Source organism: Planotetraspora kaengkrachanensis, assembly GCF_016862895.1.
GTDB classification, from domain to species: Bacteria; Actinomycetota; Actinomycetes; order Streptosporangiales; family Streptosporangiaceae; genus Planotetraspora; species Planotetraspora kaengkrachanensis.
On sequence record NZ_BONV01000013.1, the window covers coordinates 112,727 to 169,773 of the forward strand.

51 protein-coding genes (2 of these 51 running past the window's edge) are annotated in these 57,047 nt (G+C 70.4%); 25 read left to right on the forward strand and 26 right to left on the reverse strand.

Translation table 11 applies throughout. The features are described from left to right. The 3 genes in view from Pka01_RS16395 to Pka01_RS16405 are tightly spaced (at most 49 nt apart) and all read left to right on the forward strand, a layout consistent with a single transcriptional unit that may run on beyond the window. A protein-coding gene (locus Pka01_RS16395; protein WP_203883617.1) for a UvrD-helicase domain-containing protein crosses the window boundary here: on the forward strand, positions 1-329 show its 3' portion. 1,732 nt of this gene lie to the left of the window's left edge; 329 of the gene's 2,061 nt are visible here — the last part of the coding sequence; its start codon lies off the left edge, out of view; it ends in the stop codon at positions 327-329. 49 nt (positions 330-378) lie between these two features. Further along, the gene (locus Pka01_RS16400) at positions 379-2,220 is read left to right on the forward strand and encodes a sigma factor-like helix-turn-helix DNA-binding protein (protein WP_203883618.1); all 1,842 of its coding nucleotides are present in this window, start codon (positions 379-381) and stop codon (positions 2,218-2,220) included. A gap of 10 nt (positions 2,221-2,230) precedes the next feature. Further along, positions 2,231-3,445 carry a CysS/YqeB C-terminal domain-containing protein gene (locus Pka01_RS16405; protein WP_203883619.1) on the forward strand — a complete coding sequence of 405 codons (1,215 nt, stop codon included), beginning with the start codon at positions 2,231-2,233 and terminating at the stop codon, positions 3,443-3,445. On the opposite strand, the gene rraA is transcribed toward Pka01_RS16405, so the two are convergent. Genes rraA through mshB form a run of 4 tightly spaced genes read right to left on the reverse strand, consistent with a single transcriptional unit; the run spans position 3,427 to position 5,680 of the window. Further along, on the reverse strand, positions 3,427-3,909 hold the full coding sequence (rraA, locus tag Pka01_RS16410; protein WP_203883620.1) for a ribonuclease E activity regulator RraA: 483 nt from the start codon (positions 3,907-3,909) through the stop codon (positions 3,427-3,429). The two genes, Pka01_RS16405 and rraA, sit on opposite strands and share 19 nt — an antisense overlap. Further along, positions 3,890-4,342 carry a hypothetical protein gene (locus Pka01_RS16415; RefSeq protein WP_203883621.1) on the reverse strand — a complete coding sequence of 151 codons (453 nt, stop codon included), beginning with the start codon at positions 4,340-4,342 and terminating at the stop codon, positions 3,890-3,892. Before Pka01_RS16415 ends, rraA begins: the two co-directional genes overlap by 20 nt. Before the next feature lie 44 nt (positions 4,343-4,386). Next, positions 4,387-4,764 carry a DUF6113 family protein gene (locus Pka01_RS16420; protein ID WP_203883622.1) on the reverse strand — a complete coding sequence of 126 codons (378 nt, stop codon included), beginning with the start codon at positions 4,762-4,764 and terminating at the stop codon, positions 4,387-4,389. A 10-nt stretch (positions 4,765-4,774) separates the two neighbouring features. Continuing rightward, positions 4,775-5,680, reverse strand: coding sequence for an N-acetyl-1-D-myo-inositol-2-amino-2-deoxy-alpha-D-glucopyranoside deacetylase (mshB, locus tag Pka01_RS16425; RefSeq protein WP_203883623.1), 906 nt, complete (start codon positions 5,678-5,680; stop codon positions 4,775-4,777). 57 nt (positions 5,681-5,737) lie between these two features. Here mshB and Pka01_RS16430 point away from each other — a divergent pair, with 57 nt between their 5' ends. Beyond that, entirely contained in the window at positions 5,738-7,810 is a 2,073-nt protein-coding gene (locus Pka01_RS16430) for an LpqB family beta-propeller domain-containing protein (protein WP_203883624.1), read from the forward strand. A gap of 73 nt (positions 7,811-7,883) precedes the next feature. Here the strand turns inward: Pka01_RS16430 and Pka01_RS16435 are convergent, their stop codons facing one another. Continuing rightward, entirely contained in the window at positions 7,884-9,632 is a 1,749-nt protein-coding gene (locus tag Pka01_RS16435; protein ID WP_203883625.1) for an ABC transporter ATP-binding protein, read from the reverse strand. A gap of 2 nt (positions 9,633-9,634) precedes the next feature. After that, a complete protein-coding gene (locus Pka01_RS16440) occupies positions 9,635-11,335 on the reverse strand; it encodes an ABC transporter ATP-binding protein (protein WP_203883626.1) in 1,701 nt (566 codons plus the stop codon). Between the two features lie 99 nt (positions 11,336-11,434). Between Pka01_RS16440 and Pka01_RS16445 the strand changes: the two genes are divergently transcribed. Together Pka01_RS16445 and Pka01_RS16450 are read left to right on the forward strand one after the other, a co-directional pair. After that, entirely contained in the window at positions 11,435-11,668 is a 234-nt protein-coding gene (locus Pka01_RS16445) for an RNA polymerase subunit sigma-70 (RefSeq protein WP_203883627.1), read from the forward strand. Between the two features lie 3 nt (positions 11,669-11,671). Beyond that, positions 11,672-12,244: a Clp protease N-terminal domain-containing protein gene (locus Pka01_RS16450; RefSeq protein WP_203883628.1), complete on the forward strand. Its 573-nt coding sequence runs from the start codon at positions 11,672-11,674 to the stop codon at positions 12,242-12,244. Positions 12,245-12,335: 91 nt separating this feature from the next. Here Pka01_RS16450 and Pka01_RS16455 read toward each other — a convergent pair whose 3' ends face one another. Genes Pka01_RS16455 through Pka01_RS16465 form a run of 3 tightly spaced genes read right to left on the reverse strand, consistent with a single transcriptional unit; the run spans position 12,336 to position 15,767 of the window. Further along, on the reverse strand, positions 12,336-13,076 hold the full coding sequence (locus tag Pka01_RS16455) for a succinate dehydrogenase/fumarate reductase iron-sulfur subunit (protein WP_203883629.1): 741 nt from the start codon (positions 13,074-13,076) through the stop codon (positions 12,336-12,338). 31 nt (positions 13,077-13,107) lie between these two features. Beyond that, positions 13,108-15,039, reverse strand: coding sequence for a fumarate reductase/succinate dehydrogenase flavoprotein subunit (locus Pka01_RS16460; protein ID WP_203883630.1), 1,932 nt, complete (start codon positions 15,037-15,039; stop codon positions 13,108-13,110). Further along, on the reverse strand, positions 15,036-15,767 hold the full coding sequence (locus Pka01_RS16465) for a succinate dehydrogenase cytochrome b subunit (RefSeq protein WP_239115047.1): 732 nt from the start codon (positions 15,765-15,767) through the stop codon (positions 15,036-15,038). The genes Pka01_RS16460 and Pka01_RS16465 overlap by 4 nt, the downstream gene beginning before the upstream one ends. A gap of 164 nt (positions 15,768-15,931) precedes the next feature. Between Pka01_RS16465 and Pka01_RS16470 the strand changes: the two genes are divergently transcribed. The 7 genes from Pka01_RS16470 to Pka01_RS16500 all read left to right on the forward strand — a co-directional run bounded on the left by Pka01_RS16470 (position 15,932) and on the right by Pka01_RS16500 (position 23,658). Next, entirely contained in the window at positions 15,932-16,876 is a 945-nt protein-coding gene (locus Pka01_RS16470) for a LysR family transcriptional regulator (RefSeq protein WP_203883631.1), read from the forward strand. Between the two features lie 49 nt (positions 16,877-16,925). Continuing rightward, positions 16,926-18,101, forward strand: a complete 1,176-nt coding sequence (locus Pka01_RS16475) for a PP2C family protein-serine/threonine phosphatase (RefSeq protein ID WP_203883632.1) — start codon at positions 16,926-16,928, stop codon at positions 18,099-18,101. Beyond that, a complete protein-coding gene (locus Pka01_RS16480) occupies positions 18,098-19,672 on the forward strand; it encodes a sensor histidine kinase (protein ID WP_203883633.1) in 1,575 nt (524 codons plus the stop codon). Before Pka01_RS16475 ends, Pka01_RS16480 begins: the two co-directional genes overlap by 4 nt. After that, positions 19,665-20,102, forward strand: a complete 438-nt coding sequence (locus tag Pka01_RS16485; RefSeq protein ID WP_203883634.1) for a response regulator — start codon at positions 19,665-19,667, stop codon at positions 20,100-20,102. The genes Pka01_RS16480 and Pka01_RS16485 overlap by 8 nt, the downstream gene beginning before the upstream one ends. 102 nt (positions 20,103-20,204) lie before the next feature. Next, positions 20,205-21,005, forward strand: coding sequence for a succinate dehydrogenase subunit SdhC (gene sdhC / locus Pka01_RS16490; protein ID WP_203883635.1), 801 nt, complete (start codon positions 20,205-20,207; stop codon positions 21,003-21,005). 2 nt (positions 21,006-21,007) lie between these two features. Then, on the forward strand, positions 21,008-22,903 hold the full coding sequence (locus Pka01_RS16495) for a fumarate reductase/succinate dehydrogenase flavoprotein subunit (protein ID WP_203883746.1): 1,896 nt from the start codon (positions 21,008-21,010) through the stop codon (positions 22,901-22,903). Further along, positions 22,903-23,658, forward strand: a complete 756-nt coding sequence (locus Pka01_RS16500; protein WP_203883636.1) for a succinate dehydrogenase/fumarate reductase iron-sulfur subunit — start codon at positions 22,903-22,905, stop codon at positions 23,656-23,658. The genes Pka01_RS16495 and Pka01_RS16500 overlap by 1 nt, the downstream gene beginning before the upstream one ends. Positions 23,659-23,725: 67 nt before the next feature. Here Pka01_RS16500 and Pka01_RS16505 read toward each other — a convergent pair whose 3' ends face one another. From Pka01_RS16505 to Pka01_RS16545, 9 genes are all read right to left on the reverse strand, one after another. Continuing rightward, positions 23,726-24,706, reverse strand: coding sequence for a hypothetical protein (locus Pka01_RS16505; RefSeq protein ID WP_203883637.1), 981 nt, complete (start codon positions 24,704-24,706; stop codon positions 23,726-23,728). Between the two features lie 142 nt (positions 24,707-24,848). Then, entirely contained in the window at positions 24,849-25,244 is a 396-nt protein-coding gene (locus Pka01_RS16510; RefSeq protein WP_203883638.1) for a (deoxy)nucleoside triphosphate pyrophosphohydrolase, read from the reverse strand. A gap of 6 nt (positions 25,245-25,250) precedes the next feature. Beyond that, a complete protein-coding gene (locus Pka01_RS16515) occupies positions 25,251-26,393 on the reverse strand; it encodes a C40 family peptidase (protein ID WP_239115048.1) in 1,143 nt (380 codons plus the stop codon). After that, entirely contained in the window at positions 26,390-27,037 is a 648-nt protein-coding gene (locus tag Pka01_RS16520) for a hypothetical protein (RefSeq protein WP_203883639.1), read from the reverse strand. Before Pka01_RS16520 ends, Pka01_RS16515 begins: the two co-directional genes overlap by 4 nt. Positions 27,038-27,047: 10 nt before the next feature. After that, positions 27,048-29,375, reverse strand: coding sequence for a type IV secretion system protein (locus Pka01_RS16525; RefSeq protein WP_239115049.1), 2,328 nt, complete (start codon positions 29,373-29,375; stop codon positions 27,048-27,050). Next, complete coding sequence (locus Pka01_RS16530; protein ID WP_203883640.1) at positions 29,372-31,852, reverse strand: ATP-binding protein; 2,481 nt, start codon at positions 31,850-31,852, stop codon at positions 29,372-29,374. The genes Pka01_RS16525 and Pka01_RS16530 overlap by 4 nt, the downstream gene beginning before the upstream one ends. Positions 31,853-31,971: 119 nt before the next feature. Beyond that, positions 31,972-34,860, reverse strand: a complete 2,889-nt coding sequence (locus tag Pka01_RS16535; RefSeq protein ID WP_203883641.1) for a TcpE family conjugal transfer membrane protein — start codon at positions 34,858-34,860, stop codon at positions 31,972-31,974. A gap of 21 nt (positions 34,861-34,881) precedes the next feature. Further along, positions 34,882-35,151 (reverse strand): hypothetical protein, encoded by a 270-nt coding sequence (locus Pka01_RS16540; RefSeq protein ID WP_239115050.1) that lies wholly within the window; start codon positions 35,149-35,151, stop codon positions 34,882-34,884. A gap of 68 nt (positions 35,152-35,219) precedes the next feature. Then, positions 35,220-36,158, reverse strand: a complete 939-nt coding sequence (locus Pka01_RS16545) for a conjugal transfer protein (RefSeq protein WP_239115051.1) — start codon at positions 36,156-36,158, stop codon at positions 35,220-35,222. A 578-nt stretch (positions 36,159-36,736) separates the two neighbouring features. Here Pka01_RS16545 and Pka01_RS16550 point away from each other — a divergent pair. Together Pka01_RS16550 and Pka01_RS16555 are read left to right on the forward strand one after the other, a co-directional pair. Further along, complete coding sequence (locus tag Pka01_RS16550) at positions 36,737-37,390, forward strand: class I SAM-dependent methyltransferase (protein ID WP_203883644.1); 654 nt, start codon at positions 36,737-36,739, stop codon at positions 37,388-37,390. A 166-nt stretch (positions 37,391-37,556) separates the two neighbouring features. After that, complete coding sequence (locus Pka01_RS16555) at positions 37,557-38,786, forward strand: PAS domain-containing sensor histidine kinase (RefSeq protein WP_203883645.1); 1,230 nt, start codon at positions 37,557-37,559, stop codon at positions 38,784-38,786. A gap of 224 nt (positions 38,787-39,010) precedes the next feature. Here the strand turns inward: Pka01_RS16555 and Pka01_RS16560 are convergent, their stop codons facing one another. After that, positions 39,011-39,217, reverse strand: a complete 207-nt coding sequence (locus tag Pka01_RS16560; RefSeq protein ID WP_203883646.1) for a hypothetical protein — start codon at positions 39,215-39,217, stop codon at positions 39,011-39,013. 252 nt (positions 39,218-39,469) lie between these two features. Between Pka01_RS16560 and Pka01_RS16565 the strand changes: the two genes are divergently transcribed. Continuing rightward, the gene (locus Pka01_RS16565; RefSeq protein WP_203883647.1) at positions 39,470-39,664 is read left to right on the forward strand and encodes a hypothetical protein; all 195 of its coding nucleotides are present in this window, start codon (positions 39,470-39,472) and stop codon (positions 39,662-39,664) included. A gap of 244 nt (positions 39,665-39,908) precedes the next feature. Here Pka01_RS16565 and ychF read toward each other — a convergent pair whose 3' ends face one another. Further along, on the reverse strand, positions 39,909-40,997 hold the full coding sequence (gene ychF, locus Pka01_RS16570) for a redox-regulated ATPase YchF (protein WP_203883648.1): 1,089 nt from the start codon (positions 40,995-40,997) through the stop codon (positions 39,909-39,911). 131 nt (positions 40,998-41,128) lie between these two features. On the opposite strand from ychF, the gene Pka01_RS16575 reads away from it, so the two are divergent. Together Pka01_RS16575 and Pka01_RS16580 are read left to right on the forward strand one after the other, a co-directional pair. Continuing rightward, the gene (locus Pka01_RS16575; RefSeq protein WP_373318155.1) at positions 41,129-42,433 is read left to right on the forward strand and encodes a DNA recombination protein RmuC; all 1,305 of its coding nucleotides are present in this window, start codon (positions 41,129-41,131) and stop codon (positions 42,431-42,433) included. Between the two features lie 9 nt (positions 42,434-42,442). Further along, on the forward strand, positions 42,443-42,940 hold the full coding sequence (locus Pka01_RS16580) for a DUF6542 domain-containing protein (RefSeq protein WP_203883650.1): 498 nt from the start codon (positions 42,443-42,445) through the stop codon (positions 42,938-42,940). 66 nt (positions 42,941-43,006) lie between these two features. On the opposite strand, the gene Pka01_RS16585 is transcribed toward Pka01_RS16580, so the two are convergent. Beyond that, positions 43,007-43,972 (reverse strand): 4-hydroxy-3-methylbut-2-enyl diphosphate reductase, encoded by a 966-nt coding sequence (locus Pka01_RS16585; protein WP_203883651.1) that lies wholly within the window; start codon positions 43,970-43,972, stop codon positions 43,007-43,009. An 88-nt stretch (positions 43,973-44,060) separates the two neighbouring features. On the opposite strand from Pka01_RS16585, the gene Pka01_RS16590 reads away from it, so the two are divergent. Together Pka01_RS16590 and xseA are read left to right on the forward strand one after the other, a co-directional pair. Next, a complete protein-coding gene (locus Pka01_RS16590; RefSeq protein ID WP_203883652.1) occupies positions 44,061-44,933 on the forward strand; it encodes a DUF8129 domain-containing protein in 873 nt (290 codons plus the stop codon). 8 nt (positions 44,934-44,941) lie between these two features. Continuing rightward, positions 44,942-46,144, forward strand: a complete 1,203-nt coding sequence (xseA, locus tag Pka01_RS16595) for an exodeoxyribonuclease VII large subunit (protein ID WP_203883653.1) — start codon at positions 44,942-44,944, stop codon at positions 46,142-46,144. Positions 46,145-46,148: 4 nt separating this feature from the next. On the opposite strand, the gene asnB is transcribed toward xseA, so the two are convergent. Continuing rightward, positions 46,149-47,993, reverse strand: coding sequence for an asparagine synthase (glutamine-hydrolyzing) (asnB, locus tag Pka01_RS16600; RefSeq protein WP_203883654.1), 1,845 nt, complete (start codon positions 47,991-47,993; stop codon positions 46,149-46,151). A gap of 104 nt (positions 47,994-48,097) precedes the next feature. Here asnB and Pka01_RS16605 point away from each other — a divergent pair, with 104 nt between their 5' ends. Beyond that, a complete protein-coding gene (locus Pka01_RS16605; RefSeq protein WP_203883655.1) occupies positions 48,098-48,358 on the forward strand; it encodes an exodeoxyribonuclease VII small subunit in 261 nt (86 codons plus the stop codon). A 90-nt stretch (positions 48,359-48,448) separates the two neighbouring features. Here Pka01_RS16605 and Pka01_RS16610 read toward each other — a convergent pair whose 3' ends face one another. Continuing rightward, on the reverse strand, positions 48,449-48,988 hold the full coding sequence (locus tag Pka01_RS16610; protein ID WP_203883656.1) for a DUF4245 domain-containing protein: 540 nt from the start codon (positions 48,986-48,988) through the stop codon (positions 48,449-48,451). 11 nt (positions 48,989-48,999) lie between these two features. Then, on the reverse strand, positions 49,000-49,590 hold the full coding sequence (locus tag Pka01_RS16615; RefSeq protein WP_203883657.1) for a TetR/AcrR family transcriptional regulator: 591 nt from the start codon (positions 49,588-49,590) through the stop codon (positions 49,000-49,002). A gap of 139 nt (positions 49,591-49,729) precedes the next feature. Between Pka01_RS16615 and glpX the strand changes: the two genes are divergently transcribed. Then, complete coding sequence (gene glpX / locus Pka01_RS16620; RefSeq protein WP_203883658.1) at positions 49,730-50,758, forward strand: class II fructose-bisphosphatase; 1,029 nt, start codon at positions 49,730-49,732, stop codon at positions 50,756-50,758. Positions 50,759-50,827: 69 nt separating this feature from the next. Here glpX and Pka01_RS16625 read toward each other — a convergent pair whose 3' ends face one another. Next, positions 50,828-51,484, reverse strand: coding sequence for a DUF1707 SHOCT-like domain-containing protein (locus Pka01_RS16625; protein ID WP_239115052.1), 657 nt, complete (start codon positions 51,482-51,484; stop codon positions 50,828-50,830). Between the two features lie 111 nt (positions 51,485-51,595). On the opposite strand from Pka01_RS16625, the gene Pka01_RS16630 reads away from it, so the two are divergent. Beyond that, positions 51,596-52,777: an MFS transporter gene (locus tag Pka01_RS16630; RefSeq protein WP_203883660.1), complete on the forward strand. Its 1,182-nt coding sequence runs from the start codon at positions 51,596-51,598 to the stop codon at positions 52,775-52,777. Between the two features lie 91 nt (positions 52,778-52,868). Here Pka01_RS16630 and pdxR read toward each other — a convergent pair whose 3' ends face one another. Further along, positions 52,869-54,236 (reverse strand): MocR-like pyridoxine biosynthesis transcription factor PdxR, encoded by a 1,368-nt coding sequence (gene pdxR / locus Pka01_RS16635; RefSeq protein WP_203883661.1) that lies wholly within the window; start codon positions 54,234-54,236, stop codon positions 52,869-52,871. Between the two features lie 67 nt (positions 54,237-54,303). Here pdxR and Pka01_RS16640 point away from each other — a divergent pair, with 67 nt between their 5' ends. Then, on the forward strand, positions 54,304-55,269 hold the full coding sequence (locus Pka01_RS16640) for a DMT family transporter (protein WP_239115053.1): 966 nt from the start codon (positions 54,304-54,306) through the stop codon (positions 55,267-55,269). Between the two features lie 188 nt (positions 55,270-55,457). After that, positions 55,458-57,047: the 5' portion of a fumarate hydratase gene (locus Pka01_RS16645; protein ID WP_203883662.1), read on the forward strand. It continues 63 nt past the right edge of the window; 1,590 of the gene's 1,653 nt are visible here — the first part of the coding sequence; its start codon is at positions 55,458-55,460; its stop codon lies beyond the right edge, outside the window.

Below are 57,047 nucleotides of genomic sequence, written 5' to 3' on the forward strand. Positions count from 1 at the left end.
GCGTGCCGACGCAGGACATCGCCGTCGCCGCTCGCACAGCCGAGCTGGTCAAGGCCGCCCGGACGGCTCTGCGTGACGCGGGGATAACAGTGAAAGTCACGGTGCTGCATGGGATGAAAGGGCTGGAATTTCGCAGGGTGGCCGTGATAGGCGTGGCTGACGGAATCGTGCCGGCGCCCGACGCGCTGACCCCGGCCTCGGAGGACCCCACCGCCCGGGCCCACGATCTGCAACGAGAACGGGGGCTGCTTTACGTGGCGTGCACGCGGGCCGGCGAGTTGCTGTACGTGTCCTATTCCGGGCGGGCAAGCCCCTTCCTGCCCGGCTGATCCCCTACCCTGAACTGCGGATATATTCCCCTTGCCGGTTGGACCTGCATTGAACCTGAGCCTGAGCGACATCGTGCCCCCCCTGCGCTGGACGGCGCCGAGCCAGGTGGAGCCGATCGCGAGCGATCCCGGCCTTCCCGACGCCTGGTGGCAGTCGCTTCCGCTCGACCGGGCCTGCGCCCTGGTGGGAGCCGCGCAGGTCGCGTCCCGCCTGACCGACCTCACCAGCGCCTGCTGGGATCATCTGATCCTCGGCGACATCCTGCCGCTGCTCAGATTCACCGACCCCGCGGACTGCCTCCAGACGCCGGGTTCCCGCGAGAGCGTGCACAGGCTGTTCACCGGAGTGCTCGACAAGCTGGTGGCGACCGAGCCCTCGGACGATCCGTCTGCGGGCGCGCTGCCGGAGATCATCGACCGGCTCTTCGCCCGGCTGGACGACCGGCAGCGGGCCATCGCGAGGGACCGGCTGTACTTCGACGCCTCGCAGAACGCCGCCCAGACGGCGCAGCGGGCCACGCTCGACGAGCTGGCCCAGAGGTTCTCCGTGACCCGGGAGCGGATCAGGCAGATCGAGCGCGACCTCCGCGAGCACGTGCTGAGCTGGCTGGCCGGGCCGGAGGCCGCGCCTCTCAACGCCCATCTGTCGTGGTTGCACACCCGGCTCGGTTCCGCCGTACCCGCCGAGGAACTCGCCCTCGCCGCACCGTGGCACCGTACGGAGCTGGCCACCCTCGCGATCCCCGCGTGGCGCTTCGTCCGCACCCTGCTCACGGGCTACGAGCAGGCGGACGGATGGATGGTCGCCGGAGGCGCCGAGGAACTGCGGGAGAAGACCCGGCAACTGTTCGCGGACGGCCCGCGGAAGCTAGACGAGGCCGTCTCCCTGGTCTCCCAGCTCGGCGTGCGCGAGGACCTGGCCGAGCGGTGGCTCGTCTCCGTCCCCCACCTGCGGGTGCTGGACGGGCACGTGGTTCCGTGGCCGCGCGGCGTCAACGACAAGGCCGAGGCGGTGCTGGCCGTCGCCGGCGCCCCCCTGAGCCCCGAGGAGATCCAGGAGCGGATCGGGGCGGACCACAGCGTCGTCGGCGTGCGCAACCAGCTCGCCTCGGACGAGCGGTTCATCCGCCTCGACCGCAACAAGTACGGCCTGCGGCGCTGGGGCGGCGGCGAGGAGTACCTCGGCATCCGCGAGATGATCGCCAGGGAGATCGAGCGGGCGGGCGGCGAGGCGTCGGTCAACACGATCGTCGCCAACCTGACCTCGCGTTACGAGGTGAGCGAGAGCTCGGTCCGTGCGTACGCGGGCGGGCCGGGATTCGAGCGCACCCAGCGCGGCTGGATCCGGGTCGCCGGGCCGGAGCAGGGCGAGCCGTACCACCCGCGCAAGGACGTCTCGATGACCCGTCGGTCGTTCCGCAGCCGCGACGGCCGCTGGTGGCACCGCGTCGACATCAACGCCGAGCATCTGCGCGGGTCGGGGTCTCCGCTGCCGACCGGTTTCGCCGCCCACCTGGGGATGGCGCCCGGAGGGCAGCTGACCGCCTCCACGCCGGCGGGCGACGTGGTGATCAGCTGGCACAACCAGCCGACCATGGGATCCATCAGGCCGGTGCTGGTCGACTACAACGCCTCTGACGGCGACCACGTCTTCATCACGGTCTCCGACGGCGGCGAACTGCTGACCCGCTTCCTCCCGGCGGCGGCCGGGGTCCCGCCGCTCAACCGGGCCCTGCACCTCATCGGCTACACGGCCCCCGTGGCGTCCGAGGCGGAGGGCCTGCGGCTCATCGGCTCACGCATCGGCCTCCCCGAGGGCGCGACCCGCGAAGAGGTGCTCGAGCGGCTGAGAGAGCGGGGCGACCGGGACATCCTCGGTTTCCTCGCCTAGGCTCGGGAGCATGCTCCGGGTCTACGACACGCGCGCCGGGAAGATGGAGCCGGTCGTCGCCACGGGTTCGCGGGTCCTGCGGATGTACGTCTGCGGGCCCCCCTCCCACCGATACGCCCACCTCGGAGATCTCCGCTCGCTCCTGCTCGCCGACCTGGTCAGGCGGGTGGCGGAGCGGCGGGGACCACGCGTGGTCGCCTGCCGGAGCGTCGCGGACGTGAGCGGCCACGGGGAGGCCGGGCCCTCCGACGGCAAGCCGCCCCCGCCGCTGTACGAGGACGCCTTCCGCGCCGACGCGCTCGCCCTCAACATCCGCACTCCTGAGCACACCCCGCGGGAGTCGGAGAACGTCGGGGAGACGATCGAACTGATCACCCGGCTGATCGAGCGGGGCCGGGCCCTTCCCGCGCCCGACGGTTCGGTGTACTTCGACGCGGAACCCCGGTGGCCGCTGTGGACGGCGGCGGTGCCCGCATGGGACTCCCCCTGGGGTCCCGGCTCCCCGGGCCCCCACGTGGGCTGCTCGGCCCTGTCCGCGCGGTTCCTCGGCGGGCGGGTCGACCTCTACGCCGGCGGGGCCGACGGCCATCAGGAGTGCGTCCGCGCCGAGTCGGGCGCGGCCGCCGGCCGGGAGACGACCGCCCCCTGGCTTCGCAGCGGCCCCCTGTTCTTCGAGGGCAGGCGGACGGACGGCCCCGACCCTGTGCTCCTGTCCGACGTCACGGCCCAGGGCCTCGACCCGCTGGCCGTACGGCTCGCGCTCATGGAGCGGCATCACCGGGAGCGGGCCGAGCTCACCGGGGAGACGCTCCGGGCGGCGGCCAGGACTCTGCGGCGCTGGCGGCGGCGGGTGGCCGACTGGGCCGAGTCGCCGAGCCGTCCCATCGACGCCGGCCGGGCCGAGGCGGTCCAGCGGGCGCTCGACGACGACCTCGACGTGCCGGAGGCGCTGCGGCTCCTGCAGGACCTCGAGGACGACGGCGACGTGGCGCCCGGCTCCAGGTTCGAGACGTTCCTCCACTTGGACCACGTGCTCGGCCTCGACCTGTCGGCCGACATCGGGAAGGTCCCAACGCTCCCGCCCGGCGCGGGGGAACTGCTGCGGGCGCGTGAACTCGCGCAGGCGGAAGGCGACTGGGCCGTCTCCGACCGGCTCCGCGACGAACTGGCCGAGCTCGGGGTGAAGGTTGCCGACACCCCGACCGGTCAGTCGTGGAGCCTCTGAGCGCTCACGACCACCCCGTCCTCATCGCTGTAGAGCCACGCGCCCGGAGTGAAGGTCACCTCGCCGAAGGTCACCGGGACGCCGACCTCGCCCCGTCCCTCCTTCGCGCTCCTGCGCGGGTTGGATCCGAGGGCCTTCACGCCGAGGGAGAGCCCGGCCAGCGCCGCCGTGTCCCTGACCGCGCCGTTGACGATCACACCCGACCACCCGTGCCGTACGGCCGACGCCGCGAGAAGGTCGCCCAGCAGGGCCGTGCGCAACGATCCGCCCCCGTCCACGACGAGGACCCGCTCGTTCCCGGGCGTGCCCAGCACCTCGCGCACGAGCGCGTTGTCCTCCAGGCAGCGGACCGTCTCGATCCGCCCGAAGAACCGGGTGCGGGAGCCGTACGAACGGAACTGGGTGACGCAGCTGCTCAGCGCGTCACCGTGGGCGTCGAACAGGTCAGCGGTCGTGAAGGTCATGGCCGGATCGCCCCCTCCGTGATCGGCTCCACCGGGCGGCCAGGTGGGGGTAACCGCCGTCGTCCAGGTCGGCCAGCCGCTCGAAGGGATTCCACGAGGCGGGATTCCCGCAGATGGCGTAGGAGACGCCCGCGGCGACGACGTACAGCACGATCATGGGCAGGCCCACGCACGCCACGTACTGGCTGGCGTGCCGGGCCTCGTGGTCGAGGAGCCTGCCGGTGAGGTAGCCCTCGCCGTTCCTGGTGAGGACCACGTTGCCGACCGTGAAGGCCCCGGCGAGGGGGAAGGGGATGCGGTACCCGTGAGCGAAGATCAGGCCCTGATCCCCCCTGCGCGGCCGCGCACCGCCGATCACCGCGATGAGCAGGCCGGCCGGGGTGGAGAGGTTGACGTAGTTGATCACCTGCCGAGTCCGGTGCCATCGCCGCATGACCTCAGAATCGGCGACGGCCGTCCTGAGGTAAAGGACCGGTCTCAGGTGCCGCCGGGCGACTTCAGCAACCACGACCCGCTGGAGCGGGTGCACAGGGCGGCGGCCGCGACGGCGACGGCGCCGCCGTAGAGGTACCAGTAGCCCGCCGAGTCTCCGGCGATCGCCAGGTCTCCGGCGGGCTGCCGGGTGGCGAGCAGGAACGACGACACGAGCCAGCCGACGGCCGGCGCCACCGCCCCGAGCCTGCCGCCCATCAGCCTGCCCATGGCGTACGGCACGGCGAACAGGATCAGCAGCCAGCCGAACGCGGCGATCGGCACGTCTCCCACGTACCAGGAGTGCTCGAACGCGCCGACGACGCCCAGCACGAGGCCCAGGAGGAACAACATCCCGTAGGCCGCGCCCGTCACCGGTCTCATGCCGCAGAGGTTAGCGGATGCCCGCGAACAGGTCGTCTTCGCGGTTGTACGGCTCACCCACGCCGCCGGCCTCATGGGGCGCGCCGACGCCGCTGGGACCGGGGACGCCGGCCCGCAGGATGAAGTGCTCGACGCCGAGCGCCTGCTGGCCGATCTTGTTCGAGAGCGCGAACCACGGGGCGTCGACGGCGATCTGGGTGACGTGCGCGCGCATGGCGTCGAGCTTGGCCTCCACGTGCGGCCGCGCGTCGATCTCCGTCGTGACGTCCCCGTCGGCGCAGCCGAAGGGCATGTCGTCGGAGTCGACGTTCCAGAACTCCACGTCGGCCTCGCGCATCGCCTCGGCCGTCCGCCTCATCACCGACGTGGGCATCGCCGTGTGGTAGAACTTCGCGATCCGCCACGGGTCGCCGCCCGGGTGGCGGGGGTCGGCCGCGAGCTGGAAGGCACGCCAGGCCACCCGGTGTGCCTGGATGTGGTCGGGATGCCCGTAGAAGCCGTTCTCGTCGTAGGTGACCAGGACCTGCGGGCGCACCTGGCGGATCACGGTGACGAGCTCGGCCGCGGCCTCGTCGACGTCCGCCCGCCAGAAACAGCGGGGGTCGTCGTTGGTCGCGGCGCCCATCATCCCCGAGTCGCGCCACCGGCCCGCGCCGCCGAGGAAACGGTGATCGGTGACGCCCAGCGCCTTGCACGCCGCGGCGAGCTCGCCGATGCGGTACTGCCCGAGGGTGTCGTCACGATCGGCCGCGTGGTGGGCGAGCTCCGGCGGGATGATCTCCCCCTCCTCGCCGAGCGTGCAGGTGACCAGCGTGACGTGGGCGCCCTCGGTCACGTATCGGGCCATCGTCGCCCCAGTGCCGATCGATTCGTCGTCGGGATGGGCGTGAACGAGCAGCAGGCGCCGATCAGTCATGGCTTCGAGCCTAGGTCATCGCCCCACCCGCCGGGACGGCTGACAGTATGGGGGGCTATGACTGAGAGCTTCCCACGGCTGTACGCCAGGACCCGCCGGTTCACCCTCGGAATCCCCCGCAGCTTCACGATCTCCCCCGACGGAAGCCGGGTCGTCTTCCTCCGGACGAAGTCGGGCACGGATCCGGTCACCTGCCTGTGGGAGCTCGACAGCGCCACCGGGGTGGAGCGCCTCGTGGTCGACCCGCTCTCGCTGGGAGCCGCCGACGAGGACCTGCCCGCCGAGGAGCGGGCCCGCCGCGAGCGCTCGCGGGAGTCGGCCGGCGGCGTGGTCGCCTACGCTGCGGACCGCGACGCGCGGCAGGCCGTCTTCGCGCTGTCCGGCGAGCTCCACCTGGCCGACCTCGCCACGGGCGCGGTGCGCGGGCTCACGACCGCGGGCGCGGTGATCGACCCGCGGCTGAGCCCCGACGGCACCCGGGTGGCCTACGTCTCGGCGGGTGCCCTGCACGTCCAGGACGTCGCGACCGGCGCCGACCAGGTGCTGGCCGCGCCCGAGGGCGACCAGGTCGCCTACGGCCTCGCGGAGTTCATCGCCGCCGAGGAGATGGACCGCATGCGCGGCTACTGGTGGTCGCCGTCCGGCGACCGCCTGCTGGTCGCACGCGTCGACGAGTCCCCGGTCGGGTTGTGGCACATCGCCGACCCGGCGAACCCGGACCGGCCGGCCGTGGCCCAGCGTTATCCGGCCGCCGGCACCGCCAACGCGGAGGTCTCCCTCTTCGTGCTGGGCCTGGACGGCTCACGGGTCGCGGTGCCGTACGAGCAGGAGTATCTGGTGACGGCCTCCTGGAACGGGCACGGACTGTCCGTCGTCACGCTCTCCCGCGACCAGCGGACCCGGCGCCTGCTCGACGTCGACCCCTCGACGGGCGCGACGGAGCTCGTCAGGGAGGACACCGACCCCGCCTGGCTGGACATCGTCCCCGGCGTGCCCGGCCGTCTGACCGACGGGCGGCTCGTCTGGGTGACGGTGGCGGAGGGCGGGCACCGCCTGGTCGTCGGCGAGGAGCCGGTGACGCCCCCGACGCTGCAGGTCCGCGCCGTCCTCGACGTCGACGGCGACACCGTCCTGTTCACGGCCTCGACGGAGCCCACAGAGATCCAGCTGTGGACCTACTCCGGCGGCTCGCTCCGCCCGGTGACCACCGACCCGGGCGTGCACTCCGGACGCCTGTCCGGCGGCGTCACCGTCGTCCAGCGGCAGAGCCTCGACACCGAGGGCATGACGGTGACCGTCGTGCGCCGTGACGGCACCACCGTGCCCGTCGCCTCGGTCACCGAGCGCCCCGGCCTCGAGCCCCGGGTCACCCTCGTGCGCGCCGGTTCGCGCGAGCTGTCCACCGCCGTGCTGCTGCCGTCCTGGCACGTGCCCGGCTCCCGCCGCCTGCCCGTCCTCATGGACCCGTACGGCGGGCCGCACGCGCAGCGGGTGCTCGCCGCCGGCCGGATGTTCCTCGAGCCCCAGTGGTGGGCCGAGCAGGGCTTCGCGGTGGTGGTCTCCGACGGCAGGGGCACGCCCGGCCGCGGCCCCGCGTTCGAGCGCGAGGTGCTGCACGACCTGTCCCTGGCTCTGGAAGACCAGGTGGACGCCCTCCAGGGGGTGGCCGCGCTGTATCCGGACGACCTCGACCTGTCGCGGGTGGCGATCCGGGGCTGGTCGTTCGGCGGTTACCTGTCGGCCCTGGCCGTGCTGCGCCGGCCCGACGTCTTCCACGCCGCCGTCGCCGGAGCCCCCGTCACCGACTGGCGGCTCTACGACACCTGCTACACCGAGCGTTACCTCGGCCACCCCGACGAGGGCCACTACGAGGCGTCGTCGCTGATCGGCGACGCGGAGAAGCTGGAGCGGCCGCTCCTGCTGGTCCACGGCCTCGCGGACGACAACGTGGTCGCGGCGCACACGCTCAGGTTGTCGTCGGCCCTGCTTGCGGCGGGCCGCCCGCACACCGTCCTGCCTCTGTCCGGAGTCACCCACATGACTCCGCAGGAGGTCGTCGCGGAGAACCTGCTGCTGCTCCAGCTGCAGTTCCTCACCGGCTCGCTCGGCGGGGAGTTCCGCCGGAGCTAGGTCCTGTCTCCCTAGGGAACGTGAGGGCGGCCGGTCCCGCGACTGTCGCGGAGCCGGCCGCCCTCGGCCGTTCTCACCTGCCCTTGCCGTGCCAGCTGTCCCAGAGCGCGGCGTACGCCCCGCCGGCCGCGACGAGCTCGTCGTGCGAGCCCAGTTCGCTCACGCGCCCGTCCTCCACGACGGCCACGCGGTCGGCGTCGTGGGCGGTGTAGAGCCGGTGGGCGATCGCGATCACCGTGCGGCCCTCGAGGACCGCGGCCAGCGAGCGCTCCAGATGCCTGGCCTCTCGCGGGTCGATCAGCGAGGTGGCCTCGTCGAGCACCAGCGTGTGCGGGTCGGCCAGGACGAGCCTGGCCAGCGCCAGCTGCTGCGCCTGGGCCGGGGAGACCGTCTCGCCGCCTGAGCCGACGATCGTGTCCAGGCCCTTGTCGAGGGCCTGCGTCCACTCCCAGGCGTCCACGGCCTCGAGCGCCCTGCGGACCTCGTCGTCCGTCGCGTCCGGCCGGCCGATCAGCACGTTGTCGCGCAGCGACCCGCGGAACACGTGGTGCTCCTGCGTGACGAGCGCCACGTGGCCCCGCAGCTCGTCGAGCGGCAACTCGACGAGTTCGACGCCGCCGACGGTGACGGAGCCGGTACGCGGGCCGTGGATGCCCGCGAGCAGGCGTCCGAGCGTGGACTTGCCGGCGCCGGACGGGCCCACCATGGCGAGCCGTTCCCCCGCGCGGACGTCGAGGTCGATGCCGTGCAGCACGTCGTGACCCTCGCGGTAGGCGTACGTCACACCGGTCGCCTCCAGCTCCTCGCCGCGAGGGCGCTCGTCGCCGGCGACCCGGTCGTCAGGGACGTTGACCACGCCGAGCAGCCGCGCCATCGACGCGCCGCCGACCTGGAGCTCGTCCATCCAGGACAGCACCCGGTCGAGCGGGTCGATCAGCTGCTGCACATACAGCGTGGCCGCGGTGACCTGGGCGAGCGAGACCCAGCCCTCGGAGAGGAACAGCCCTCCCAGCAGCAGGGTCGCCACGACCGGTATCACGTAGCCGATCTCGACCGTCGGGAACCAGATCATCCGCAGCCCGAGGGTGTAGCGCTCCGCGGCGAACGACTTGGCGATGTCGCCGTCCGTCCGCCGGTGGCGGCGGCTCTCGATGCCCAGGGCCTCGACGGTCCGAGCGCCCTCGACGGTCTCGGCCAGGCCCTCGGTCATGTCCGCGTACGCCGCGTTCTCCCGGAGGTAGCCGTCCGTCGCCCGCTTCAGGTACCACCTGGTCGAGATCCAGATCAGGGGCACCGCCACCAGGCAGGGCACGGCCATGATCGGGCCGACGAGCAACAGCGCGCCCAGGGCGAACACGCACGTGACGACCGCGATCAGGGTCTCGGGCACGGCGTGCCGCACGGACCGGGACAGGGCGTCGACGTCGCGCGAGGTGCGCGTGATGAGGTCGCCGGAGCCCGCACGCTCCACCGTCGACAACGGCAGGGCGAGCACCTGGTCGACGAAGTCCTCACGGAGCTCGGCCAGGACCTTCTCGCCCAGCCGCGACGAGGCGTAGACCGCGAACCTGACCAGCACCGCCTGCACGACCACGAAGCCCGCGATCGCCAGCGCGACCGTGTCGACGTCGACGTCGCGCGAACCGTCGGCCACGCCCTGGACCAGTTCTCCCAGCAGCCGCGGAGAGGCGAGGCCCGCGATCGCCGCCAGGGCGTGCAGGGACAGCGCCAGCCCCAGCTCCTTCGGATATTTCAGGGTCAGCCGCCGCGCGTAGGCACGCACCTGCGCGCGGTCGGCGACCGGCAGAATCCGTCCTGCCATGGTCAGCCCTCCCCTCTTGTGACGACGGCCGAGTAGCCGGGTTCCGCGTCCAGCAGTTCCCGATGGCTCCCCTCGGCCCTGACCTTGCCGTCCTCGACGAACACGACCAGATCCGCGCGGTCGAGGACGAGCGGGCTGGTGGTGCAGACCAGCGTGGTGCGGCCCGCGCGGGCCTTGCCCAGCCGGTCCGCGATGCGGGCCTCCGTGTGGGCGTCGACCGCGCTGGTCGGCTCGACCAGGACCAGAACCTCCGGGTCGGCGGTCAGCGCCCGGGCGAGCCGCAGCCGCTGCTGCTGCCCGCCGGAGAACTCCCTGCCCGCCTCGGCGACCCGGGCGTCGAGGCCGTCTGGCAGCGCCTCGACGATGTCGTCGGCGCAGGCGGCGTGCAGAGCCAGCCGTACGTCGTCGTCGGTCGCCGCGCCCCGCACGTCGAGCTCGTCGCGCAGACGGCCGGTGAACAGCCGGGCGGCGTTGTCGGCGACCAGGATGTGCCGCCTGACCTCGTTGATCGGCAGCTCGGCCAGGGAGACGACGCCGAGGGTCACCTCGCCGGGCGTGTAGCGTCCCAGCCGGTCCGCGATGGCCGCCGCCTCCTCGGGCACCGCCGTGACGAGCGCGGTCAGCCTGCCCGGCCGTACGGCGACGCCGGACTCGGCGTCCAGCAGGACGTCCGACGCGGCCTCAGCGGGCAGGGTGCCCGTGCCGCCCCCGATCTCGGGGTCCAGCGACAGGATCCGGCACACACGGCGGGCGGCCACATGTCCCTTGGTCAGCTTGTCGGCGGCCTCCGTGATCGTCCGCAGGGGGGCGATCAGGAAGGCGGCGTAGGCGTAGAACGAGACGAGCTGGCCCGGGCTGATCCGCCCGTCCAGCGCGAAGTGGGCGCCCAGCCAGGTGACGGCCGCGATGAGCACTCCGGGCAGCAGGATCTGGGCGCCCTCCAGCGCCGACTCGACCGAGGCCACGCGGACGCCGGCCCGCCGCACCTCCTGCGACTCCCCGCGGTAGCGGGAGGAGAACAGCTCCTCGCCGCCGATGCCCCGCAGCACCCTCAGGCCGCCGACGATGTCGGAGGCGCGGGTCGCGAGGTTGCCCTGCAGGTCGCGCTGGGCGTGCTGCCTCCTGTGGAGGGGCCTGAGCAGCGGGCCCACGGCCGCCGCCATCAGCGGGACGCCGACGAGCACGATCAGCCCCAGTGGAGGCGACGTGGCCAGCAGGATCACCGTCACCGTGCCGATCGCGACGAGCGCTCCTGTGCCGCGCAGCAGGACGTCCATGGCGTTGCCGATGTGGGCGATGTCGGAGTTGCCGACGCTGACGACCTCGCCGGTCGACAGGCGTTTCGGCAACGTCGCGCCCAGCCGGGTCGCCTGGCGCGCGGTCACCTGCACGGTGCGGTAGGCCGCGCCGAGCCAGGTCAGCACCGCGAACCGGTGCCGCAGGACGCCCGTGACCGCCTGGATCACGCCCAGGCCGAGGATCACCGCCGACCACTGCACGAGTTCGGCCATCCTGTTTCCCGCCAGCGCGTCGATCGCCCGGCCCAGAGCGGCGGGGACGAGCGCCTGCGCGAGCCACCACAGGATCGCCATGCCGATCCCGATGGCCAGCGGCCACTTCTGGGCGAGCGCGACCCACCACAGATACCGGAAGGGACTGCGGGTGTCTGGAGTGCCGGGATCGGCGGCAGGCAAGGAAGTCATGGTCATTCTAGGCTCGCAAGATCGCAGGTCATCGGGCAAATGATTTTTCCGTCGTCAACTCCGGTTGACAGGCCGCCGCTGTCAACTTAGGTTTACGGCATGAGCGACACGGCACAGCTGGCCAACGACGCCGGCAGCCGCGACCCGGCCATAGGGCTGCGGGCCGTACGGGCCCTGCGGCTGCTGGTGGAGCGGCTGGAAGCACTGCAGGTGGAGAACGCCCGCACCGCGGGATGGTCCTGGCAGGACATCGCGCTCCTGCTGGGAGTGACGCGGCAGGCGGTGCACAAGAAGTACGCGGGTGGACGGGGACTGATGAGGCGGGAGAAGTAGACGATGTTCGAACGATTCACCGACGAGGCCCGGCAAGTGGTCAAACTCGCCCAGGGGAACGCCCGGAGTCTGCGGCACAACCACATCGGGACCGAGCACCTTCTCCTCGGCATCCTGGAGCAGCCGGACACCGCGTCCGCGCGGCTCGTCAACAGGCACGGACTGGATCACGCGCAGGCCTCGGAGGCGGTGGTGCGCGTTCTCGGCACCCTGCCGATCGGCGACATCGACGCGGACGCCCTGGATGCCATCGGCATCGATCTGGCGGCGGTCCGCGAGAAGGTCGAGGCCGCCTTCGGGCCGGGGGCCCTCGACCGCCAGCCGACCAGGGACCGGCGAGGCGGCCTGGTCAGCGGGCGCAGCATCCCCTTCACACCGCGCGCCAAGAAGGTCCTCGAACTGTCCCTGCGTGAGGCCCTTGCCCTCAAGAGCCGCGACATCCGCGACGGCCACATCCTCCTCGGCCTGCTCCGCGAGGGGCAGGGCCTCGGCGTCAGGATCCTCTCCGACGCCGGTATCGACCTTCCGACCCTTCAGGTGGAGATGCGCGCCGAGGTGGGCACCTCACGCCAGTAGGCACCCGATCCCCCCGCAAGCGGGAAGACGCCGATGCGGCGGACGCGCGGTGGGCGACGTCCGCCGCATCGGCACGGCGTGCTTGCGCGACCTACTTGGCCGCGGTCTTGATGTAGTCGGCGTTCATGCGGGCGATGGCGTCCAGCGGGATGCCCTTGGGGCACACCGCGGTGCACTCACCGGTGTTCGTGCAGCCGCCGAACCCCTCGGCGTCCATCTGCTCGACCATGGCCTTGGCCCGGGACGCCCGCTCGGGCTGCCCCTGCGGGAGCAGACCGAGGTGGGTGATCTTGGCGGCGGTGAAGAGCGAGGCCGAGCCGTTCGGGCAGGCGGCCACGCAGGCGCCGCACCCGATGCAGGTGGCCGCGTCGAACGCCGCGTCCGCGTCGTCCTTGGGCACCGGCACGGCGTGCGCGTCCGGCGCGGAACCCGCGGGAACCGAGATGAACCCGCCCGCCTGGATGATCCGGTCGAACGCCGACCTGTCCACCACGAGGTCCTTGACCACGGGGAACGGCGCCGCGCGCCAGGGCTCGATCGTGACGGTGGCGCCGTCCTCGAAATGCCGCATGTGCAGCTGGCAGGTCGTCGTCGCCCGCTGCTCGCCGTGGGCGACGCCGTTGATGACCATGCCGCACATGCCGCAGATGCCCTCACGGCAGTCGTGGTCGAAGGCGACGGGGTCGTCCCCCTCGAGGATCAGCCGCTCGTTCAGGACGTCGAGCATCTCCAGGAAGGACATGTCCGGCGACACGTCCTGGACCTCGTAGGTCACCATCCGTCCGCGATCCGACGAGCCGTTCTGGCGCCAGATCTTGAGGGTCAGGTTCATGCCCGCCTCCCCGTGCACGCTGCGCGCTCGCTCACTTGTAGCTCCGCTGGGTCATCTTGACGTATTCGTACTCGAGTTCCTCCTTGTGGAGGACGGGGCCCTCGGGGCTCCACTCCCACGCGGCGACGTAGGCGAAGTGCTCGTCGTCGCGCAGCGCCTCGCCGTCCTCGTCCTGCGACTCGGCCCTGAAGTGGCCGCCGCACGACTCGGTGCGGTGCAGGGCGTCGAGGCACATGAGCTCGGCCAGGTCGAAGAAGTCGGCCACCCGGCCCGCACGCTCGAGCGCCTGGTTCAGGCCCTCGCCTTCGCCCGGCACCTTCACGTTGTTCCAGAACTCCTCGCGGAGCTCGGGGATCCGCTCCAGCGCCTTGCGCAGCGACTCGTCCGTCCGCTCCATGCCGCAGTAGTCCCACATGAGGCGGCCGAGCTCGCGGTGGAAGGAGTCGGCGGTGCGGGTGCCGTCGACAGACAGCAACCGCTCGATCTTCTGCTGTACCGCGGCCTCGGCCGCGGCGACGTCGGCCTGGTCCACGTCTCCGAAGGTCTTGGAGCCCGCCAGATAGTCGCCGACCGTCGTCGGCAACACGAAGTAGCCGTCCGCGAGGCCCTGCATCAGCGCGGACGCGCCGAGGCGGTTGGCGCCGTGGTCGGAGAAGTTGGCCTCCCCGATCACGAACAGGCCGGGGACCGTCGACTGCAGGTCGTAGTCGACCCACAGACCGCCCATCGTGTAGTGCACGGCGGGATAGATGCGCATCGGCGTCTCGTACGGGTTCTCGCCGGTGATGCGCTCGTACATCTCGAAGAGGTTGCCGTACTTCTTCTCGACGGCGTCGCGGCCGAGCCTGGCGATCGCGTCGGCGAAGTCCAGGTAGACGCCGAGCCCGCCGGGGCCGACGCCGCGGCCCTCGTCGCAGACGTTCTTGGCCGCGCGGCTCGCGATGTCCCGCGGGACGAGGTTTCCGAAAGCCGGATAGATCCGCTCGAGGTAGTAGTCGCGCTCGTCCTCGGGGATGTCGGCCGGCGTCCGGTCGTCACCCGTGCGTTGCGGCACCCAGACGCGGCCGTCGTTGCGCAGCGACTCCGACATCAGCGTCAGCTTCGACTGGTACTCGCCGCTGACGGGGATGCAGGTCGGGTGGATCTGCGTGTAGCAGGGGTTGGCGAACATCGCCCCCTTCTGGTGCGCCCGCCAGATCGCCGTGGTGTTGCAGCCCTTGGCGTTGGTGGACAGGAAGAAGACGTTGCCGTAGCCGCCGGTCGCGAGCACCACCGCGTCCGCGAGGTGTTTCTCGATCTCGCCGGTGACCAGGTCGCGCACCACGATCCCGCGCGCCCGCCCGCCACTGACGATCACTTCGAGCATCTCGTGGCGGGTGTGCATCTCCACGGTCCCCGCCGCGATCTGCCGCTCCAGCGCCTGGTAGGCCCCGAGCAGCAACTGCTGGCCCGTCTGGCCCCTGGCGTAGAAGGTGCGGGAGACCTGCGCGCCGCCGAAGGACCGGGTGTCGAGCAGCCCGCCGTACTCACGCGCGAACGGCACGCCCTGCGCCACCGCCTGGTCGATGATGTTCACGCTGACCTGGGCGAGCCGGTACACGTTGGACTCGCGGGCGCGGAAGTCGCCGCCCTTGACGGTGTCGTAGAACAGCCGGTAGACGCTGTCGCCGTCGCCGCGGTAGTTCTTCGCCGCGTTGATCCCGCCCTGCGCGGCGATCGAGTGCGCGCGCCGGGGCGAGTCCTGGTAACAGAACGACTTGACCTTGTAGCCCAGCTCACCGAGCGTCGCAGCCGCGGAGCCGCCCGCGAGGCCCGTGCCGACGACGATGACGGTCAGCTTGCGCTTGTTGGCCGGGTTGACCAGCTTGGCCTGGAACCTGCGCGTGTCCCAGCGCTCCTCGATGGGTCCCGACGGGGCCTTCGTATCCTTGATCGGCTCACCGACCGTCCACGAGAGCGTCATTTCACCACTCCGATCATCACGGCTACGGGCACGGCGGCGAATCCGAGGACGAGCACCGCGGAGACCACGGTGGAAGTCGCCTTGAGCGCCTTGTAGCGGTGCGCCAGGCCGAGCGTCTGGAGTGCGCTCCACAGGCCGTGCCGCAGGTGGAGGCCGACCATCACCATGGCGACCAGGTAGAAGACCGTGACCCACCAGCGGTCGGGCGCGAAGCCCGCCACGAGCCGGTCGTACGGCGTGGCCTGCCCGCCCTTGGGGTTCACGACCCCGAAGGTGAGGTCGAGCAGGTGCCAGATCACGAAGAGCAGGATGATGACCCCGCCGTAACGCATGGTCCGCGTGGCGTATCCACCGGCCTGCGGCTTGACCCTGGCCGCGTACTTGACGGGCCTCGCCTTGGCGGCCCGCCTGGCCAGCGACACCGCGGACCACATGTGCAGCACGACCGCGACCACCAGGCCGATCTCCGCGATGGTCAGCAGGGTGCGGTTGGGCAGCGCGGGCGAGCCCACCGTCCGCAGCCATTCCGCGTAGTGGTTGAACGAGTCGGCGCCCAGGAACGACTTGAGGTTCCCCACCATGTGGCCGACCAGGAAGAGCACGAGGACGGCGCCCGTGACGGCCATGACCGCCTTCTTGCCGTTCGATGAGCCGAAGAAGCCGCGAGGCCGCCTGCGCACGGGGGCGGCGGGCGCGCGGTCGACGCTGTGGTCAACTGTGGCTGTCACATCCGCCAAGCTAGGCAGAACGCGGTTCGGGCGTCCAAGTCATCGCAGGTCTGGTTCCGATAGCCCTGGGCTATCCCCCGTGCCCTTCGCGGTCGGGCGGCCTCTCCGGCTGCCGCCGGGTGCGACCAATCTCACAGAATGGACAGGTCGTAGGCTTTCGACACGTGCAGTTCCAACAGCTGGCCTACTTCCTCGCGGTGGCCGATACCCGCCACTTCACCCATGCCGCCGAGCGGATGCGGGTCGCCCAGCCGTCCCTCAGCAAGCAGATCAAGGCGCTCGAGGCCGAACTCGGGGCGCCCCTGTTCAGCCGTGCCCGGGGCAACGTGACGCTGACCCCCGCCGGCGAGGCCCTCCTCCCGCTGGCCCGGCGCATGCTGGCCGACGCGGAGACCGCCCGGCGCGAGGTGGCCGAGCTCGCCGGCCTCCGGCGGGGCCGCGTACGGCTCGGCGCGACGCCCTCCCTGTGCGCGGGGCTGCTGGCGGACGTGCTGGCCCGCTTCCACGGCGACTATCCCGGCGTCGAACTCCAGGTGGAGGAGGGCGGGTCGCGCGACCTGGTCCGCGACCTGGCGAGAGGACAGCTCGATCTCGCGCTCATCATCCTGCCCCTGCAGAGCAGCGACCCCTCGCTCGTCACCGAGGAGATCCTCCGCGAGGACCTCGTCGTCGCCTCGGCAGCCAAGCCCGGCCGCAGGCCGCACATCCGGATCGACGAACTGCGCGGGCGTCCCCTCGTGATGTTCCGGCGCGGCTACGACCTGCGCGAGGCCACGCTCACCGCGTGCAGGCAGGCGGGGTTCGAACCCCGCTTCGCCGTGGAGGGCGGGGAGATGGACGCGGTCCTGCGGTTCGTCGAGGCGGGCCTGGGAGTGGCCGTGGTCCCGTCGATGGTGCTCGACGGACGGCCGGGGCTGGTGGGAACGCCGCTTCTCCCGGGGCTGCGCAGAACCGTGGCGCTCGCCCACAGGAAGGACGTCGAACCGACGCGTGCGGCCCAGGCCTTCCGTTCCGAGCTCCTGTCGTTCCTGGTGGAGGCGGCCGCCCAGGGGACCCTGTCTCCCGGCATCGAGGCACTCGCCCCCCAACGGCCCATCGAGACGACGTAGATAGACGATAAGATTTGGCGACCGTGTCCCCGACGTTCGAGAGGCGTCAGTGATCACGCCCTCGCCCGATCTGCCCGACCCGCTCACCCTCCTGCTGATCGAGGATGATTCGGCCGACGCGTTCCTCGTCGAGGAACTGCTCGCGGACGCCGAGAGACCTCCGAAGATCACTTGGGCCCGCACGCTGGCCGAGGGGCGTGAGCGGCTGACCGACGACGTCCAGTGCGTCCTGGTCGACCTGTCGCTGCCGGACGCGACCGGCCTGGAAGCCCTCGAGCAGGTGCTGTCGACGGCCCCGGACACCGCCGTGCTGGTGCTCACCGGCCTCAACGACGCCCACGTCGGGATCGAGGCGGTGGCCGCCGGGGCGCAGGACTTCCTGGTCAAACAGGATGTGGACGACCGGTTGCTCACGAGGGCCATCCGCTACGCCATCGAGCGCAAGCGCGCCGACGTCGCCATGCGCGAACTGGTCGCGGAACGGATCGTCGGGCAGGAGAACGCCCGCCTCGAGCGCGGCCTGCTCCCCGTCCCGCTGCTCCCCTCGGCCTCGCCGCTGCACCACCAGACGAGATACCTGCCCGGGCGGGTGCGCGGCCTGCTGGCCGGCGACTTCTGGGACACCGTGCAGACCGCCGACGGCGCGCTGCACATCCTGATCGGCGACGTCTGCGGCCACGGGCCGGACGAGGCCGCGCTCGGCACGGCGCTGCGCATCGGCTGGCGCACCCTCGTGCTCGCCGGCCACACGGGAGACGAGCTGCTGGGAACGCTCGACACGCTGCTCAGGAACGAGCGGAAGTCGCCGGAGATCTTCACGACCCTGTGCACCGCCACGATCGACCCGGAGCTGCGCACCGCCCGCATGCACGTGGTCGGCCATCCGTCGCCGCTCGTGATCCGTGACGGCGTCGTGGACGTCGTCACCGACATTCCGTCGGGGCCGCCGCTCGGCATCTTCGACGACGTCGACTGGAAACCCGTCGACATCCCGCTGGGCGACCGGTGGTCGCTCCTGCTCTACACCGACGGGCTCATCGAGGCGACGGTCGGGCCGGGCCGCGACATGCTCGGCACGGAGGGCCTGGCCGACATCATCCGCGACCACGGCGGCGTCGACCTCGACAGGATCATCGCCCAGGTGGGCGACGCGCTCAACGACGACGTGGCCGCCGTGCTGGTCTCCAAAGGAGACGTCGTGGAAGGGAACACCGGGACGCCATGATGAAACCGGAGCCTCTCGCGCCGCTGGCACCTCCGCCCGGCAGGCGAGGGCTCCCCCTGGCCAGGTGGTTCGTCCTGGCCGGCATGGGCTCCGCGTTCGTCTTCGTGCTGGGCGTCACCGCGATCCTGCTGACGCTCACCACGACGCGCGAGGCCAGGCAGACGCTGGTCGACGTGATCGACCCCGCCACGCTGCGCACCCTGGAGATCTCGACCGCCCTCCAGGCCCAGGAGGGCGCCATCAGGGCCTACGGCCTGACGACCGACCAGCAGTACCTCGAGGCGTACCGCCAGGGTGTCGCCGCCGAGCAGACCGCCACCGCCGCCTTCACCACGCTGATCCCCCGCCTCCCCGAGGCTCCCGCCGTACGAGCCGGCCTGGACCGGCTGACCGCCGCGTCGGCCGAATGGCGGCGCGACTACGCGGACAAGATCGTCGCAGCCGTCCCCTCGACCGGGACCCGGGCGTTGAACCGCGACTCGGCGAAGGTCAACGTCGAGCTCTTCGCCCGCGTCCGCACGGCGCTGGACGCGCAGGAGAGCCAGCTGAACCGGCTGCACGACATCGGCAGGAACCGTCTGTACAACGGCTGGAACACGATCTATGTGGCGGTCGGCGCGCTCGTGGCCGCGGTGGTGGCCGCGGTGATCGGCTGCGCGCTCATCGTGCGCAGGGTCGTGCTCGGCCCGGTGGCGCGGCTCGGCGAACAGGTGCGGACGGTCGCGGCCGGGGACTTCGACCACGAGCTCGGCGTCGACCGGCCGTACGAGCTGCGGGAGCTGTCCGGGCACGTCGACGGAATGCGCAGGCGCATCGTCGACGAATGGCGGGCGGCGATGGAGGCGCGGCGGCAGCTTTCCGACCAGACCCGCGAGCTCACCCGGTCCAACGGCGAGCTGGAGCAGTTCGCCTACGTGGCCAGCCATGACCTGCAGGAGCCGCTGCGGAAGGTGGCGAGCTTCACCCAGTTGCTCGAGCAGCGCTACGGCGACCAGCTCGACGACCGCGGCCGCCAGTACATCGCCTTCGCGGTCGACGGCGCCAAGCGGATGCAGCTGCTCATCAACGACCTGCTCGACTTCTCGAGAGTCGGCCGGGTCGGCGGGGACCTCCACCCGGTGCGCTGCGCCGACGCGCTGGAGGCGGCCCTGCACAACCTGGACGCCCTCCTTTCCGACGCAGACGCCGTCGTCACCCATGACGACCTGCCGGAGATCCTCGGCAACGTTCCGCTGCTGACCCAGCTGTTCCAGAACCTGGTCGCCAACGCCGTCAAGTTCCGCTCCGCCGATCCGCCCCGCATCCACATCGGCGTACGGCGTGACGGCGTCATGTGGGAGTTCAGCTGCGCGGACAACGGCATCGGGGTCGACCCCCGGTACGCCGACCGGATCTTCCTGATCTTCCAGCGCCTGCATCCGCGTGACGTATATCCAGGCAGCGGCATCGGGCTCGCCCTCTGCCGCAAGATCGTCGAATATCATGGCGGCCGGATCTGGCTCGACTCCGGGGAGGGTCCGGGGGCCACGTTCCGATGGACGCTGCCGGCCGTGGGAGAGCCCGATGCCTGACTACCGCCCCATCGAGGTGCTCCTCGTCGAGGACGATCCCGGTGACGTGCTCCTGACCAAGGAGGCGTTCGCCTACAACAAGGTCGGCAACCGGCTGCACGTGGTGCACGACGGCGAGCAGGCCCTGATGTTCCTGCGGGGCGAGGGCGCGTACGCGGCGAATCCTCGGCCCGACCTGATCCTGCTCGACCTCAACCTGCCCAGGGTCGACGGCTTCGAAGTGCTGCAGGAGATCAAGGACGATCCCGCGTTACGGATCATCCCGGTTGTGATCCTCACCACGTCGGAGGCGGAGCAGGATATCCTCAAGGGTTACAACCTGCATGCAAACGCGTACGTGACAAAACCCGTGGACTTCGACCAGTTCATCCGCGTCGTGCGACAGATCGACGATTTCTTCGTGACTGTGGTCAAGTTGCCGGGGAAGTGACGGGAATCACAGACGGTTGCGAGTGACCCTTCTCACACTTGGGGGAGTGGCCGTCGTAATGTTTCCCCCACCATAAGCGTGCCAGAGGGTGGAAAGTCTCCGATGAGCCAGACAACGGCCGAGAGCCCGATACGCAAACAGCGAGCGCAACTGAACGTTCGCACGCTACGCACCGACAGGTGGTGGCTGACCCCGGCGCTGACGTTCGCCGGGCTGATGTCATTCCTGATCTACGGTTTCTGGGCGATCTTCGACAAGAGCTACTTCGCCGAGCCGTACATCGCACCGTTCTCGTCGCCCTGCCTGGCGACCTCCTGCCCGGAGGGAGCCCGCTTCCTCGGGCTCGCGCCGTTCGGCGACTGGTACGGCCTGCCGCCCGGCCTGCTCATCCTCGGCCTGCCGGGTGGCTTCCGGCTCACGTGCTACTACTACCGCAAGTCGTACTACCGGTCGTTCTGGCTGTCGCCGCCGGCCTGCGCGGTGTCCGAGCCGCACACGAAGTACTCGGGCGAGACCAGGCTCCCGCTGATCATCCAGAACGTGCACCGCTACTTCTTCTACCTCGCCGTGGTCATCGGCGCGATCCTGGCCTACGACGCGATCCTCGCGTTCCGCGACGAGCACGGCAACTGGGGCCACGTTGGACTCGGCACGCTCATCCTGCTGGCCAACGCCATCCTGATCTTCTGCTACACCCTGGGCTGCCACTCCTGCCGGCACATCACCGCCGGCCGCCTGAACCACTTCTCGAGGCATCCGATCCGGTACAAGGCGTGGACCTTCGTCTCGAAGCTCAACGCCAGGCACCAGCAGTTCGCCTGGGCCTCGATGTACTCGGTCATGATCGCTGACCTCTATGTGCGGCTGGTCGCCAAGGGCGTCATCAACTTCCCGTTCGCTTAAGGATTCTCAACGTGGAGCGTCACGAATACGACGTCGTCGTCATCGGAGCCGGTGGGGCAGGGCTGCGGGCGGCGATCGAGGCACGGCAGCAGGGCAAGCGGACAGCCATCATCTGCAAGTCGCTGTTCGGCAAGGCCCATACGGTCATGGCCGAGGGCGGCGCCGCCGCGGCGATGGGCAACGTCAACCCCGACGACAACTGGATGGTGCACTTCCGCGACACCATGCGCGGAGGCAAGTTCCTCAACAACTGGCGAATGGCCGAACTGCACGCCAAGGAGGCCCCGGACCGCGTCTGGGAGCTCGAGGCGTGGGGCGCGCTGTTCGACCGCACCAAGGACGGCAAGATCAGCCAGCGGAACTTCGGCGGCCACGAGTACCCGCGTCTCGCCCATGTCGGCGACCGCACGGGCCTGGAGCTGATCCGCACCCTGCAGCAGCGGGTCGTCGCCCTCCAGCAGGAGGACGAGCGTGAGCACGGCGACCCCGAGGCGTTCATCAAGGTGTTCGCCGAGTGCACGATCACCCGCCTGCTCAAGGACGGCGACGCGATCGCGGGCGCGTTCGGCTACTGGCGCGAGACGGGCGACTTCCTCGTCTTCGACGCCCCCGCCGTGGTGCTGGCGACGGGAGGCATCGGCAAGTCCTACGTCGTCACCTCGAACTCCTGGGAGTACACGGGCGACGGCCACGCGCTGGCCCTGCTCGCGGGCGCCAAGCTGATCAACATGGAGTTCATCCAGTTCCACCCGACCGGGATGGTCTGGCCTCCTTCGGTGCGCGGCATCCTCGTCACCGAGTCGGTCCGCGGCGACGGCGGCGTGCTGCGCAACTCCGAGGGCCGCCGGTTCATGTTCGACTACGTGCCGGACGTCTTCAAGGACAAGTACGCGACGACCGAGGAGGAGGGCGACCGCTGGTACACCGACCAGGCCAACAACCGCCGTCCCCCGGAGCTGCTGCCCCGTGACGAGGTGGCCAGGGCCATCAACGCCGAGGTGAAGGCCGGACGCGGATCGCCGCAGGGCGGCGTGTTCCTCGACGTCTCCAGCCGTCTCCCCGCGGCCGAGATCATCAGGCGCCTGCCGTCCATGCACCACCAGTTCAAGGAACTGGCGGACGTGGACATCACCCAGGAGCCCATGCAGGTCGGCCCGACCTGCCACTACATCATGGGCGGCGTGGAGGTGGACGCCGACTCGGGCGCCGCGTCCGTGCCCGGCCTGTTCGCCGCCGGCGAGGTCTCGGGCGGCATGCACGGCTCCAACCGCCTGGGCGGCAACTCCCTGTCCGACCTCCTGGTCTTCGGCCGCCGGGCCGGCCTCGGCGCGGCCGCGTACGTCGACGGGCTGTCCGCCCGTCCGGCGACGGCCGATGTGGACGACGCCATGTCGGAGGCGGTCGCCCCGCTGGAGCGGACCGGCGGGGAGAACCCCTACGAGGTGCACCACGAGCTCCAGCGGACGATGAACGACCTCGTCGGGATCATCCGGAAGGCCGGAGAGATCACCGAGGCGCTGCAGGTCGTCGAGAAGCTCAAGGAGCGGTCGAAGAACACCGGCTCGTCCGGCAGCCGCGTCTACAACCCCGGCTGGCATCTGGCGATCGACCTGCGCAACATGCTGCTCGTGAGCGAGTGCGTCGCCCGCGCCGCGCTGCTGCGGGAGGAGAGCCGAGGCGGGCACACCCGCGACGACCATCCCGGCATGTCCCCAGAATGGCGGCAGAAGCTGCTCGTCTGCTCCGCCGCGTCGGACGCTTCCGGCGTTACCGTCGAAGAGAAGGTCCAGCCGTCCATGCGTGGCGACCTGATCAGCCTCTTCGAGCGGTCCGAGCTTGAGAAGTACCTCACCGGAGACGAGCTGGCGGAGTACGACGCCGCGGTCAAGGAGTCGTGATGGGTTACAAGGCGAAGTTCCGCGTCTGGCGCGGCGAGGGCGGCGAGGGACAACTCGAGGACTTCACCGTCGAGGTGAACGAGGGCGAGGTCGTCCTCGACGTCATCCACCGGTTGCAGGCCACCCAGGCCCCGGACCTCGCGGTCCGATGGAACTGCAAGGCCGGCAAGTGCGGGTCGTGCTCGATGGAGATCAACGGCAAGCCCCGGCTGGGCTGCATGACCCGGATGTCCACGTTCGAGGAGTCGGAGACCATCACGGTCACGCCGATGCGGACGTTCCCCGTCATCAAGGACCTGGTCTGCGACGTCTCGTTCAACTACCAGAAGGCGCGGGAGATCCCGTCGTTCACCCCGCCCAAGGACGTGAAGCCGGGCGAGTACCGCATGCAGCAGATCGATGTCGAGCGGTCCCAGGAGTTCCGCAAGTGCATCGAATGCTTCATGTGCAACAACGTCTGCCACGTGATCCGCGACCACGACGAGAACAAGCCGGCCTTCGCGGGGCCGCGTTTCCTCATGCGCATCGCCGAGCTCGACATGCACCCGTATGACGAGGTCGACCGCAAGGACGCGGCCCAGGAGGAGCACGGCCTCGGCTACTGCAACATCACCAAGTGCTGCACCGAGGTGTGCCCCGAGCACATCAAGATCACTGACAACGCGCTGATCCCGATGAAGGAGCGCGTGGTCGACCGGAAGTACGACCCGCTGGTGTGGCTGGGCTCGAAGATCTTCAAGCGCTCCGGCGTCTGAGCGACGCGGAAGCGCGAAAACGAAAGCGCCGGCCGGAATTCTCCGGCCGGCGCTTTCTCTCCTCGCCTCAGTCCTTGTCGACCTTGCCGTTCTTGTTGGCCTTGCCGTTCTTATCGGCCTTGCCGCTTTCTCCGCCCTTGTCGCCCTTGCCGGCCGAGTCGGCCGTACCGGGCTGCGCGGGCCGATCCGCCTGCGCGGCCTGCTCGGCCGCCTCGGGCTGCGGATACGGGTAGGGGTGGGCGTAGACCTGCGGATATCCGTAAACCGGATACCCGTACTGCTGCTGCCCCGCCGGATAGCCCTGCACCGGCACGTACCCGACCAGTTGCTGCGGGACCTGCCCGTCGGGCGTCGCCCCCTCCGGAGCGGCGGGCGGCGTCGCGGGGGTCCGCCACGCTCGGGGCCCCGCCTTCCGCACGGCCGCCGCGTGCGCCATCCGCCGCAGCCTGCCTTCGAATACGAGCCAGGCCAGCAGTGCCAGCAACACCAGCACCGCGGCGAGGATCGACAACTTGCGGCTGACCGTCACCTGGTCGTACTCGGGAGTCGCGTTGCGAATCTCGATCGGCACCGACTCGGGCGTCGGATCCTCGAACGTGGGAGACGGCGGCGGCAGGGGTGTCGGCTGAGCCGGAGCCAGCGTGACACCCGGGTCCGGCGTCGGCGTGGTCAGCGGCGGAGCCGCGGCCACGTTGGTGGGCAGGACGGGCAGCCCCTGAGCGGGAACCGTCGCGGTCTGGGTGACGGGCGGCGGCGTCCGCGTCCTGGTGACGGTGACCGTGACGACCGGAGTCGGCTTGGGGGTCGGCGTCTTGGTGATGGTTATGGTGACCTCGGGGGTCGGCTTCGGCGTCACGGTCCTCGTGGCCGTCGCCGTCGCCGTGGCCGTGGCCGTGGCGGTCGCCGTCGTGGTCTCCTTCTCGGTGACCGTCGCCGTCACGGTGACCGTCGGATCCGCGGGACTGACCGGCTCCTCGTCGGCCGTAACCCCGAACACCGGCCCCGCCGCGAACACCGCCACGGCGGCGACGCCCAACGAGGCCGCCACCGAGGACACGGCCCTCAGCTGTGCACGTTGTACCACTGCTAGGCCTCCACCCTTTCGGCCTGGGTCGTGGAACAGTCTAGCTACGCTCAAATCATGGCAAAGTCCGGCGCCGAACGCCATTTCCGGTCCCGGCCCGGCGGACCTATCCCCAGACGAGCTTCTCCACGGCGGCCACGACAGGAAGGTCAGCCGGCAGCCACGCGACGTCGTACAACTCGTGGTGGGACAGCCAGCGCAGCGCGAGATGCTCGTGGGCGAACGGCACGCCACGCCGGATGCCCGCCAGCCAGACGCGCATCACGTAACCGTTCGGCAGCGGCCACTCCCCCGCGACCCGCTCGCCGGGGACGATCTCGACGCCCAACTCCTCCACGCACTCGCGGACCAGCGCGTCGAGGTCGCACTCACCGGGGTCCACCTTGCCGCCAGGGAACTCCCAGCCTCCCCTGAGCGCCTCCGGCTCCGCGCGCTGCGCGGCGAGGAGCCGGCCGTCCTGCACGATCGCGGCTCCCACGACCGGCTTCCCGAAGACGTCCATGGTCGATCAGGTTACGGCGCGCCTCAGCTGTTCGAGCACATCGGCGTTCTGCAGCGGACGGGTGAAGCCCACGATGTTGGGCCGGTCGGTGTATCCGGTGACCTTGATGGGCCCGCACAGGGTGCACCGCGCCTCGATCATCTTCCCCTTCGAGACGACCATCCCGACGTGACCCGGACGGTTCGCCCTCGTGCCCGGCCCGGAGTTGAAGAACACCAGGTCGCCCGGCTCTTCGTCGCCGGCGCGCACCTTCACGCCGAACGGCCACTGGCCGAACGTCGTGCGCGGGATCGACAACCCGGCGTTCCGGTAGGCCATGTAGATGATCCCCGAGCAGTCGAAGGCGTCGGGCCCCGTCCCGCCCCAGCGGTACGGCTTGCCCCGCTGGGCCAGCGCGTACTCCAGGATCTTCTGCACGACCTCGCTGGACGCGCTGTCCACGTAACCGCCGTCGCACGCGGGATCCGCGTCGGCCGGGACGCCGATCTCCCCTGAGGCGGCGTACCGTCTGGCGATCTCCAGAACCTGGTCGACGTACCAGGTCGCCCGGTTGTAGACGAAGATCGCCCGCGGCAGGTCGTCGGGGGCGCCGTTGCGCTTGAGCATCTTGGCCGCGCCCAGGACGGCGTCGGCGGGGTTGTAGACGTCGCCGTACCCGTCGCCGTCGCCGTCCGACGCGTACCCGTTGATCCCGGGAGTGATCTTGATCTTGGCCTTGCCGCCCCAGGTGCTGATCAGGAACTGCATCGGGCCGGCCGCGCCCGCGTAGTTGGTCCCGCTGCCGACCCCGGGCAGCTGGGACCGGCCGTGGTCGGTCTCACGCTTGCCGATGGCGGCCAGGACGTTCCACTGGACGCCGATCTCCTGGCCGACCTTCTTGTAGATCCGGAGATAGTCGGCCGGGATGTCGGAGGCGGCGGCCTGCGACGCGTCGGCCAGCGAAGCCGCCGACGCGCAGTCCTCGCCGAAGCTTCCCCCGATGAAGATCGACGGGGACGGCGTCATCAGGATGATCGAGCCGAACAACGTCATCGGGACGATCAGCACGAGCGCCACGGCGATCCCCCGCCACGAACGCCCCCCGGCCCTGATCATGCGCAGGCTCCGCAGCCCCCGCATGCCCATGCCTGTGCGCGGAGGTGTCGTCACGGTGAGGTGTCCCCGTCCTGGCCTGCGCCGGCGGGCTGCATGTCGTAGACCCGCCAGTCGGCGCCGGCCTTGACCACGGTCACGGCGTACTCGTCGCTCTGGTCCTTCTCACCGCTCTGCGCGACCACATGGCGTACGGAGCCGACGACGAACACCACCATGTTGGGCGTCATGTCCCGGATGGTCTCCACCTGCGCCGTTCCCCGGGAGACGACCCGGTCGGCCTTGTTCTGCCCGACCACCGCCGGATCGGTCATGGCCCTGGTGAGCTGCGCGCCGAACTCGGCCGTCGAGAACGCGTTCAGCCGCGACGCGAAGGCCGCCGGGTCCTCGGAGTACTCGAACGTCCCGTAGGAGGCGGTGAACCGCCGGGCGAGGTCGGCCGCCGCGCCCAGCTCGCTCTTCGTCAGCGGCAGGTAGCGGTAGACGTCGAACGTCCCGGGAGTGACGGCCACCTGGCTCGGCACGGGGGCCGGAGGCGGGGTGGACTCGACGGTGGCCGGGGCGGTCTCCGCCACCGTCTCCGTGCGGTCGCCGCCCCCGGACGACGGGCTCATCGTCAGATACACGCCGACCGCCGCGAGCACGACGACGGCGCCCGCGAAGGCGAGCCCTTTTCTGCGGTCGGTTCCCTGGGTGGTCATCAGGCCTGCGTCAGGTGTCTCGAGAGTCTCTGTCGGTGGGGCGCGCCCAGAAGGGAGCCGAGTCGCCGGATCCCCGTCTGGTGTCGCCCCTGCTCTGCAGCCACAACGGTGGCGCGTCGGAGGACCTCGACCTGCTGGAGGACCCGTTGTCACGCGGAGGCGCCGGACGCGAGCGGCCTCCCGAACCTCCGGACGAGTCGGATCGGCGTGACGACGAGGAGGAGCCGCCGCCACCGCCACCGCCACCGCCACCGCCACCGCCACCGCCACCGCCACCGCCGGACGATCGGCCCCCGCCTAAACCGCGCGAACCGCTGGACGCGGCGGGCCGGGAGGCCCAGCCGCCGGAACGCCCGCTGAACCAGCCGCCGCCACCGCCGGAGCGCGATCTCGACCCGGATCCGGAGCTCGGGACCGATCCGCCGCCACCACCGCCGGTTCCGCCGCCACCACCGCTGCGCGAGGGCGTGCTCACAGGAGGACGGCCCGGTCGCGCCGGCCGCGACGGCCGGGGACCGTCGGCGGGCCGCACGCCCGTGAGGTTGAGCGGCGGCGCCGAGCCGGTGCGGGGAACCGTTCCCCCGGCCTTGCGGCGCCCGGCGGCCTGCGCGTCGGTCTCCAGCGGCTCCGGCTGGGCGCCCGCCCTGGCACGGGCCTGTCCCTGCGCCGTGGCCGCCCCTTCCTCACCGCGGACACGTCCCTGCGCGACGGACGTCGCCGCCGCGGCGGCGGCGCCGGCCCCGGTCGCCATCGCGGCCGCGCCCATGACGGGCTCGGCCTTGCGCAGGCCCCACCGGGCGACACGCGTGGCCGCGACCGGCGGCAGGGCGTTGGCCGCCCGCGACAGAGTGGGCGCGGTCGCCGCGTCCCCGAGCATCCTGGTCGTGAGCGTGTGACCGTCCATCGAGGCGAACAGATGCTGGAACGGCCGTCTGTAGAAGAAGACGGCGATCGTCAGCAACGCCATGAACAGAATCTGCATCCCCCACGGCAGGGTGGTCGAGATGATCAGCGCGTAGCCGTACACCAGGACGCCCAGGACGAGGGCGAGCACGGCCTGGCGCAGCAACGTGCCGACCAGCATCTCGACCCAGCGCATCGCGATGATCCGCCCGGATCCCGGATGCACGCCGATGAGCAGGAACACCGGCCCGAGCATCAGCAACAGCAGGAAGCCCACCTTGAGCACCAGCAGCGACACCGCCACCAGGAAGATGAGCAGGCCCGCGATCATCGCGGCGAGGAAGGCGCCGATGGCGATGCCGAGACGGCTGGTCCAGTCCTTGCCCTGGAGGAGGAAGAACGTGGGGTTGTTCTCCAGCGGCTTGGCGATCTCCTCCTCGAACCGCTTCTGATGGGAGTCTCCGCTCGGCATCTGCGCGGCGGCCTGCTCGGTGGCGTCGATCGCCTGGATGTCGAGCAGCTTGGCGCCGAAGGCCTTGACCACGGGGGCGTTCGCGTCGGCGGTGCCGAACTCGCCCATCAGCCAGGGCTTGCAGACGAGCGTGGACCACAGCGCGTCGGCGTTCTGGTCGACGCCCGGCGTCCCCTGCTGGCCGTACCCGCCGGCCTGGACCTGAGCAGTGTCGTCGCCCTTGGTCGGCAGGCAGGAAGCTCCGCCTGCTCCCGGCAGCCCGGAGAAGGCCGAGTTGACGATCTCACCGGTCTTGTCGGTCACCGTCTTGCCGAGCGAGGTGAAGTCGCCGGGGCGGCTGAAGAACCACACGGCCGCGGTGACCGCGATGACCATCCAGACGACGCCCTCGGTCGTGGTGGTCGCCCGCTTGCGGATCAGGCCGTACCACATGAGCCAGATGGCGCCGAGGATGACGATCGGCCGCAGGTAGGGCCAGTACATCGCGTCGGCCAGGTTGGTGACGATCTCGTCGGCGACGTTCTTGATCGGCTGGAGCGGTCCTTCCGTGGCGGCGGCCTGGTAAGTGCTGATCGTCAGCCGGTCGACCGCCTTGGCCCAGGAGAAGACCGTGTTGGCCCAGGCGTTCCCGAGGACGGCCGTGACGTCCGAGCAGCCGAGGCCGTAGGTGTGCCAGTACTGACCGGCCATGCCGTACCGGTCGTAATTGGTGAGCGGCTCCTTGGGCGCCTGGGGCGCCGCCCCGCCGGCAGTGTCCGGCGGCGGGGGCTGAACCAGGCCGTCGACGCCGCCGCCCACGATCTCCGGCGCGAGTTCTGACGAGAGGTCACACGGCCCGGCCGCGCTCGCCGTGTCGGCGGGGAACGCGAACGGCATCATCACGAACGCCGCGAAGGCGACGAGGAGCAGGGCGAGTTTGCGCCGTACTCCGAATCGGACGCGACCGTTCCTGCGCAATCTCACGACCGCACCTCCTGAGCGACCCCCGACCGGTCTGCGCCCCCGCTAAGACGATCATGCACGCTCTCGCCTGGTTTGTCGTGCGTCGGATTGGTATCGAGCCACTGAAGGAGTTCCTCCGAGACGAGGTCCACCCCGATACGGCCCGCCCGGCCGTCCAGGTCCCGGAAGACGCATTCGCCGTTGCCCAGCGACCGCAGGACGGCCTTGTGCTCCTCGGACGGGTCCACCCCGAGCAGTTCCATCACGTGCCCGACCTCGACCCGCTCGGAGGAGCGGAACGCGAAGACCGAGGAGAGGCAGTTGGTCACCTGCTCGTTGAGCAGGTCACCCGCGTTCTGGGACACCAGGACCAGGGCCGTGTTGCGGGAACGGCCCATCCGGGAGACCTCCGGCACCAGCTTGGCCCCCTCGGGCGTGGACGTGATCGCCCACGCCTCGTCCAGGAAGATCGCCTTGGGTGTGCGCCGGTCGAGCCCGTTCATCAGCCGCCGGGCGAACTGGGACACCAGATACAGCAGGGCAACGGACAGCCGCTGCTCGTAGGAGTAGTCGTCCCGCGTGGTCGCCACATCGGGCAGCGTCAGCCCGCCAAGCGTGAACACCGTGGTCCAGCCCTCGGTGTCGATCTGGTCGCCGCCGAACGTGTCGAAGCAGAGCCGCGCGAGATGCATCTCGGACATCGACCGCAGCACGGCCCCGAGGTTCTTCGACGCCGGGTCCGCCGACTGCTCCAGGTGGTCGACCACCTTGCCGAGCGAAGGGTCCGGCTCGTTGGAGATCGCGGCCACCGCCTGGATCATCGCCGACTCGCGCTCCTCCGACATGCGGGGCAGCAGGAGCCGCAACGTCTCCGACGCCATCGTCTTCTTCGCCGCGATGTCGTCGCCGAACGAGAACGGGTCGAGCAGGCCGGGCGCGGCCGACCCCAGCGGGATGATGCGCGCCTTGCGTCCGCGCCGCTGCAGGAGCTGGACCAGCGACTCCGCGTCGCCCTTCGGGTCGATGACGGCGACGGTCACACCGCGCAGGGCCATCTGGTAGATCAGCAGGAGCGCGAGAGTCGTCTTGCCGCCGCCGGGCTCGCCCGTGATCGCGATGGCCGTCGGCCGGTTCCTGGTGGCCGCGACCAGCGGATCGAAGTGGACGATGCTGCGGGCCCGCCCCAGGGTCTCCCCGATGTACGGCCCGACCCAGCCGGCGTTCGACTCCTCCACCCGGTCGCCCAGCTCCACGGTGGCCGTCGACATGCCGCCCGCGATCGTCCGGAGGGGCTGGCGCTGGGCGTAGGCGTTGACGCGGACCTTCTCCCCCGGCAGCGCCTCGCAGAACAGCGAGAACTGGTCGCCGGTGGAGTTGACCACGTCGATGCCGATGTCGCGGTAGTGCTCGACGACCGCCTCGACCCGCTGGACGCAGATCTCCTCCGTGGGCGCGCTGACGCTCAGCCGGTGCCAGCCGTACACGAAGGGGAGCCGCTCCTTGGTGATGCCGTGTTCCAGCATCCGCGCGGCGTCGATCTGCTCCGCCAGCGCGAGGGGGGCCTCCGCACCCGCCTCACGGATGTGGATGTCCATGTCGCGCGCGTGCGCCAGCTTCCTCGCCACGTCCTTGCTCGCCCGCACCGGCGAGATCAGCCGCATCCTGCTGGAGATCTCCACCGGGAACGGCAGCTGGTCGGCGAAGTGCAGCCACGGCTCCCCGTCGGGGAAGGGCATCAGGTCGGGGAACCGGGCGAAGGACATGTGGGCGGTGAACGCCTCACCTGACGTCTGCTCGAGCCGCAGCAGCGACCTGCCGTTGTGGATCTGCCCCTCGACCAGGGCCTCGATCTCGCCCTTGCCCCATTTGCGGCGCGGCGAGGCCGAAGGCGGCGGCTCGCCGAGCGCCCCTGAGGCGGCGTGCTGGAACAGCCAGGCGATCTCCGTGGACGTGGCGTGCCGCGCGTAGAGGGCACTGGAGGTCAGGGCCCGGCCGAGCCGTTCCGCCTGACCCGTCCACCGCTCGATCTCGCGGTCGGGCACGTGGTCGTCCTCGATCCCGAGCGCCCGCTCACTGCGCTGGTAGAAGCCGAACAACTGGGACAGCACCCCGCCGCCCAGTTGGGCGCCGCGCGGGCCGAGCCGTACGCCGAGGTAGACCTCCTTGCTCCAGAAGTCCTTCGCCCAGACGTGGCGGTACATCTCCTCCAGGTAGTCCCGCCAGCCCGGCCCCTCGTCGGAGGTGGCGTTGAGCGCCATCGCCCACTCGGCCGCCGGATAGGCCCGATGCGCGATCCGCAGATGCACCTCGGCGTCGGGCATCCTGATCGCGGCCAGGGCGATCGTGATGTTGGTGGCGAGCGCCTCCCGCTCCTCCGGGGTGAGGAACTCGTAGCTCACCGTGGGCAGGCGGAAGTAGGCCCACGCCGCCGAGTCGGTGAGAAGGACCCGGTCGTCGAAGTACCGCACCGCGAGACGGCTGCGCGCCTGCTTGCTCATCGGTGGCTCACCGTCCTTCTCGCTCGCAGGTACCACGGCCCTTTCACGGGCCGCCGACTCGTCGGGTTCGCTCCCGCGCTCATCGGTCGCTCACCGGCTTCCCCGCCCGCACCGGGCGCTCATCTGGCCACCTCCTGCTTCGCCTGGATCGTCGCCAGACCGCTCACGATCACTCCGGCAAGTGCAACGTACGCCCTGCGGCCTCCGGTCCGGAGGTGGTTGACGTCAACTGGTCCAGGGCGCCCAGGAGCCAGCTCGTCCTCCCACGGCACGCGGACGATGGCCCGGCAGCGGCCGCTGGCCACCGCCTCGGCCTGCTCGACGTCCGGCATGCTCCGCCTGCTCACCCCGTTGATCACCATGACCGCTCTGCGCCGGAGGTCGGCGACGCCGTGGCCGTCGAGCCACTCGTACGTCATGGCGATGGCGTCCGACGCGTCCGCGCTCGCCGGCGCGACCAGCACCAGCTGATCGGTGTACGGCAGGAGCCGCGCGGCGAGCGCGGCGGCCGGGTCGACGACGACCAGGCGGTAGTGCTGGTCCAGCGCGGACAGCGTCCTGCGCCAGTCGTTCAGCAGGGTCCGGTCGGCCAGGCGCTGCTCCGCTCCCGCGTCGGTGTCCGCGCCGACCACCTCGAGCCCCGACTCGCAGCGCGTGGTGTAGGCGCGCATCCCGAGATAGCCGGACAGCGAGTGCGAGCCTTCGAGCAGCGAGCTGAGCGTCTCAGGCGACTCGGCCTGGATCCGGGTCGTCAGCGTGTTGTCGCCGCTGTTGGCGTCGAGGGCGAGCACCCGGTCTTCCCGGTAGCGGGCGAGCGTGTGGCCGAGCATGAGCGCCGTGGTCGTCTGGCCGGCGCCGCCGGTGCATCCCAGCACCATGATCCGCCTGCTCGTGGTGAGCGGCGTGCGGGTGCGCGCCTCGTCGACCTCCATGCCGTCGGTACGGCTGCCGCCGACGACCACCTGGGCGATCCTCCGCCACCCGCCTGAGGAGCCGCGCCCGACGACGGACTCCACGCGGCGGACTCTGGGCTCGTTCACCGGTGAGGACGGCAGAGCGGCGGGAGGGAGCACCGGAGTGGCGGGGCCGCTCGCCTGGGGAAGGGTGGGGACCCTCCGGATCGACACTCCCCTGCCCACGCCTTGCGACGGGCCGGCGGCGGGTGCCTGCGGAGATTCCGCGGGACGCTCGGCGGCCGGCCGGTCGGCGGGCGTCTCGGCGACCGGCTGCGGGGCCGGCCGTGCGGCGGCGGCCTCGGCGGCCGGCGGCCGTGCGGCGGGGGCTTCAGCGGGCGGCTGGGCGGGGGACGCCTCAGCGGCCGGCGTCCGACCGGCGAGAGGAACGACGGGCGCGGCAGGCGATGCGGCGGGCGCCGGGGCGGCTGGGGGCGGACCGGGACGGGCCGGCCGCGGCGGCTGGCCCTTCCTGTGCTGCTCCCAGGCCTCCCGCTGACGGTCGGACGCGCTCGGCTGCGGCCGGCTCGCCGTGTCCTCCCTGGGTTCGTCCGCCTTGTCCTGCTCGGGCTTCACGGCGTGGCCGGTGTGCTCGTCCTCCGGAACAGGCTCCTCGGCGACGTTCCCCGAGACGTCCGACACCGGCTCCCGCGCGGGTGATGTCTCTGCGGTTCCCTGCACACCACCCTGGGCGGGGGTCTGGGCGGGGGTCTGGGCCTGCGGCTCCTGGGCGGATTCCGCAGCAGGTTCCGGGATCACCGGCTCGCGCGTCACCTCAGGAGAAGCGTCCAGTACGGAGTCAGGCCTCGGGGCCGCATGGCGCGGCGGGCCGGCGACCTCGTCCGGACCGAGCTCCCGCGCCGGCTCCGAACTCGCGTGTCGCGTCTGCCGGGAAGCGGGTTCACGCACCGATTCCGGTGCGGACTCGGCGCTGGCGGCGAGCCTGCGCAGCCGCCGCAGCGCCTCGGTTCCGATGGGCGGCACGGGAGCGGCGGGCTCCTCGGCACCGGGGTCGGGCGACGTCGCAGGTGACATCGCTGGCGCGGATGACGCCGCGGATGACGCGGGAGGCAGCGCGGGCGGCGTCGCAGGTGACGCCGGAGGCAGCGCGGGCGGCGTGGCCCGTTCCGGCAGTGCCACGCGGATCGGCGGCGGCTGCTTGCCGCCCGTGGAGGCGGGCGGCTTGGGCATGTAGAAGACCGGCTCGTCGGCTGCGACGGCCTTCACGGGCTCACCCGTCGTGGCCGGCTTCGCGGCGGGCCTGGTCCACGCGTCGGACGGCGAGTCCGTGACCGGCGACGCGGCGGCCGCGGCGGCCGCCACCGCCGGATGCACGGTGGCGGGCCGTCCGGGAGACGCGGATTGCCCGCCGGGGGCAGGCGGCAACGCACGGGCCGGAATGACCCGGTCGGGGGTCCACGGCTCGACGGCCTTGCCTCTGCCCCTGTTCCCTCCGGCCCTGGCTCTCGCGGCGGTCTCCGGCGTCCTCGTCCTGGGCCCGGCGCCGCGTCCCTTGTCCGTGCCGCGTGTCTTGTCCGTGCCCCGTCCCTTATCCGTGCCGCGCGACTTCGTATCGGCGCCTCTGCTCTTCACCGCCGCGCCCAGCGCCTCGGTCGTCTCGCCCTGGCCCGCGGTCTCCGTCGCCACGGCCTTGCGCGCCGCCTTGACGCGGACCGGCGCGCTCGACGGAGCGATCCGCCAGACACGAGCGGTCAGGGTGACCGTCTCCGGCTCCGCGGCCGGTGCCATCCGGCACCAGGTACGCGGCTCCGCCAGGTAGCGAAGTTGCGACTGCAGCACCTCGGTGAGGCGCTTGCCCTCGATGACGGGACGGGTGGACAACCAGGTGACAACTCCCGGCGGCACCAGATAGACCACATGCCAGGGCGCCGCGAACGGCACTCCGACGAGGAGGAGGAACAGCCACCAGGGGACCAGGACTCCCACGAACACACCGATCCAGACGATCGGAAGAGGCATGGGCAGCCGCAGGTCGTACAGCTTGTAAAGCCGCTTCTCAATTCGCCAGATATTGGTGTATGTGGGGAGATCCACCCGATCCTCCTCTCCGCCGGATCACTTGATCCCGAGCGCGCCCGCGATCGCCTTCGCCGTCACCTCGATGATGTTGGGCACATAGAAGATCACACCGATCGCGATCGCCAGAATGATGAACTGCACGAACCTGGTGATCTCACGGGTGAAGAGGAAGAAAAGCGCCACGATGGAGACGACCACGAGGAAGAGCGGCGCGAAGAAGGTACGGAGGAAGTCCGCCAGGCCTTCGGTGTTGATTCCCCCCGTCGGGGGCTGCGCGGGCGCGGCCAGTTCCAACGAACTGTCCACGATGGTCTTCAGAATCAATTCTCGCCCTCCCGGGGGTATGGATCAGCGATGTCACGGCCGGGCATGCGCTACCCCACGGACCGGCCCGCACCCTGGACCTGCTGGACGAACCACTTGCCGCCCTGCTTCTCCATGGTCAGTCGGTAGGCCTGCTCGAGGCCGCCGGGCTGGACGGCCGGGTCGTTCTGCTCGGAGGTCGAGACGGCGTCCGTGCCGTTCGACGAGACCGCCCAAACGACCACCGCGGTGACCTCCCTGGTGTCCGCCTCACCCTCCGGCACGACGAGGTCCTTCAGTTGAGCCAGGGTGAACTCCCCGTTGAAGCCCTCGATCGTCCTGCCACTCGCGACGTATCGCTGCAGATCAACCTGGTTGCCCGCCGCGAACGCCTTGAAGAAGCCCTCGACCTGCGGACGGAGTTCCGCTTCCGCGGCCGAGTCCCGCGAGAGGCCGGAAACCTGGGGAAACCCCGGCAGGGCGGGAGCCGGCAACAGTCCGGGCTGGCCCGACACGACGAAACGACCGTCCTCTGCGTAGATCGGAACCGACAACAGCCCGCGGTATCCGCCGGTCTGATAGGCGACCGAGACGACGGCGTCGTGCTCGTCGCGCACCTGAATGCCGGAGAACTGGAACGCGCCGGCCGTCATGCGCCCATAACCGTTCCAGCCGAACTGCTCGTCCGCGCCTTCGGGCAGAAAAGCCTTCAGCCGTTCGGCTCTTTGTTGCGCGTTGGTGGCGTCGTAATTCAAATAGACGGCGGCGAACTGATTGGCGAATGCGGCCGCCTGGGTCACGGGGAAATTGAAATCATTCGAAGACGAGGTCGTCTGCGATTGCGTCGCGACGCCGTTCTGAGTGAACCGCTCGAAAGGCGCGCGTACGCCGTTGACGACGATCACGATGATGAGCGCCCAGAGAACGACGCGCCCCGACCACACGAGCCAGCGGCCCCCGCCGCCGCCCCAGCCTCCGCGGCGGGAGGACCTCCCACGCGATGCCGTCACCCGATCAGGGCCCTCCAGAGGGTATGACTCGGGGTCGCCAGCGATCCGCGGATCCTGCTGGACGGTTGACCTGCGAGCCATCACGCCTCCGCTCGCGCCGATCCCCCCGGCTGGCGCGGTGTCGTCTTACTCTCGATCCGGTTAGCCGCATTGAAGTATTCACCCTAGCGGTCTCGCCAATTCTTCCAGGAAAGCCACGCCCATGGTGCAAGCATCGCCGTGACCGAGCAAACCAGGTCTACATTCCGATGAGACGACCCCACGCCTGACCGCTCCGCGGGAAAGCACGTTACGCCTGGCCAGCGCGGACATCGATTACCTAACCGCCACGTATTGCTGTCTCCGCAGCTCAGAGACGTATCGACGCGGACGTTGCATCCGGATCCCGGCCGCCGTCCGGCCGGTCTGGGCGTGAACCCGCACCCACCGGGCAGGCGGCCGTCCCCCACCCGCTGATCGTTCGTTGCCGAAAGTTCACGGTCTTGCGCCCCCGCGTGCCCGAGCGGCGGGTCGACGGCGACGACCACCCCGGTCGCATCGGGTATCGCAGACGACCGCAGACCTGGTGGACTCGCTCCATGACGCCCCCGTCCCGAATCATTCAGGCGCTCGACCGGTTCCACGCCGCCCACCCGTGGGACCACAACGCCCACTACCACCCGTGGATCCTGCGGCAGCTCCCCAGGAGCTTCGGCAGCGCCCTGGACGTCGGATGCGGCACCGGCGACCTGGCCAGGCTCCTCGCCTCGCGGGCAAGGGCGGTGGACGGTGTGGACGCGGACCCCGCGATCGTCACCCGGGCGCGGGAGCTCACACCGCCGGCCGTACCGGTGACCTTCACCGTCGCGGACGCGCCGCATGACCTGCCGCCCGGCCCCCACGACGTCGTCACCTGCGTCGCCGCCATCCACCACATGCCGTTCGGCGACGCTCTCGCCGGGTTCCGTCAGCACCTGGCGCCCGGCGGGACCCTGGTCGTCGTCGGCCTCGCCCGCGCAGAGACTCCCGGCGACCATCTGCTCGGCGCCGCCGCCGTTCCTGCCAACGTCGGCATGGCCTGGATCAAGAACAGAGGCCGCACCGCACCGCGGCCGGACGCGATGACCGCCCCGACCCGACCGGCGACCATGAGCTTCCCCGACATCGTTCGCGAGGCCCGCCGCGTGCTGCCCGGCGTACGGCTGCGCCGACGGCTGTTCTGGCGCTACACACTGGTCTGGCACCGGCCCTGAACGATCGCCTCACGGGCGGCTCCGTCGCCCCGCGGAGCGCTGCCCCGTTCAAACGTACGTTTGATATGAAACTCTCAACGCCTGGTCACCGGCTTGGGCCGGTGGTCTGGGCGCCGTCCCCTTCATTTACCTTGGACATATATGGCTTGAGGCGAGGCGAAGGGCCATGGATCAAGAGGTCGACTTCGGGGCGGTGTTCAAGGCGCTCGCGGCCCCGTTGCTGGTACTCACGCCGGACTTCGTCATGGTGTCGGCCAATGACTCCTTCCTGAAGCTGACCGGCGCGACCGAGGCCGACCTGCTCGGCCGCCCCTTCTTCGACGTCTTCCCCAGCAGTCCCAAGGCTCCCGACGACCCCAACGAGGAGGGGGCGGAGGCTCTGCGTGCCTCGCTGACCCGGGTGCTGTCCACGGGGCAAAGGGACACCATGCCGCTTCAGTGCTACGGCATCGAGGTCGCCGGCCGACCGGGCGTGTTCGAGGAGCGGTACTGGAGCACGATCAACGTGCCTGTCCTGGGCCCGGACGGTGAGGTGGAATTCCTCGTTCTCCGTACTGAGGACGTCACTGATTTCCTCCAGCAACTGAGGGGGTTCGGGGAAGGCGACGGCGCCACGGGGACGGAGGCGGAGCTGGAGGCGATGAGAACCGACGTGTACGTCCGCGCCCGCGAGCTCCATGACCTGAACGAGCGGCTCAGGCAGACACACCGGCAACAGCGCCAGACCATGTCGGGCCTGCAGGCGGCCATCGAACGGCAGCGGCGGTTCGTCTTCGACGCCTCCCACGATCTTCGCAACCCGATCACCGGGCTGTTGACCGAAATCGAGGTCGCGATCTCAGAACCGGACACCAACCTGGACAAGATCCTTCGCAAGTTGCTGCTGGATGCGGAGAGACTCAGCGACATCGTCTCCGATCTGCTGGAACTCGCCCGCCTGGACACCGCGACGCCCGGCACCACCGAGCCGCTCAACCTGGCCGACTTCGTGATGGACGAACTGGAACGCCGGACCCTGACCACCACCGTCGCCACCCAGCTCGATGAGCAGGTGGTGGTGTGCGCCTCCCGGATCCGGCTGGTCCGGCTGCTGAACAATCTGCTTTCCAACGCAGAACGGCACACCAGGACCGCGATCGACATCATCGTCTCCGCCGACCCGCCCGACGCGGTCCTGGAAGTCATCGACGACGGACCCGGCATCGCCCCGGCCGACCGCGAACGAGTCTTCGAGCGACTCTGCCGCCTGGACGACGCCCATCGCCAGGACCCCGGCGGTTCGGGGCTCGGCCTGCCCATCGCCCGCGAGATCGCCCAGCGCTACGGCGGCCGCCTGTACGCCGCCGACAACCCGACCGGCGCCCGCTTCGTCCTCCGCCTCCCACTCGCCGCCTAGGAGCCGTCTGTCGGCCTGCAGCGTCTCGTGCCCCGTACGTGCCACAGCGGGAGTGGGCATGGCCATGCCTCACAGATTTCTAGGTGGGACGCGTCAGTCCGATGGTGGCCGAACTCGCCTTAAGGGTCATGGGAGGCTGATGGTGGCCCGCCGGGCGACGGTTTCGCCTTCCCACGCCGCGACGGAGCCGCCATATTGCGTGGGACCGCGGCAGCAGGGGACGATCAGCGGCCTTTGACGCCAGGCGGAGCAGCTTGGAGCTTTTGGCGCCGCTTATCCCAGCAGATGAACGTGACGAACCACGCGGCATAGACAAGCGCAGCGGAACTCCACCAGACACCGCCGAAGAACGCCCACCCGAAAACGATCGGCATTCCTGCGATCGTGCCGAGGAGCAGGACCACGAAAGTGATCGTCTGGCGTCTGGTCACCGCGTGCTCCTTGACCGAGGGAACGAGTGGAGCTTACGGAGGTCTCCCGTCGACTTCTGACGGTCTACAGCCTCGGACGGATCTGGAACGGAACTGGACGCTGATCGCATGCGCCCTGGTTGTGCCATCTGGGCCAGCGACCGTACGGCCGGAGCCCTCCTGCCTTCTTAACCGGGCGCTACCTTCCAGTGGTGGAGACTCCTGCCACACTCACGGGCTCCGGGCCACGTGACAGTACTGTCTGGAGCCGTCGTGCTGGTGTCGGACCTACTAAAACTCGTAGGCAAGCTCCTGCTCGTTTTCATCGGTTTCGTTCTGGTCTTCATGGCCCTTGCCAGCGGGATGGGTTCGCTCGAGCTCGGCATTTGGGCGCTACTGCTAGTCGCGGCGCTTGTGCTGACCGTCCTGCATGACAGCCGGTCCAGGGCAACCCGTAACAGCAGATGAGTCGGCCTGTAGGCCGGGGTTCTGATCGCAGCGTTTCTCTGACCTGCGAGTAATCTCCGAGACGAGGCCCGGCCTGGGATTTCATGTTCCAGCAGTTGCCAACAGTTTCGGAGATCACTCACGCTCTGGCGGAACAGAGACGGAAGAAGGCCCCTCCCGCGCTCAGGCGGCCTTCTTCAGGGAGTGATCCGGACGTGCCCCCAGACGACAACTCAAACGCCTGACCTGGGGGAACGGGGTCGTTTCAGACGTTGAAGCGGAACTCCACCACGTCGCCGTCGCGCATGATGTAGTCCTTGCCCTCGATCCTGGCCTTGCCCGCCGCCCTGGCCGCGGTCATCGAACCGGCTTCGATCAGGTCGTCGAACGAGATGACCTCGGCCTTGATGAAGCCGCGCTGGAAGTCGGTGTGGATGACGCCCGCCGCCTCGGGCGCCGACGCGCCCTTGCGGATCGTCCAGGCCCTGGCCTCCTTGGGCCCCGCGGTCAGGTAGGTCTGCAGGCCGAGCGTCTCGAAGCCGACCCTGGCCAGCTGGGACAGGCCGGACTCCGCCTGGCCGACGGACTGCAGCAGCTCCAGCGCCTCGTCGTCGGGCAGCTCGACGAGCTCGGACTCGATCTTGGCGTCGAGGAAGACCGCCTCCGCGGGCGCGACGATCGCCGAGAGCTTCGCCCGCAGGTCGTCGTCCGTCAGTTCGTCCGCGTCGAGGTTGAACACGTACAGGAACGGCTTGGCCGTCAGCAGGTGCAGTTCGCGCAGGTCGGCGAGGTCGATCCCGGCAGCCTTCCCACCGGCGTACAGCGTCGTCCCGGTGTCGAGCAGCTTCGCCGCGGCCTCGGCGGCCTCCAGCAGGATCTTGCGGTCCTTGTTGTTGCGCGCCTCCTTCTGGAGCCGCGGGACCGCCTTCTCGATCGTCTGAAGGTCGGCGAGGATCAGTTCGGTGTTGATCGTCTCGATGTCGCGCGCGGGCGAGACGTCGCCGTCGACGTGCGTGACATCGGGGTCGCTGAAGACCCGGATGACCTGGCAGATCGCATCGGTCTCACGGATGTTGGCGAGGAACTGGTTGCCCCTGCCCTGCCCCTCGGAGGCGCCCTTGACCAGGCCGGCGATGTCGACGAACTCGACCTTGGCGGGCAGGATCCGCGCGGAGTCGTAGATCTCCGCCAGCCCGGCCAGCCGTGAGTCGGGCACGCCCACGATGCCCACGTTGGGCTCGATGGTAGCGAACGGATAGTTGGCCGCCAGGGCGTTGCCGCTCTTGGTCAGGGCGTTGAAAAGCGTGGACTTGCCGACGTTGGGCAGGCCGACGATGCCGATGCTCAGGCTCACGTTGGCCGAGTTTACGGGGCTGCGCCAGTGAGCAGCACATCAGCGCTCCAGCGTGCCCGCGGGCGCGCCCGGATGCGCGCGCCTCCACGTCATGGAAGGGACAACCTGGGATCATCCACACCGTGGATGTCATGGCTCTCGCACTCTGGCTGGCCGTGGGGCTCCTCACCGGGCTCGTGGTCGGCTTCACGCTCGGGCGGAGCCGTACGGCGCGTGAGGCCGCCGATTCCGCCGTCAAGCTGGCCCAGGCCCAGGCCCGGGCGCAGGCGGCAGAGGAGCGGATGGCCTACGTCGACTCCCAGCTTCCCGAGAAGTTCCAGGCCCTGTCCGCGCGGGCGCTCGACGTCGCCAACCTCCGCTTCCTCGAACTCGCGGAGAACCGGCTCAACACCACGCGGGCCGAGGCCGCCGGCGACCTCGACCAGCGACGCCAGGCCGTCGAGGGACTGGTCGCGCCGCTCAGGGAGACGCTGGCGAGGGTCGAGGAACAGCTCAGGGAGACCGAGTCGGGATCCCGGGCCGCCCGCGCCGAGCTGAGCAAGCAGATGGAGTTCGTCAGGTCGAGCTCCGAGCAGCTCAAGACGCAGACCACGGCCCTCGTTCGGGCCCTTCAGCGGCCCGAGGCGCGCGGCCGGTGGGGAGAGCTCCAGCTGCGCCGCGTCGCCGAGATCGCCGGCATGGCCAGGTTCTGCGACTTCGACGAGCAGGTGAGCGCCGCGACAAGGGACGGGCTCGTCCGTCCCGACATGGTCGTACGGCTCAGCGGCGGCAAGAACATCATCGTCGACTCCAAGGTGTCCCTGGCGGCCTATCTGGAGGCCGCGGAGGCCACCGACCCCGATCTGGCCTCGGCACGGCTCGACGCGCACGCCCGCCACCTCCGCGACCACGTGGACCGGCTGGCCGCCAAGACCTACTGGCAGGCGTTCAGCCCGTCACCCGAGTTCATGGTGCTGTTCATCCCCGGCGAGGCCTTCCTCGCGCCCGCGCTCGAGCGCGATCCCGCGCTGCTCGAGTACGCGATGAAACGGCGCGTGCACATAGCGACCCCGACCACACTGATCACGATGCTCCGCACCGCCCAGTACGCCTGGCAGCAGGCGGCCCTGAGCGAGAACGCCCGGGCGGTCTTCGACCTCGGCAAGGAGCTGTACGAGCGGCTGGGCAACCTCGGCAGGCACGTCGACGGCATGGGCAAGGCGCTGTCGAGGGCGGTCGTCGCCTACAACCAGACGGTGGGGTCGCTGGAGAACCGAGTGTTCGTCAGCGCGCGCAAGATGAACGACCTCGGTCTCGTGAGCACCACGCTCAATCCGCCCGAACTCGTCGAGGAGGTCCCCCGCCTCGTCGGGATACCGGAAGTGGATGGTGAAGAGCAGGTAAGCCACCCTCCATTCCCGCGCCAGAACGGTAAATTGACGCGAGACTTGTCGTAAGGGGGGCTCATGACAGGCACCGATCAGGCAAGGCTCAAGCTGACGGCCCGTGGCGCCGTCGCACTGCTCTTCATCGTCACGTTCCTGGGGCAGGTCGTCTCCTTCCCCGGACCGGCGTTCGTCGCCGGTTGCGTGGCTGCCGCCCTTCTCGTGCAGCCCCGTGACCTGCTGCCGATGGTCGTCACCCCGCCGCTGGTCTTCTTCGCGGCCACGACGTTCGTCGAACTCATCCGGTCGATCGGGGCCGACTCGATGCTGCAGACGCTCGGCCTCGGCCTGTTCACCGCGTTCTCGTCGGGAGCGCCCTGGCTGTTCGGCGGCTCGGCCCTGGCGCTGGGCATCGCATGGCCCCGGGGCCTGCCCGACAACGTGCGCGATCTCCGGCAGGACCTCGCCGCCAGGACCCCGGGCATCCCCAAGCAGCGGGAGAGCAGCGAGCAGGCCTACGCGCCCGAGCCGGAGGGCTACTTCGAACCCCGGGTGTACGGCAAGACCGGCGACGACTGAGCCCGCCACCGAACGACCCCGGGCAGGGCCCCGGACCGGGCCGGTCAGAGCCGCTGGAACTCGGGATCAGGCGGAGCGCAGATCGCGCCTCAGCTCGTGGGGCAGGGCGAACCGCATGCTCTCCTTGACGGACTCGACCTCCTGCACGTCGCCGAAGCCGGACTCCGCGAGCCGCGCGAGCACGCCGTCCACCAGTTCCTCGGGGACGGACGCACCGCTCGTGACGCCGACGGTGGTCACGCCGTCGAGCCACTCCTCCTGGACGAACGAGGCATCGTCGACGAGGTAGGAGGCTCCGGCGCCGTAGTCCTTGGCCACCTCGACCAGCCGCTTGGAGTTGGAGGAGTTGGTGGAGCCGACCACGATGACCAGGTCGGACTCCGCGGCGATCTCCTTCACGGCCGTCTGCCGGTTCGACGTGGCGTAGCAGATGTCGTCGCTCGGCGGGTCGATCAGGTTGGGGAAGCGCCCGCGCAGCCGGTTGACGGTCTCCGTGGTCTCGTCGACCGACAAGGTCGTCTGGGAGAGCCAGACCACCTTCTCGGGGTCGCGGATCTCGACGCCCTCCACGCCGTCGAGCCCGTCGACGAGCTGGATGTGCTGCGGCGCCTCTCCCGCGGTCCCCTCGACCTCCTCGTGGCCCTCGTGGCCGATGAGCAGGATGTCGTAGTCCTTCGCCGCGAAGCGCTTCGCCTCGTTGTGGACCTTGGTCACCAGCGGGCAGGTGGCGTCGATGGTCTTGAGACGCCGGTCAGCGGCCTCCTGGTGGACGCTCGGAGCCACGCCGTGGGCCGAGAACACCACGATCGCACCTTCGGGGACCTGCTCGGTGTCCTCGACGAACACCGCGCCCCTGCCCTCCAGGCGCTTCACCACATGGGTGTTGTGGACGATCTGCTTGCGCACGTAGATGGGCGCCCCGTACTGGTCGAGCGCCCTTTCGACCGCCTCGACGGCACGGTCCACTCCAGCGCAGTAGCCACGAGGCTTGGCGAGCAGGACACGGCGGGCCCGAGGGGTCTCTGAATCCATGTTCCTATGCTATGTGGAAGGCCAGCCACCTATTGACTCCGGTCTTGCAAGACTGGACGTCCACTGAAATATCTCCCCAGGAGCAGCGATGTCCGTCCTTAGAACCATCACCAAACCACTGCGCGACGCTCTGCATCGCCGCGACCAGCTCCGCGACAAGGCCAAGGACCTGCCCGTCAACGTTCTCCAGAGCGCTCTGAGCAGCGTCGGACACGCGCTGCTCCTCAGTGACCGCGTCCGGTCGACGCTCAAGAGGATGACGACGTCCGAGGAGAAGGAGACGGCAGAGACCCCGAGCTCCGCGACCGCCGAGCCCTCGGCCGCGCGCGAGGAGTCCGCCGCCCCGTCCGAGGAGGCCAAGCCCGCTCGCCGCGAGCCGGTGATCTACGCGCCGCGGCAGGAGAGCCCCAAGGCTCCGTCCGCCGAGACCGAGAAGGCGGCGGCCACGGCCGAGGCCCCCGTGGCCGAGGCCGAGCCGGTCGCAGCCGAGACCGAGCCGGTCGTGGCCGAGGCGGCCGAGACCGCTGCTGAGGCTCCGGTGAAGGCCGAGACACCGGTGACGGCCGAGGCCGCCCCCAAGACGGCGGCCAAGCGCGCCCCCAGGAGCGGCGCGGCGGCGGGGACCAGGACCACCGCGAAGCCGGCCACGAAGACCACCGCCAAACCCGCCGCCAAGACCACGCCCAAGACCGCGGCCAAGACCGGGACCGCGGCCAAGACCACGGCGAAGAGCGCTGCGAAGACGGCGGACGAGACCGCGACGGGCGGCGGAGTCGACACCACGGGGGAACCGCTGCCCGGCTACGGTGAGCTGACGATCGCGTCACTTCGCGCGAGGCTCCGGGGCCAGTCGATCGACCAGGTCCGGAACCTGCTCGCCTACGAGCAGGCCAACGCGGCCCGCGCCGAGGTCGTCCGCCTGTACGAGAACCGCCTGGCCAAGCTCGAAGCCCAGCCCTAGGAGCACATGTGACCGCGAAGACGTCACCGGAGGCACCGCTCCCGATCAGGTCGGTGCTGCAGATGGTCGCCCAGTGGATCGGCAAGCTGGGCACCATCTGGGTCGAGGGACAGATCACCGAACTGACCGCCCGCGGCGGCACGGTGTTCCTGACCCTGCGCGACCCGGTGGCCAACGTCTCCGCGCGGGTCACATGCACACGGACGGTCTACGAGGCGAGCGTGCCCCGGCCGGTGGACGGCGCACGAGTGGTCATGCACGTCAAGCCGGACTTCTGGGTCAACAAGGGCTCGTTCTCGTTCACCGCGACGGAGATACGGCCGGTCGGCATCGGGGAGCTGCTGGCCAGGCTGGAACGGCTCCGCCAGGTCCTCGCCGGTGAGGGCCTGTTCAACGTGGACCGCAAGAGACGGCTGCCGTTCCTGCCGTCCACGATCGGCCTGATCTGCGGGCGGGACTCCGCCGCGGAGCGCGACGTCCTGGAGAACGCCCGCCGCCGCTGGCCGGCCGTCCGGTTCAAGGTAGAGGCGGTGGCCGTCCAGGGGCCGTACGCCGTCGGCGAGGTCACGGACGCGCTGAGCAGGCTCGACTCCGACCGGGAGGTCGACGTCATCATCGTCGCCCGCGGCGGCGGCTCGCTCGAGGACCTGTTGCCCTTCTCCGACGAGTCGCTGGTGCGCGCGGTCGCCGCATGCCGTACGCCCGTCGTCAGCGCCATCGGCCACGAGCAGGACAGCCCCCTGCTGGACCTCGTGGCCGATGTGCGGGCCTCGACCCCGACCGACGCGGCGAAGAAGGTCGTCCCCGACGTCGGCGAGCAGCTGACGCTGGTCCGCCAGCTCAGGGATCGCGGCCGCCGCGTCGTCGGCGGCTGGGTCGAGCGGGAGCTGTCGTGGCTGGCCTCGGTCCGCTCCCGGCCCTCGCTGGCCGATCCGGTCCGGGAGCTGGACCGCCGGGCCGAGCAGGTGGACGCGCTGCGCGAGCGGTCCAGGCGCTGCCTCACCTCGTCCCTCGACCGCTCGTCCGACTCGCTCGAGCACCTGCGCGCCCGGCTCGTCGCGCTGTCGCCGGCCGCCACGCTGGAGCGCGGCTACGCGATCGCGCAGCGCGCCTCCGGCGAGGTGGTACGGCTGGCCCGCGACGTGAAGCCCGGCGACGAGCTGACGGTCCGCTTCTCCGACGACCGGGTGACCGTCGTCGCCAGGGACTGACGCCTCAGACGACGATCCGCGTCCCGTAGTCCTCCAGCCAGGAGTTGAACTGGAGCAGCCCCTCCAGCGCGGCCCTGGGGCCCTGGAGGCTGGTGGCGGCCACCGGCTCGGCGAGGATGGCCCGCACCCTGGCGGTGTCGACCAGAGGCTCGGCGGCGAACCCTCCGCCGTCGAGCAGCCGTGCGGTCTCCGCTCGCAGGGCCAGCTCGTAGCTGGGATCCTGCGTCGACGGGTAGGGGCTCTTGACGCGGTCGCGCACCGACACCGGCAGGACGTCCCCCGTGGCCGCCCGCAGAAGGCTCTTCTCCCGGCCGTCGAAGGTCTTCATGCTCCACGGAGCGTTGAAGACGTAGTCGACCAGCCGGTGATCGCAGAACGGCACCCTGACCTCGAGCCCGACGGCCATGCTCATGCGGTCCTTGCGGTCGAGCAGGATCTGGACGAACCGGGTGAGGTGCAGGTAGCTGATCTCCCGCATGCGCCGTTCCAGGCCCGTCTCGCCGGGAAGCACCGGCACCTCGGCCATCGCCTGCTGGTAGCTGTCGGCGCGGTAGGCGGGGATGTCGAGCTTGCGCAGCAGCTGCTCCTCGAGGAAGTGCCCCCTGCTGGTGTGCCCGGCGAGGCCCACGCCCGCCAGCCACGGGAACGTGCCGGCGTTGACGGCCTCGGGGTCGTGGAACCACCTGTACCCGCCGAACACCTCGTCGGCAGACTCTCCGGACAGGGCGACGGTCGAGTGGCCCCTGATCGCCTTGAAGAGCAGGTAGAGCGAGGTGTCCATGTCGCCGATGCCGATGGGCAGGTCACGCGCCCGCAGTACGGCGTCCCGCACGGCCGGGTCCATGAGATCGGCCGAGTCGAGGATGATGTCCGCGTGTTGTGAGCCGACGTGCCGCACGAGGTCGTGCACGTAGGGGGTGTCCGGCGTGTCACGCATCTCGTCGGGCTTGAAGTTCTCGGCGTATCCGGTGAAGTCGACAGAGAAGGACCGGACCTTGCCGTCGCCTTCCAGCGCCCGCGCGGCGAGCGCGGTCACGGCGCTGGAGTCGAGCCCGCCGGACAGGAGCGTGCACAGCGGGACGTCGGAGATGAGCTGGCGGGTGATGATGTCGTCCAGGAGCTCGCGGACGGTCCTGACCGTGGTCTCCAGGTCGTCGGTGTGTTCACGCGCCTCCAGCTGCCAGTAGCGCCGCTTGCTCAGTCCCCCGCGGCGGATCCGGACGATCTGGCCCGGGCGCACCTCGTACATGCCGCGGAAGACGGCGTTCTCCGGCGTCTTGACGAAGGCGAGCAGCTCACGCAGCCCGTCGGCGTCGACCACCGGCCGCACCAGCGGGTTGGCCAGGATCGCCTTGGGCTCCGACCCGAAGAGCACACCGGTGGGGGTCGGGTAGTAGTACAGGGGCTTGATGCCCATCCGGTCGCGGACCAGCAGCAGTTCCTCGCGCCGGGTGTCCCAGATGGCGAAGGCGTACATGCCGTTGAGTCGGGTGACGAAGTCCTCGCCCCATTCCAGGTACGCCTCGAGGACGACCTCGGTGTCGCTGGCGGTGCGGAAACGGTGGCCCCGCTGCTTGAGCTCGTCGCGCAGCTCGTGGAAGTTGTACGCCTCGCCGCTGTAGGTCAGGACGGCGATCGGCCGGCCGTCCTGCTCGGCGATCATGGGTTGGCGGCCGCCCTCGATGTCGATGATCGCGAGACGCCGGTGACCGAGGGCGGCGTTCGGAGAGAGCCACAGCCCTTCGGCGTCCGGCCCTCGGCAGGCCATCGTGTCCACCATGGCCTGCGCCGTCCCCCGTGCCTGCTGGAGATCTCGCTCATAGTCGACCCAGCCGCTGATTCCACACATCGTCGAGTCCCCCGACTTCGTCGTAGTGGTTAGCCGTGCTAACTGAAAAACGTTCAAATATGCAGTTTTATGCCCATATCGGACACTCAACATTCCGAAGCGCGATGGCCTCTAGGGTGGGGGACGTGGCTGAGGACAAGCAGACGCCGTCGTACGAGCAGGCCCGGGAAGAGCTGACCGAGGTCGTGCGCCGGCTGGAAACGGGCGGGCTCACGCTGGAGCAGTCCATCGAGCTCTGGGAGCGCGGCGAGAAGCTGGCCGCGCTCTGCGAGGAGTGGCTGCAGGGCGCCCGAGTGAAGCTCGCCGCCGCGATGGCGCAGCGCCAGGAGCCCCAGGCGAACGGATCCGACGAGGCGCCCTTCTGACGGGCGGCGCCTCGGCGCGGCGGGCCAGGGAGCGAGCCAGGCGTGCGGTGCCTCAGCCAGGCCAGGCCGGGGAGCGAGGCGTGCGGCGGCTCAGCCGGCCGCGGCGGGCCGGGTCTGGGGCGTGAGCGAGGCGGCCAGATCCGTCAGCTCCTGCCAGTCGGCCGAGCCGGTGACGACCACCGCGTGGGTCGGCTGGATCTGCACGAGAGATCGCTGGTTCTTGTCGGAGCGGAACCGCTCCTGCCAGGCCGTGCCGTTGATCTGACGGCTTCCCGTGACCTTGTCGGTGTTGGCCATCCGGTTGGCGAAATCGACCGGGGGCTGCTCGTTGCTCTGGGCGACCAGGGCGTGCATCTGCTTGCCGGTGGCGAAGCCCAGCCGCCAGGTGACGGTGGACCCGTCCTGGGTGAGCGTAGAGCTGTTGGGCACCCAGTTCTGCGGGACCTGCCGGGGCGCCTCGACGGGATACGACGCGGCGCGGACGGCGTTGGCCTGGTCGATCGAGTAGTCGACCCTCGGCACGTGCTGCGTCCCGCTCTGCGGCGTGACGAGCAGGAACAGCCCGACCGCGGCGAGGCAAACGAACAGGGCGAACGCGTAGCCGTAGAAACCCTGAGTGAATCGTCCCACGTGACGGCAGATTACCCGGTCGTGCGGGCGATGATGAGCAGAGCGTCCTCGGCCAGCTTGCGGGCGGCCTCGGGATCCTCGGAGAGAGTGACCTCCTGGACGACGGCGGAAAGGGCGCCGGTGACCACGATGACCAGGGTGTCCTCGTGTTCGAACAGCGCCGCCGTCCGCCGGGCCCACTGGCGGAGCCGATCACGCATGATGACCTCGAACCCGGGTGGGGCGTCACCCCGCAGGAAGAGGGCGGCGAGGTCGCGCTCCGCGAGGCAGCCGTCGAGGTAGGCCCGCGCTCCGGCGAGGAACAGGGGCATCGGCCCGTTCTCCCCGGCCGCCCGGGCGTCCTGGACCGCCTGCCGGGTCCGCTGGGTCTGACGGTGCTGGAACTCCTCGAAGAGCGTCAGATAGAGGTCGGCCTTGCCCGAGAAATGGTGGTAGAGGCTGCCCACGCTCGCTCCGGCACGCGCCACCACCTCGGTCACACCGGCCTCGGCGAAGCCGCTTGTGACGAAAATCTCCCTGGCGGCGTCGAGAAGCGCACCCCGCGTGGCGGCTCCACGCTCTGACGTGCGCACTGTTACCGTTCGCTCGGTGTCGCTGCTCATGACGGCGACGATATCCCGCCCCGCCTCCCCTGGGGCACTCCCGGACCAAATGGCCCTTCACCTGCGACGACAGGTCCAGACCAATCGGACAAAGCGGGGTCGGGGGAACTACGATCTCTCGTAGACGGGAAGGGGATCGATGTCCGACCACGTACCGGCCGCCCTGGCGACGGGCGAGCACGCACCCGACCGAAACCTGGCACTCGAACTTGTACGGGTGACCGAGGCCGCCGCGATGGCCGCCGCCCGCTGGGTGGGCCGCGGGGACAAGAACGGGGCCGACGGCGCCGCCGTCAACGCGATGCGCCAACTGATCAACACGGTCTCCATGCGAGGCGTGGTGGTGATCGGCGAGGGCGAGAAGGACAACGCGCCCATGTTGTTCAACGGCGAGGAGGTGGGCGACGGCACCGGACCCGAATGCGACGTGGCGGTCGACCCCATCGACGGCACCCGGCTGTGCGCCCTCGGCATGAACAACGCGATCTCCGTCATCGCCGTGGGAGAGCGCGGCTCGATGTACGACCCGTCCGCGGTCTTCTACATGGAGAAGCTGGTCACGGGCCCGGAGGCCGCCGACAAGGTCGACATCGAGGCGCCCGTCGCGGCCAACGTCAAGGCGGTGGCCAAGGCCAAGGGCGGCAAGCCGTCCGACGTGACGGTCGTCATCCTCGACCGGCCCCGGCACGAGGGCATCGTCAAGGAGATCAGGGAGACCGGGGCGCGGATCCGGTTCATCACCGACGGCGACGTGGCGGGCGCGATCATGGCGGCCCGCGCCGGGACCGGCGTCGACCTGATGCTCGGCGTCGGCGGCACCCCGGAGGGCATCGTGGCGGCCTGCGCCCTGAAGTGCCTGGGCGGGGTCATCCAGGGCAAGCTGTGGCCCCGTGACGACCAGGAGCGCGCCAAGGCCCTCGACGCCGGGCTCGACCTCAACCAGGTGCTGACGACCGACGACCTGGTCCGCTCCGACGACGTGTTCTTCGCGGCGAGCGGGATCACCGACGGCGAGCTGATGTACGGCGTGCGGTTCAAGGGCGGGGCCGCCGTGACGAACTCGCTGGTCATGCGGGGCCGGTCCGGCACCATCCGCAAGATCGAGAGCGAGCACCGGCTGTGGAAGCTCGGGGCCTACAGCGCGATCAACTTCGACACGGCCGTCTGAGGACGCGCCGGTCTGACGATCGCGGCGGCCCAAGAAGGAACGCCGCGGTCCGGGGGCGGAGGGCGGGCGTCAGGTCCGGCGGAAGAGGCCCTTTTTGGGGCGCCGCGGCGACTTGGCGACGACCTTGCCGCCCAGCACGAATCCCGCCAGTTCGATGACGGGCGCGTCCGGCGCGTGTCCGGTCGCGCCGGGCGGCAGCCGTACCTCGTCGCGAACGGAGCCCACCCGTGCCGACGGAGCGGTCACGATGCGCACCCCCTCGGGGACGATCAGCGTGACCGTGCCGGCCATGACCGCGAGCTGGACCACGACCCGGCGTGACTGGAGCAGGGCCTCGCACAGGTCCATGGTGACCCGGCCGCCCAGGGACGTCACGGGGACGTGTGAGGGGACGACCCAGCGGCCGCCACGGGTTTCGCTGCGGAAGAAGGCCGTCAACGGGCGGCCGTCCATGCGCAGCGGCTGGTCGTCCGGAGGCAGGAGATCCACGGTCAGCGCGGCGAGGTCGCCGAGCGTCCGGGCGGCGTAGGCCTGCGCGACCCGCTCCTCGTGCTCGGGATGGCTCAGCCTGCCGTCGGTCACCGCGTCCGTCAGGACGGCGATCACCCGCTCCCGGTCCGCGTCGGAGGCCCGCAGGTCCTCCGTGGGAGCCGTCTGCGGGCTCCGCGCGGCGATGAGGGCGGACAGGAGGTTGTTCAGCCGGGACTCGCGTGACTCGCTGCTCACATCTTCGAGACTAAACCGATTCGTCGGGTCGATCACCCGACCATTGACCACATGGTCCACGACTCCTAATCTGACGGAACTTGAACCCCCCTCATGTTCGCGGAGGCCTCGGTGCCCCAACCTCGCGACCGGCAGGCACGCCTCGCCACTTTCGCCGTCTTCTTCGTCCAGGGCCTCACGTTCGCCACCCTGCTCACCCAGGTCTCCGCACTTCAGAACAGACATGGACTGACTGACGGCGAACTGTCGATCCTGCTGCTCGTGGTCCCGGTCATCGCGGGAATCGGCAGCGTGGTCGCGGGGAGTCTCGCGACCCGGTTCGGCAGCCGCTGGATCCTCAGGTTCGTCCAGCCGCTCGCGTGCGTGGCGGTCGTCCTGGCCGGCGCCGCCCCCAACGTCCCGTCGCTCGTGGCGGCCAACGTCCTGTTCGGGCTCAGCCTCGGCGGGGTCGACGCCGGGATGAACATGCAGGGCGTCACCGTCGAGCGCCGGTACGGCCGGCCCATCCTGACGGGCTTCCACGCCCTGTGGAGCGCGGCGGCGGTCATCGGCGCCCTGTGGGCATCGGCCGCCGGCGGCATGGATCTCAGCCTGCCCGTGACGTTCGCGATCGCCCTGGCCCCCGCCGTGGTCATCTCCCTGATCGCCTCCACCTGGCTCTGCACGCCGGAGGAGGAGCACGTGGAGGTGGCGGCCACAGAGGCGGGGCCGGGCGTCCCGTGGAAGGCGATCATCCCGCTCTGCCTCGCGATGGCCTTCCTCTACGTGGGCGACGCGTCGATCTCCAACTTCGGCTCCGTCTTCATGGACAAGATCATGCACGCGTCGGCGGCGGTGGTGCCTTTGGCGCTAGGCGCCTACCAGGCCACCACGTTCGTCGTGCGGATCGGCGGCGACCTCGCCGTCCGCAAGTGGGGGCCCGCCATGATCGTCCGGCTCGGCGGCGCTGTGGCCACGCTCGGCTTCGTCGCGATCGTGCTCGCACCGTCGGAGCCGCTGGCCATCGCCGGTTTCGCGCTCACCGGGATCGGCCTGTCGGTCGTCGCGCCCCAGTCGTTCTCGGCCGCCGGCCGCCTGGACCCGGCGGGGACGGGCGTGGCGATCGCGAGGGTCAACATGTTCAACTACGTGGGCTTCATCGTCGGCGCGGCCCTGGTCGGCGGCATCGCGGACGCCTCCGACTACCGGATCGCGTTCACCGCGCCGCTGGTGCTCGCCGCCGTCATCATCCTGCTCGCCCGGGGATTCCAGCCTCGTACGGCTCCCGCCGAGGCGGCGCCCGCGGCCCCCTGAGACTGGCCCTGAGACGGGCCCGAGACGGGCCCGAGACGGGCCCGCGTTCGGGGCGGCCGATCCGCCCCGGGCGCGCCTTCCGCCTCACGGGTCATCCGACGCGCTCGGCGGCCTCCTCGACCGCCCGCAGGATGCGGTGGGCGGGCAACCGCGCGAACCCGATGACGAGCGCCGGGGGCCTCCTGCGCGCCCCCTCCCAGGTCACCGGCTCCACGCTCAGGCCGGCGGTCCTCGCCGCCTCGGCGACGGCCTCCTGCCGGCCGTCCGGCAGTTCGGCGTAGAGGTGGAGCCCGGCGGATATGCCGTGCACCGTGATCTCCGGGAGATGCTCGGCGAGGGCGTCCACCAGTGCGTCCCTGCGCACCCGGTACTCCCTGCGCATGCGGCGCAGGTGCCTGTCGTAGCCGCCCGACGCGACGAGGTGGGCGAGCACGTGCTGGTCGATGACGGGCGAGCCGAGGTCGAGTTCGCCCCTGGCCCGCCGTACGGAACCGGCGATGTGCGGCGGCGCAGCCAGCCAGCCGAGCCGCAGCCCGGGGGCGAGCGACTTGCTGACGCTGCCCGCCAGGACGACCCGGTCGGGGGCGAGCCCCTGCAGGCAGCCCACGGGCTCCCGGTCGAACCGGAAGTCGGCGTCGTAGTCGTCCTCCAGGATCAGCGCCCCGGTCCGCGACGCCCATGCGATCAGCTCGGCCCTGCGGCGGGGCGACAGGACGACTCCCGTCGGGTACTGGTGCGCGGGCGTGAGGAGGACGGCCTCGGCGCCCGTCCTCGCCAGTTCCTCGGCCACCATGCCCTCCTCGTCGACGGGCACCGGGATCAGGTCGGCCCCCGCGCGTGCCAGCAGCGGAAGCTGTCGCGGGCTCGTCGGGTCCTCGACGGCGAGGGCCACCCTGCGGCCCGCCCTCTCCGCCAGGACGCGGACGACCAGGCTGAGCCCCTGCGCCATGCCGGTGACGATCACCAGGTTCTCCGGAGTCGCGTCCGCGGCGCGCACGCGGCGCAGATAGGGCGCCAACTGCTCGCGCAGCGCGGGGACGCCGCCGGGGTCGCCGTAGTCGAACGCGTCGTTGGGCATCGTGGTCAGCACGTGCCTGATCGCCGCGAGCCACGCCTGCCGCGGGAACGCCGCCAGGTCGGGAGAGGTCGGCCGGTGCCCGTAGTACGGCGCGGCGGGCTCGGGGCCGTCTCCGGCGGCTCCGGAGGGCTGACTGGGCGCGGCCGCCACCCGGGTGCCCGCGCCGACCCTCGCCTCGAGGAAGCCCTCAGCGACCAGTTGCTCGTACGCCTCGACCACGACGCCGCGCGACAGCCCGAGATCCCGTGCGAGGTCCCTGCTGGCGGGGAGGCGGGTGCCCTGGGCCAGGCGCCCCGAGCGGATCGACTCTCTCAGCTCGCGGGCGACCTGTCCGGCGAGCCCGCCCGCGCTCCGGTCGAGGGCGAGATGCAGATCGGCCATTGGTACTCGATTCCACGGCCCGATTGGACCCGTTCAGTGAACCATTGGCTTCCTAACATCTCCACACGTGACTTCCCTCATCGAGACCAATCCCCGTCGCGCGACCATGCCCGCGGCGGCGGGCGCGGCGACGGCGATGTTCATGGTGGGCACGCTGGCCGGCGTCTCCGGGCTCATCGCCGGCTACCCCCTCTACGGCGGCCAGGCCCTGCGCTACGCGCTCGCCGCCGTGATCCTGCTCGCCGTCGCCCGGGCCCGCGGCCCCGTACGGCAGGCCAGGCTGGGGCCGTCCGCCTGGGGACTGCTCTGCGGCCTGTCCCTGACCGGGCTGGTGATCTTCAACGTGTGCGTGATCGAGGCGACCAGGGCGTCGAGTCCCGCGCTCGCGGGGACCGTCCTCGCGACGGTGCCGCTGGCACTCGCGCTCCTCGGCCCATGGGTCAGCGGGCCGGGGCCGTCGCGCCCCTCGCCCCGAGTGATGCTCGCGGCCCTGATCGTGGTCGGCGGAGCCCTGCTCGCGACGGGGTTCGGCAGCGGCAACCTGGCCGGCCTGATGTGGTCGCTGGGCGCGCTCGCCTGCGAGGTGTGCTTCTCGCTCCTGGCTCTGCCGCTGCTGCCCTCGCTGGGCCCTATCCGGGTGTCGGCCTACTCGACGGCGCTCGCCGTCCCGTTCCTGCTGGTCATCGGGTTCGCCGTGGACGGGCATGCCATGATCAGGACCCCGACGGTCCCCGAGGCGCTGGGACTGGGCTACCTGTCGCTCATCGTGACGACGGTGGCGTTCTTCCTCTGGTACGACGCGCTCCCCCGGCTCGGCGCCGACCGCGCCGGACTGTTCGCCGGGATGATCCCGGTCGGCGCGATCAGCACCTCGATGATCCTCGGCCTCGGCCTGCCGTCGGGGGCGGACCTCGCCGGCGCGGCCGTCGTCATCGCCGGGATCTCGCTCGGACTTCGGACGACCGGTTCGAACGCTCGTCGCGGATCTCGTGCAGCACGATCGCGAGCAGCGAGAACGCCAGCGCGACCATGATCCCCGCGCTGAAGAAGATCATTATCAGGACTGCGGTCCCCATGGCCTCCTCCTCGTGGCCCTCTGTACCAATTATCTCGTTTTATGCCTCTATTGACCTATAAATTGGATCAAAACCAGGGCGAAGCGGACCCGCGTCGGCAGCGCCGTACGCTGTGGGGAAAACGCGATGACGCAAGGGACCGAGGATGCCCGAGTTCGACTACACCGACCTGCTGCCGCTGGGCCCCGACGAGACCGAATACCGCCTGATCACGACCGAGGGGGTGCGCGTCACCGAGGCCGCGGGACGGAGGTTCCTGGAGGTCGATCCCGAGGCGCTGCGCCTGCTCACCGAGACCGCGGTCCACGACATCTCGCACTATCTCCGCTCGTCCCACCTCGCCCAGCTGCGGAAGATCGTCGACGACCCCGAGTCGAGCGGGAACGACCGCTTCGTGGCGCTCGACCTGCTGAAGAACGCGAGCATCTCGGCCGGCGGCGTCCTGCCGATGTGCCAGGACACCGGCACGGCGATCGTGATGGGCAAGCGCGGCAGGCACGTCCTCACCGACGGGCAGGACGCCGAGCACATCAGCCGCGGCGTCTACGACGCCTACACCAGGCTGAACCTGCGTTACTCCCAGATGGCCCCGCTGACCATGTGGGACGAGAAGAACACGGGCGACAACCTGCCCGCCCAGATCGAGCTGTACGCCGAGGACCCGGCGGGGCATCCGGACGAGTACAAGCTGCTGTTCATGGCCAAGGGCGGCGGCTCGGCCAACAAGTCGTTCCTCTACCAGGAGACCAAGGCCGTCCTGAACGAGAAGCGGATGCTCCAGTTCCTCGAGGAGAAGATCCGGTCCCTCGGCACCGCCGCCTGCCCGCCGTACCATCTGGCGATCGTGGTGGGCGGGACCAGCGCCGAGTTCGCGCTCAAGACCGCCAAGTACGCCTCCGCGCGGTATCTGGACTCCATCCCGACGGAGGGCTCCCCGAGCGGCCACGGCTTCCGCGACCTCGAGATGGAGAAGAAGGTCTTCGAGCTCACCCAGAAGCTCGGCATCGGCGCCCAGTTCGGCGGCAAGTACTTCTGCCACGACGTCCGGGTGATCCGGCTGCCCAGGCACGGCGCGTCCTGCCCCGTCGCGATCGCGGTCAGCTGCAGCGCCGACCGGCAGGCCCTCGCCAAGATCACTCCTGAGGGCGTCTTCCTCGAGCAGTTGGAGACCGACCCGGCGCGGTTCCTCCCCGACACGACCGACGAGCACCTGTCCGACGACGTGGTGCGGGTCGACCTCAACCGGCCGATGTCCGAGATCCTCGCCGAGCTCACGAAGTATCCGGTGAAGACGCGGCTGTCCCTGACCGGTCCGCTCGTCGTGGCGCGCGACATCGCCCACGCGAAGATCGCCGAACTGCTCGACCAGGGCGGCGAGATGCCGCAGTACCTCAAGGACCACGCCGTCTACTACGCGGGACCGGCCAAGACGCCCGAGGGATACGCCTCCGGGTCGTTCGGGCCGACCACGGCCGGGCGCATGGACTCCTACGTCGAGCGGTTCCAGGCCGCGGGCGGGTCCATGGTGATGCTGGCCAAGGGCAACAGGTCCAAGCAGGTCACCGACGCGTGCCGGACGCACGGCGGCTTCTACCTCGGCTCGATCGGCGGCCCCGCGGCCCGGCTGGCGCAGGACTGCATCACGAAGGTGGAGGTCCTGGAATACCCGGAGCTCGGCATGGAGGCGGTCTGGAAGATCGAAGTGGTCGACTTCCCCGCGTTCGTCGTCGTAGAC

What these genes read in the sequence shown, in the direction of transcription:
- Pka01_RS16405 (WP_203883619.1), top strand. Translation starts at nt 2,231, where the DNA reads ATGCTCCGGGTCTACGACACGCGCGCCGGGAAGATGGAGCCGGTCGTC.
- pdxR (WP_203883661.1), bottom strand. Translation starts at nt 54,236, where the DNA reads ATGGCCGATCTGCATCTCGCCCTCGACCGGAGCGCGGGCGGGCTCGCC.
- Pka01_RS16480 (WP_203883633.1), top strand. Translation starts at nt 18,098, where the DNA reads ATGATGAAACCGGAGCCTCTCGCGCCGCTGGCACCTCCGCCCGGCAGG.
- Pka01_RS16455 (WP_203883629.1), bottom strand. Translation starts at nt 13,076, where the DNA reads ATGAACCTGACCCTCAAGATCTGGCGCCAGAACGGCTCGTCGGATCGC.
- Pka01_RS16510 (WP_203883638.1), bottom strand. Translation starts at nt 25,244, where the DNA reads ATGGACGTCTTCGGGAAGCCGGTCGTGGGAGCCGCGATCGTGCAGGAC.
- Pka01_RS16450 (WP_203883628.1), top strand. Translation starts at nt 11,672, where the DNA reads ATGTTCGAACGATTCACCGACGAGGCCCGGCAAGTGGTCAAACTCGCC.
- Pka01_RS16500 (WP_203883636.1), top strand. Translation starts at nt 22,903, where the DNA reads ATGGGTTACAAGGCGAAGTTCCGCGTCTGGCGCGGCGAGGGCGGCGAG.
- rraA (WP_203883620.1), bottom strand. Translation starts at nt 3,909, where the DNA reads ATGACCTTCACGACCGCTGACCTGTTCGACGCCCACGGTGACGCGCTG.
- Pka01_RS16580 (WP_203883650.1), top strand. Translation starts at nt 42,443, where the DNA reads ATGACAGGCACCGATCAGGCAAGGCTCAAGCTGACGGCCCGTGGCGCC.
- Pka01_RS16420 (WP_203883622.1), bottom strand. Translation starts at nt 4,764, where the DNA reads ATGAGACCGGTGACGGGCGCGGCCTACGGGATGTTGTTCCTCCTGGGC.
- Pka01_RS16430 (WP_203883624.1), top strand. Translation starts at nt 5,738, where the DNA reads ATGACTGAGAGCTTCCCACGGCTGTACGCCAGGACCCGCCGGTTCACC.
- Pka01_RS16590 (WP_203883652.1), top strand. Translation starts at nt 44,061, where the DNA reads ATGTCCGTCCTTAGAACCATCACCAAACCACTGCGCGACGCTCTGCAT.
- Pka01_RS16615 (WP_203883657.1), bottom strand. Translation starts at nt 49,590, where the DNA reads ATGAGCAGCGACACCGAGCGAACGGTAACAGTGCGCACGTCAGAGCGT.
- mshB (WP_203883623.1), bottom strand. Translation starts at nt 5,680, where the DNA reads ATGACTGATCGGCGCCTGCTGCTCGTTCACGCCCATCCCGACGACGAA.
- Pka01_RS16435 (WP_203883625.1), bottom strand. Translation starts at nt 9,632, where the DNA reads ATGGCAGGACGGATTCTGCCGGTCGCCGACCGCGCGCAGGTGCGTGCC.
- Pka01_RS16530 (WP_203883640.1), bottom strand. Translation starts at nt 31,852, where the DNA reads ATGAGCAAGCAGGCGCGCAGCCGTCTCGCGGTGCGGTACTTCGACGAC.
- Pka01_RS16445 (WP_203883627.1), top strand. Translation starts at nt 11,435, where the DNA reads ATGAGCGACACGGCACAGCTGGCCAACGACGCCGGCAGCCGCGACCCG.
- Pka01_RS16585 (WP_203883651.1), bottom strand. Translation starts at nt 43,972, where the DNA reads ATGGATTCAGAGACCCCTCGGGCCCGCCGTGTCCTGCTCGCCAAGCCT.
- Pka01_RS16575 (WP_373318155.1), top strand. Translation starts at nt 41,129, where the DNA reads ATGGCTCTCGCACTCTGGCTGGCCGTGGGGCTCCTCACCGGGCTCGTG.
- Pka01_RS16440 (WP_203883626.1), bottom strand. Translation starts at nt 11,335, where the DNA reads ATGACTTCCTTGCCTGCCGCCGATCCCGGCACTCCAGACACCCGCAGT.
- Pka01_RS16460 (WP_203883630.1), bottom strand. Translation starts at nt 15,039, where the DNA reads ATGACGCTCTCGTGGACGGTCGGTGAGCCGATCAAGGATACGAAGGCC.
- Pka01_RS16485 (WP_203883634.1), top strand. Translation starts at nt 19,665, where the DNA reads ATGCCTGACTACCGCCCCATCGAGGTGCTCCTCGTCGAGGACGATCCC.
- glpX (WP_203883658.1), top strand. Translation starts at nt 49,730, where the DNA reads ATGTCCGACCACGTACCGGCCGCCCTGGCGACGGGCGAGCACGCACCC.
- Pka01_RS16605 (WP_203883655.1), top strand. Translation starts at nt 48,098, where the DNA reads ATGGCCTCTAGGGTGGGGGACGTGGCTGAGGACAAGCAGACGCCGTCG.
- Pka01_RS16415 (WP_203883621.1), bottom strand. Translation starts at nt 4,342, where the DNA reads ATGCGGCGATGGCACCGGACTCGGCAGGTGATCAACTACGTCAACCTC.
- Pka01_RS16520 (WP_203883639.1), bottom strand. Translation starts at nt 27,037, where the DNA reads ATGACCACCCAGGGAACCGACCGCAGAAAAGGGCTCGCCTTCGCGGGC.
- Pka01_RS16550 (WP_203883644.1), top strand. Translation starts at nt 36,737, where the DNA reads ATGACGCCCCCGTCCCGAATCATTCAGGCGCTCGACCGGTTCCACGCC.
- Pka01_RS16555 (WP_203883645.1), top strand. Translation starts at nt 37,557, where the DNA reads ATGGATCAAGAGGTCGACTTCGGGGCGGTGTTCAAGGCGCTCGCGGCC.
- sdhC (WP_203883635.1), top strand. Translation starts at nt 20,205, where the DNA reads ATGAGCCAGACAACGGCCGAGAGCCCGATACGCAAACAGCGAGCGCAA.
- asnB (WP_203883654.1), bottom strand. Translation starts at nt 47,993, where the DNA reads ATGTGTGGAATCAGCGGCTGGGTCGACTATGAGCGAGATCTCCAGCAG.